This window comes from Mycolicibacterium arenosum, from assembly GCF_024320865.1.
In the GTDB taxonomy this organism is placed as follows: domain Bacteria; phylum Actinomycetota; class Actinomycetes; order Mycobacteriales; family Mycobacteriaceae; genus Mycobacterium; species Mycobacterium arenosum.
Map to the genome: position 1 here is coordinate 172121 of NZ_JANDBD010000012.1, position 56603 is coordinate 228723.

Here is a 56603-nt window from a genome sequence, read left to right on the forward strand (position 1 = left end):
TCACGCCGGGCTGACCGCCGAAACCCGGTGCGGAGGCCACGAATCCGACGACCTTGACCACGCGAACGACGCTGTCGATGCCGACGAGCGCGTGCACCGCGGCGAGCGCGTTGAGTCCGCACACCCGAGCCAGCGCCTTGCCGTCCTCGGCGTTGACCTCGCCGCCGACTTTGCCGGTCTGCAGCAGTTCGCCTTCGACGATCGGCAGCTGACCCGCGGTGTAGACCAGGTTGCCGGTGCGGACGGCGGGTACGTAGGCCGCCAGCGGTGCGACGACGTCGGGCAACTCGATACCGAGTTCGGCGAGCCGCGCTGAGACGACTCCCGAGTCGCTGGGCCCCGGCCCGCCGGTAACGGTCACTTCGGCCGCTTCAGGTACGCGATGTGGTTCTCTCCCGTCGGTCCCGGCAGCACGGACACCAGCTCGTAGCCCTGATCACCCCACTGGTCGAGGATCTGCTTCGTGGCGTGCACCAACAGGGGCACCGTCACGTATTCCCACTTGACCGGTTCGCTCATGGTGCTGAGCCTAACCGTCCACTCACAGCGCTTGGTTAGCATGCTGTAGTGACTCCCCCTTCCTCAGCGGCTCAAGGTAGAACCGCCGTCGGCTGGCCGTCCCGCCTGAGCAAGGCACGGCTGCACTTCGTCACCGGCAAGGGGGGAACCGGCAAATCGACCATCGCGGCGGCGCTGGCCCTCGCGCTGGCGGCGGGCGGACGCAAGGTGCTGCTGGTAGAGGTCGAGGGACGCCAGGGCATCGCCCAGCTGTTCGACGTGCCGCCACTGCCCTATCAAGAGGTGAAGATCGCGACGGCGGACGGCGGTGGCCAGGTCAACGCCCTCGCCATCGACACCGAGGCCGCGTTCCTGGAGTACCTCGACATGTTCTACAACCTCGGCATCGCCGGCCGCGCGATGCGGCGCATCGGCGCCGTCGAGTTCGCCACCACCATCGCCCCCGGCCTGCGCGACGTGCTGCTGACCGGCAAGGTCCGCGAGATCGTCACGCGCGGCGAGAAGGGCAAGCAGCCGGTGTACGACGCGATCGTCGTCGACTCGCCGCCGACCGGCCGGATCGCGCGCTTCCTCGACGTCACGAAGGCCGTCTCCGATCTGGCGAAGGGCGGGCCGGTGCACGGCCAGGCCGAGAGCGTCGTGAAGGTGCTGCACTCCGAGCTGACCGCCATCCACCTGGTCACGCTGCTGGAGGCGCTACCCGTTCAGGAGACCGTCGAGGCCATCGACGAACTGCGCGAACTCGATCTTCCGATCGGCAGCGTGATCGTCAACCGCAACATCCCGGCGTACCTGAATCCCGCGGACCTCTCCAAGGCGGCCGACGGGGACATCGACGCCGGTGCGGTCAGGGCCGCGCTGTCGAAGTCCGGAATCGAATTGTCCGACAACGACTTCGCGGGCCTGCTGACCGAGACCATTCAGCACGCCACGCGGATCTCGGCGCGGGCGGAGAGCGCCGAGCAGCTCGACGAGCTCGACGTGCCCCGGCTGGAACTCCCCGCGATCCGCGACGGCGTGGACCTGGGCAGCCTCTACGAACTGGCAGAAGCGTTGAACGCGCAGGGAGTCCGGTAATGAGCAACGCACCCGTCGCCCTTGATATGGGCGCCATCCTAACCGATACCTCGAATCGAGTCGTAGTCTGTTGTGGCGCAGGCGGTGTCGGCAAGACCACCACCGCGGCGGCCATGGCGCTGCGGGCCGCCGAGTACGGCCGCACGGTCGTCGTGCTGACGATCGACCCGGCCAAGCGGCTGGCGCAGGCGCTCGGCATCGAGAGCCTCGGCAACACCCCGCAGCGGGTTCCGCTCGCCCCGGAGGCCAAGGGTGAGTTGCACGCCATGATGCTCGACATGCGCCGGACGTTCGACGAGATGGTGTTGCAGTACTCCACGGATACCCAACGCGCCGAGGCGATTCTGGAGAACCAGTTCTATCAGACCGTCGCGACGTCGCTGGCGGGCACGCAGGAGTACATGGCGATGGAGAAGCTCGGCCAGCTGCTGGGCGAGGACAAGTGGGACCTCATCGTCGTCGACACCCCGCCGTCGCGGAACGCCCTCGACTTCCTGGACGCACCCAAGCGCCTGGGCAGCTTCATGGACAGCAGGCTGTGGCGCCTGCTGCTGGCCCCCGGCCGGGGTATCGGAAAGCTCGTCACCGGGGCAGTCGGCTTGGCGATGAAGGCGCTGTCCACCGTGCTCGGTTCCCAGATGCTCGCCGACGCAGCAGGTTTCGTCCAGGCGCTGGACGCCACGTTCGACGGTTTCCGCCAGAAGGCCGACAAGACCTACGAGCTACTGAAGCGGCGCGGCACCCAGTTCGTCGTCGTCTCAGCCGCTGAACCCGACGCGTTGCGCGAAGCGACGTTCTTCGTGGACCGGCTGTCGCAGGAACGCATGCCGCTCGCCGGCCTCATCCTCAACCGCACGAATCCGACGCTGTGCGACCTCAAGGCGGACAAGGCGAACGAGGCCGCCGACGCCCTCGACGAGGGCGATGCGCTGACCGCCGCGGTGCTGCGAATCCACGCCGACCGGGCGTTGACGGCGAAGCGCGAGGTGCGGCTGCTGTCGCGGTTCACGGGCGCGAACCCGCACGTCGCCATCGTGGGCGTGCCATCGCTGCCGTTCGACGTCTCCGATCTCGAGGCGCTGCGCGCCATCGCCGATCAGGTCACGGGCGAGGCGGCCGAGACCGCCTGATAGTGGGAGGTGCGGTCAGACCGCGCTGCGGTGTTTGCGCTGGGCGGCGAAGAAATCGGCCCAGGAGACGACCTCGGGGTGCTGCTTGAGCAGGGCTCGGCGCTGACGTTCGGTCATCCCGCCCCACACGCCGAACTCAACGCGATTGTCGAGCGCATCGGCTCCACATTCGGAGATCACCGGGCAGTGCCTGCAGATCACGGCGGCTTTGCGCTGGGCGGCACCGCGAACGAACAGCTCGTCGGGGTCGGCCTGCCGGCACCGCGCCTGGGAGACCCACGCGATGCGGGCTTCGGCTTCGGCGCCACTGACGCCCGGTTGAACAGTACTGACTGGGGAGCTCGTGATGGTTCTGCGCGCCGCGGGCCGTGTTCCTGACACCAGCGTTCCCTTCGTCCCAGCCGCCCCCTCGGCGGCTTTTCCCAGGGTGTAGAACGCTGCTGCGATCTACGCCACATTGCGGTCAGTAGTGTTACCTAGATCGCACTGTGTGACAAACCTAGGTGGTCAGGGGGGTTTTGCGCAACAGTCAAATCTCGCTTTTTTGGGACGACCGTGCCGTCACCCATCTTCCCTCGTGTTCGACGGGTCCGCAGCCCCCAGTGATCGTCGTGGCCTGCACCTATCCGGACGGCACGAGGTGATCGGCGCCGGGCGTGGCTACTCTGTACGACATGTCTGAGGCTCCATCATCGCGGCCGCCGACCGCGGTGACGGTGATCAAGCTCGCGTGGTGCGTCCTGTTGGCGAGCGTCATCGCCGCCGCACTGATGTTCCCCATGGTCGGAGGCTTCGGCCTGATGTCCAACCGGGCGTCCGATGTCGTAGCCAACGGTTCGGCCCAATTGGTCGAGGGCGAGGTGCCCGCCGTCTCGACGATGGTCGACATCAACGGCAATCCGATCGCCTGGCTGTACACGCAGCGTCGCTTCGAGGTGCCGTCGGAGCAGATCGCCAACTCGATGAAACTGGCAATCGTCTCGATCGAGGACAAGCGGTTCGCCGAACACAACGGCGTCGACTGGCAGGGCACGCTGACGGGTCTGTCCGGATATCTGTCGGGGGCCGCCGACACCCGCGGCGGATCGACCATCGAGCAGCAGTACATCAAGAACTACCAACTCCTGGTGATCGCGCAGACCGACGCCGAGAAGCGCGCGGCCATCGAAACCACCCCGGCGCGCAAGCTGCGCGAGATCCGGATGGCGCTCACGCTGGACCGGACGTTCACCAAGCCGGACATCCTGACGCGCTATCTGAACCTGGTGTCCTTCGGTAACGGCGCCTTCGGTGTTCAGGACGCCGCCCAGACCTACTTCGGGATCAACGCCTCGGAGCTGAACTGGGAGCAGGCCGCACTGCTGGCGGGCATGGTCCAGTCGACCAGCACACTGAACCCGTACACCAACCCCGAGGGCGCGCTGGCGCGTCGAAACGTGGTGCTGGACACCATGATCGAGAACGTCCCGCAGGAGGCGGAGGCGCTGCGCGCGGCCAAGGAGGCGCCGTTGGGCGTCCTGCCGCAGCCTCAGGAGCTGCCGCGCGGGTGCATCGCGGCCGGCGACCGGGCGTTCTTCTGCGACTACGTGCTGGAGTACCTGGCGCGTGCCGGCCTGTCCAAGGAGCAGGTGTCCAAGGGCGGCTACCTGATCAAGACGACGCTCGACCCCAACGTGCAGGGCGCGGTGAAGTCGGCGGTTGACAGCGTCGCGCCGCCGGACCTGGACGGCGTCGCCAGCGTCATGAGCGTCATCCGGCCCGGTAAGGAATCGCACCCGGTCGTCGCGATGGCGAGTAACCGCACTTACGGGCTGGACCTCAACGCGGGCCAGACCATGCAGCCGCAGCCCTTCTCACTCGTCGGCGACGGCGCCGGGTCGGTGTTCAAGGTGTTCACCACCGCGGCCGCACTCGACATGGGCATGGGCATCAACGCCCAGCTCGACGCCCCGGCCCGGTTCGAGGCGAAGGGGCTCGGCTCGGGCGGGGCCAGGGGCTGTCCACCGAGCACGTGGTGCGTCACGGGCGGCGCGAGGGGCGCGATCAGCGTCACCGACGCACTGGCCACCTCCCCGAACACCGCCTTCGCGAAGCTGATCTCGCAGGTCGGTGTGCAGCGCACCGTCGACATGGCCGTCAAGCTCGGCCTGCGCTCCTACGCGCTGCCCGGCACGGCGCGCGACTACGACCCGGAGAGCAATGAGAGCCTCGCCGACTTCGTGAAGCGGCAGAACCTCGGCTCGTTCACGCTCGGCCCCATCGAGGTCAACGCACTCGAGCTGTCCAACGTCGCCGCGACGCTGGCGTCCGGCGGCGTCTGGTGCCCGCCGAACCCCATCGACAAGGTCTTCAATCGCGAAGGTGAAGAGGTGGCGGTGACCACCGAGACCTGCGAGCAGGTGGTGCCCGAGGGGTTGGCCAACACGTTGGCGAACGCCATGAGCAAGGACGACACCGGAGCGGGCACAGCCGCCGGCTCCGCCGGTTCGGTGGGCTGGAACCTGCCGATGTCGGGCAAGACCGGCACCACCGAGGCGCACCGGTCGTCGGGCTTCCTTGGATTCACCAGCGCGTTCGCGGCCGCCAACTACATCTACGACGACTCCACGACGCCCGGCGAGCTGTGCTCGTTCCCGCTGCGCCAGTGCGGGTACGGCGACCTGTTCGGCGGTAACGAACCCGCGCGCACCTGGTTCACCGCGATGAAGGGGATCACGCCCGACAACGTCGTCCTGCCGCCGACCGACCCGCGGTACGTCGACGGCTCCCCCGGTTCGCGGGTTCCCAGCGTGTCCGGCATGAGCGAGGGCACCGCGCGCCAGCGGCTGCGCGACGCCGGCTTCCAGGTGGCTAACGAGTCGACCCCGGTGAACAGCACTGCGCCGTTGGGAGCGGTCGTCGGTACGTCGCCGGCCGGGCAGACCGTGCCGGGCTCGATCATCACGATCCAGGTCAGTAACGGCATTGCGCCGCCGCCTCCGCCCCCGCCACCGGGGACCCCGCTGGACCCCAACGGCCTGCCGGTCGTCGGTTCGACCGTGGTCCAGATTCCCGGCCTGCCACCCATCACCGTGCCGGTGCTGGGCCCTCCGCCACCGCCGCCTCCGCCTCCGCCGTAGCCGCAACGGCGGCAGATGTGTGGGATTCATAACGGCGGGCTGTGAGCTCTCGGTCGGCGCGATGATCACGCAGTAGGCTGCGAAGATGCCCGTCCCGTCCGGTCTGTCCCCCGTCGCTTCGCTCGCCCCCGCGGCCACGAAGAACGTCGTGACGAACACAGCTCTGGTGGCGGCCGGTTCGCTGGTCGCCGGAGTCGCCTACGCCACGATGATCGAGCGCAACGCGTTCGTGGTGCGGGAAGTCACGATGCCGGTACTCACTCCCGGTTCGGCGCCCCTGCGGGTGCTGCATCTCAGTGACTTCCACATGCGGCCGCAACAGCGTCACAAGCAGGCCTGGCTGCGTGACCTGTCGCGATGGGATCCGGACCTGGTGGTGAACACCGGTGACAACCTCTCGCATCCGAAGGCGGTGCCGTCGGTCGTGCAGGCGATGGGCGACCTGCTTTCGGTGCCGGGCCTGTTCGTCTTCGGTAGCAACGACTACTTCGGTCCGAAGCCCAAGAACCCGACCAGTTACCTCTTCAACCCGTCGAAGCGCCTCACCGGCGAGCCGCTGCCGTGGCAGGATCTGCGCGCGGCGTTCACCGAGCGCGGCTGGCTGGACATGACGCACACGAAGCGCGAGATCGAGGTGAAGGGCCAGCTCGTCTCGGTGGCCGGCGTGGACGACCCGCACCTGACGCGTGACCGGTACGACACCATCGCCGGCCCCGCCAACCGGGCCGCCAACCTGACGCTGGGCCTGACGCACGCCCCGTACGTCCGGGTGCTCGACCGATTCGCAGCGGACGGCTACCAGTTGGTGATGGCCGGCCACACTCACGGCGGGCAACTGCGGCTGCCGGGATACGGCGCCCTGGTCACGAACTGCGACCTCGACCCGTCCCGCGCCAGGGGCGCATCGCGGTGGGGCTCCGAAATGCAGTTGCACGTGTCCGCGGGGATCGGAACGTCCCCGTACGCGCCGTACCGCTTCTGCTGCAGGCCGGAGGCCACGCTGCTGACGCTCGTCGCCGCGCCGACGGGCGGCGGTCACGTCGGCTCCAGGGCCGACGTCTCGCACCCGGCCGTATCGGCCCGGTGAGCGACCCGGCCTGTACCGCGACGCGCAGTCAACCACGTCGGTGGGTGGACAACGCCGTCCACCTGATCGAGGCCGACGCCCGGCGCAGCGCCGACACCCACCTGCTGCGGTACCCGCTGCCGTCGCTGTGGTCCGACGGCGTCGACGTCCAGCTGTATCTCAAGGACGAGTCCACCCACATCACCGGCAGCCTCAAGCACCGGCTTGCGCGCTCGCTGTTCCTGTACGCCCTGTGCAACGGCTGGATCAACGAGCACATGACGGTCATCGAGGCGTCGTCCGGTTCCACCGCCGTCTCCGAGGCGTACTTCGCGGCGCTGCTGGGGCTGCCCTTCATCGCGGTGATGCCGGCGTCGACTAGCTCAAGCAAGATCGCTCTCATCGAATCTCAAGGCGGCCGTTGCCATTTCGTCGCCGAGTCGTCGCAGATGTACGCCGAGGCGGAACGGCTGGCGATGGAAACCGGCGGGCACTACCTGGATCAGTTCACGAACGCCGAGCGTGCGACCGACTGGCGGGGCAACAACAACATCGCGGAGTCGATCTTCCAGCAGATGGGCCAGGAACCGCACCCGATCCCCGACTGGGTGGTGGTTGGTGCCGGTACCGGCGGGACCAGCGCGACGATCGGCCGCTACATCCGCTACCGGCGGCACCCCACGCGGTTGTGCGTCGTCGACCCGGAGAACTCGGCGTTCTTCCCGGCCTACGCGCAGGGCCGGGGCGATGTCACAACGGGTATGTCCTCGCGCATCGAGGGGATCGGCAGGCCGCGCGTCGAGCCGTCGTTCCTGCCCGACGTGGTGGACCGGATGGTGACGGTTCCCGACGCCGCCTCGATCGCTGCGGCGCACCACGTGAGCGGGGTATTGGGACGACGAGTCGGTCCGTCGACGGGGACGAACGTGTGGGGTGCGTTCGGACTACTGGCTGAGATGGTCGCGCAGGGCCGCAGCGGTTCGGTCGTGACGTTGATCGCCGACAGCGGCGACCGGTACGCCGATACCTACTTCGACGACGAGTGGCTGACCAGCCACTCACTGGACACGGCCGAGTACTCGTCGCTGCTGATCGAATTCGAGCGCTCGGGCGCCTGGAGCTGATCCCACATCTCCGCGTCGCTCTGCTCGCCGCGGCGTCGGAAACCCGCGTAATCGGACGTCAAGAACAACCACAGCGCCGCGAGGGCGAAGAATCCGCCGTAGATTGCGGCTCCCAATCCGGTCATGTCATCCCCTCCTAGGTGGGTAGGTCTTCGTTAGTCTCTCCAACACCACTGACATCGGAATTCATCCCCGCGCCAGCGTGTCGTGAACAAGGTTTACCCGTCCGGGCGGCGAGTTATCCGTGAGCACGCCCACGAGTCGGCTTCGGACCGAAATGCGTTTCATATATCCCGTCGCGGCGCTCGCCCGGTTTGGCTTCCGACTGACCCTGTGCGATACGCTGTCGTGGCTCTCACGGGGTGTGGCGCAGCTTGGTAGCGTGCTTCGTTCGGGACGAAGAGGTCGCAGGTTCAAATCCTGTCACCCCGACTCGTAAGAGCAGGTGGAAGAGGCCACGCCGAGCAGGGCGTGGCCTCTTTCGCGTGTGGGGACTACGTGACGAGCCTCGTATCGAGGTCCAGTTCGGTCTCCTCGGCCACCTTCGTGTAGGCGACTAACGAGCCGAACTCGAGGAGACCCAGAACCACCAGCGGCCAGAGCACGCCGGCGGCGACGCTGAGCCCGAACCGCACCGATGCCGGTCGCTGCACGTCGCTGAACCGCTTGCTTAAGAAGAACACCAGCGCGGTGGTCACCAGTGCCGAGGCACCGTAAATCACTCCGAACAACTCCATGGGCAGATCCCCCGATCGCTATGTCGTTCGAGCAGGGGTTCCCCGCAGCGAAGCGGGGCAAACGCGTCGCTAGAGCCGATCCTTCGCGGCGGCCGAGAGCCTCGAGGTGTCCGCCTGGCCGCCTGCGATCGCCACCGCGGCCTTGATGACGAGTCCCATGTGCTTCTGATGCGGCCGCTCGCCGATCTCCTCCGCCACCTGGGCGATGGCGGTGTCGACCACGTTGGCCACCTCGTCGTCGTTGAGCTGAGTCGGCAGGTACTCGTCGATCACGCTGGCTTCGGCCCGCTCGTTGGCCGCCAGTTCGCCCCGGCCGTTGGTCACGTAGATCTCGGCGGCCTCGCCGCGCTTGCGGGACTCCCGCGCGAGCACCTTGAGCACCTCGGCGTCGGAGAGTTCGCGGGCCTGCTTGCCGGAAACCTCTTCGGTCTGAACGGCGGCCAGCAGCATGCGGATCGTCGCCGTACGCAACTTGTCCTGCGCCTTCATCGCCGTTTTCAGGTCGGTGCGCAGCCGCTCCTTGAGATCCGCCATGAGTCGACGCTACCGCCGATCACGTTGTCAATCCCGGAATTCATGACCAGGATGGTGAGCATGACCTACGGCGCCGACGGACATCCCCCGCCGCAGGCGCAGTACCCGGCCTACCCGCCGCAGGGTTACCCGCCACCCGGATATCCGCAGCCGGGTTACTACCCACCGCCGGGCTACTACCCACAGCCGGGCTACGGCTACTACCCGCCGCCGGCGCCCCAGGCGCTGAAACCCGGCATCGTGTCCCTGCGTCCGCTGACGATGTCGGACATCTTCAACGGCGCGGTCTCCTACGTTCGGCTGAACCCGAAAGCCGCACTCGGTCTGACCGCGATCGTGGTGATCATCGCGCAGGCGATCGCGTTGCTCATCCAGATCGGGCCCATCACGTCGCTCGGCTCACTGGACCCCGAGACCGTGAACGCCACCGGCGGCCTTGGAGTTTCGGATCCGGCGTTCATCGGCCTCATGCTGTCGAGCATGGCGGGCGCTGCCACCACGACCATCGCCGCGATCGTGCTCAGCGGCCTGCTCACCGTCGTCGTGGGCCGCTCGGTGTTCGGCGCGAAGATCACCGCAGGCGAAGCGTGGCACCGGGCGCGGGGTCGCCTGCTGCCGCTGCTCGGGTTCACCGCGCTCGAGGTACTCGCCGTCACGGTGCTCGTCGGAATCGCCGCCGGACTGACCGCCCTGATGTACTACGTGGCGGGGATCGGCGCCGCGGTCGCCGTCGGTCTGCTGCTCCTGCTCGGTGTCGCGGCGCTGACGATCTGGGGCGTGACGCTGTTGATCTTCGCGCCGGTCGCCATCGTGCTGGAGCGGGCCGGCCTCGTCGACGCCGTGACCCGGTCACTTGCCCTGGTACGCAAGGACTTCTGGCGGGTCCTCGGCATCTGGCTGCTCGGCACGCTGGTGGCCTCGGTCATCGCGGGCACGGTCTCGGTGCCCTTCAGCCTGGTCGGCCAGCTGATGTTGATGGCGGGCGCATCCACCACCGGAACCGTGGTGGCCTCGGTGCTGATATCCATCGGCGGAGCGATCGGCCAGATCATCACGGCGCCCTTCACGGCGGGCGTCGTCGTGCTGCTGTACACCGACCGCAGGATCCGCGCCGAGGCGTTCGACCTCGTCCTGCAATCCGGCGCGACCAACCGGACCGCCGACTCCGGTGAGGCCATCGACCAGCTCTGGCTGACGCCACCGCAACCGTGATTCCGGTCGACATCGATCGCGACGCCGCACACGACGCCGCGCAGAACGAACTCGGGAAACCCATCTACCCATCGGAGAGCCTGTGGGACCGGATCACCGGCTGGTTCTCCGAACTGCTGTACCGCATCATGGTCGAGGGCTCGCAGGTGCCGGGCGGCTGGTTCACCATCACCGTCCTGATCGTCCTCCTCACGATCGCCGTCGTCGTCGCGGTACGCGTCGCGATGCGCACCATGCGGACGAACCGCCGCGCCGACGTGGCCCTGTTCGGGACCTCGGAGATGAGCGCCGCGCAGCACCGTGGCGCCGCCGAACAGGCCGCCGCACAGGGCGATTGGGCCTCGGCCATCCGACACCGCCTGCGCGCGGTCGCGCGTCACCTCGAGGAGACCGCGGTGCTTCACCCGGTGCCGGGCCGCACGGCCACCGAGCTCGCGCGCGACGCCGGAGCCGTCGTGCCGGGGCTGGCCGGCGAATTGCGCCGTGCCGCGGAGACCTTCAACGACGTCACCTACGGTGAGCAACCCGGCTCCGCAGTGGAGTACCGCGCGGTCGCCGACCTCGACGACCACCTGCGCGCCCGCGCCCGCTCCGAGCACGCCGACGCGCCGCCCGCGGGGGTGCCCGGCGGGTGGGCGGAGATCCGATGACGACAACGGCGATCGGTCCCACGCTGCAGAAGCGGTGGGGCGGCATGAAGTGGGTGCTGCTGACGCTCGTCGCGATCACCGTCGTCTCCGTCGCGACCGCCCTGCTCACGACCCCGAACCCCGGCGGCCGCATGGAAGCCGACTCGACGTCCCCCGACGGGGCCAACGCGATCGTCACACTGCTGCGCGATCAGGGGGTCGACGTCGTCGAAGCCGGCAGCCTCGCCGATGTCGAGAACGCGCTGACGCCCGGCTCGCTGCTCCTGGTGGCGCAGACGTTCTACCTGGTCGACGACGACGCGCTGCGGACGCTCGCCGGGCTGCCCGGCGATCGGCTGCTCGTCGAGCCGGTGTCGCGGACCAGGGAGGCGCTCGCGCCCGGTATCCGGACGGCCGACACGACGTCGTTCGGAGGCGCCCCCGACTGCGACCTGCGTGAGGCGGAGCGCGCGGGCGACGTCGAGTTCGGCGTCAGCGACACCTACGAGGCCGACGATCTCGCACTCACGTCGTGCTACGACGGCGCGCTGATCCGGTATCGCGCGGACGGCCGGACGGTCACCGTGGTCGGGAGTGCCGATTTCATGACCAACGCCGGCCTGCTCACCGACGGCAACGCCGCGCTGGCGATGAATCTCGCCGGGACACGGGAACGCCTCGTCTGGTACGCCCCGCAGCGCGTCGAGGGCGAGTCGGACACCAGCACGTCGATCATGGATCTGGTCCCCGAACGCATCTTCTGGGTGATCCTGCAGCTGTGCCTCGTCGTCCTGCTGGTCGCGTGGTGGCGGGGCCGCCGCGTCGGCCCGCTGGTCGCCGAGGACCTGCCCGTGGTGGTGCGCGCGTCGGAGACCGTCGAGGGCCGCGGCAGGCTGTACCGCTCGCGGCGAGCCCGCGACCGCGCCGCCGACGCGCTGCGCACCGCCGCACTGCAACGGACGCTGCCCCGGCTCGGGCTCGGCGGCCAGTCGCCTCCCGCCGCCATCGCACAGGCCGTCGCGCACCGCACGGGCGGTGATCCCGCAGCCGTCGGGTTCTGGCTGTTCGGCCCGCCGCCCACCACCGACGACGAGCTCGTCGAGCTGTCGCATCAGTTGGACCACATCGAAAGGCAGGTCGCCCAGTCATGAACCAGCCCAACCCGGCTCCGGCGGTCGACCAGGACGCGGCGCGCACCGCGCTGCTGGACCTCCGTCGTGAGATCGCCAAGGCGGTGGTCGGCCAGGACGCGGTCGTCAGCGGTCTGGTGATCGCGCTGCTCTGCCGCGGCCACGTACTGCTGGAAGGTGTTCCCGGCGTGGCGAAGACGCTGCTCGTCCGCACGCTCGCCGCGGCACTGCAGCTGGATTTCAAACGGGTGCAGTTCACGCCGGACCTGATGCCGGGCGACGTCACCGGATCGCTGGTGTACGACGCGCGCACCGCCGAGTTCGAGTTCCGTTCCGGTCCGGTGTTCACCAATCTGATGCTGGCCGACGAGATCAACCGCACCCCGCCCAAGACGCAGGCGGCGCTGCTGGAGGCGATGGAGGAGCGCCAGGTCAGCGTCGACGGCGAGCCGCGCCCGCTGCCCGACCCGTTCATCGTGGCGGCCACCCAGAATCCCATCGAGTACGAGGGCACCTATCAGCTTCCCGAGGCGCAACTCGACCGCTTCCTGCTCAAGCTCAACGTGCCACTGCCGCCGCGGGATCAGGAGATCGCGATCCTGTCGCGGCACGCGCACGGCTTCGATCCGCGCGACCTGTCCGCGATCCGGCCGGTGGCGGGCGCCGCCGAGTTGGCCGCCGGGCGCGCGGCGGTACAGCAGGTGCTGATCGCCGACGAGGTGCTCGGCTACATCGTCGACATCGTCGGCGCGACAAGGCATTCCCCCGCGCTGCAGCTCGGGGTGTCACCGCGAGGGGCGACGGCGCTGCTCAGCACGGCCCGGTCCTGGGCGTGGCTGTCGGGACGCAACTACGTCACGCCCGACGACGTCAAGGCGATGGCCCGGCCGACACTGCGGCACCGCGTCGCGCTGCGGCCGGAGGCCGAACTCGAGGGCGCCAATCCCGACGGCGTCCTGGACGGCATCCTGGCCGCAGTACCGGTGCCGCGCTAGTGGTCCTCACCGGCCGCGCGGGGCTGGTGGCACTGCTGTGTGTTCTGCCGATCGCATTAGCACCCTGGCCCGCAACGGCTTTCGTAGTGCTGCTCGCCCTGCTCGGCGCAGCGGTGACGGCTGACGTGGCCTTGGCGGCCAGTCCGCGGGCACTGACCTTCACCCGTGACGGCGAGACCGCGGCGCGCCTCGGCGAGGACGTCGACGTGCGACTGCTGGTCGAGCACGCGGGACGGCGGCGGTTGCGCGGGCAGGTGCGCGACGCCTGGCCGCCGTCCACGCGAGCAACTCCGCGCAGTCATCCGGTGAACCTCGCTGCCGGACAACGGGTTCAGCTCGTCACCCGGCTGCGTCCGGTGCGCCGGGGGGATCAGCGGTCGGCTCTGGTGACGGCGCGGTCGATCGGACCGTTGGGCCTCGCCGGCCGCCAGGCGTCGCATCGGGTGCCGTGGCAGGTCCGCATCCTGCCGCCGTTCCTGTCCCGCAAGCACCTGCCGTCGCGGCTGGCGAAGTTGCGCGAACTCGACGGCGCGGTGCCCGTTCTGATCCGCGGACAGGGCACCGAGTTCGACTCGCTGCGAGAGTACGTGGTGGGCGACGACGTGCGCTCGATCGACTGGCGCGCCACCGCGAAACGGGCCGACGTCGTCGTCCGCACCTGGCGGCCCGAGCGGGACCGGCGCATCGTGATCGTGCTGGACACCGGGCGCACCTCCGCCGGTCGCGTCGGCGTCGACCCGACCGCGGGCGACCCCAGCGGCTGGCCGCGCCTGGACTGGTCGATGGACGCGGCACTCCTGCTGGCGGCGTTGGCATCTCGCGCAGGAGACCACGTCGACTTCGTGGCGCACGACAGGGTGCCGCGCGCGGGTGTGTACAACGCCTCCCGCACCGAACTGCTGGCACACCTCGTCGAGGCGATGGCGCCTCTGCAGCCCGCGCTCGTCGAGTCGAACGCCCCCGCGATGGTGGCCACCGTGCAGCGCCGCATCCGGCGCCGCGCGCTGGTGGTGCTGATGACCGAACTGAACTCGTCGGCGCTCGACGAGGGGCTGATGGGCGTGCTGCCTCAGCTGTCGTCGAAACACCACGTGCTGATCGCCGCCGTGTCGGATCCGCGGGTCGACCGGCTGGCCGCCGGGCGGGCCGACGCCGCGCAGGTCTACGACGCCGCGTCCGCCGAGCGGGCCCGCAACGACCGCGGGCACATCGCGACGCGGTTGCGGCGCATGGGAGTCGACGTCGTGGACACCGAACCGGAGGACCTCGCTCCCGCTCTGGCGGACCGCTACCTGGCGATGAAGGCCAGCGGCAAGCTCTAGCGGGTCGGCACGACGTCCGGGGCGTTCTCGATGTCCCCGGTTTCGCCTGCGAGCACGGCTCTGCGCCCGAAGTGCACGATGTAGGCCAGGAATGCGACCTCGGCGGCGACGCCGATGGCGATCCGGACGAACGTCGGCAGCCCCGACGGCGTGACGAGGGCTTCGATGAGGCCCGACAGCAGCAGCACCGCGACCAGGCCGATGGCGACGGCGACCACGGCCCGGCCGCGTTCGGCCAGCACCTGCCCGCGCGGTCGGTCCCCCGGCGCCACCACCGACCAGCCCAGCCGCATCCCCGCCGCCGCGGCGAGGAAGATCGCGGTCAGCTCGAGCAGGCCGTGCGGCGTGAGCAGCCCGAGGAACACGTCGCCCTTGCCCGCGTCGAACATCAATCCGCCCGCGAGGCCGACGTTGGCCGCGTTCTCGAACAGCAGGTACGGGATGGGGATGCCGAGCAGGACCGCGAAGGCGATGCACTGCGCGGCGACCCAGGAGTTGTTGATCCAGACCCGTGCCGCGAACGATCCTGCGGGGTTCTCGCTGTAGTAGGACGCGAAGTCGTTGTTGACGAGTTGTTCGATGTCGCTTGGTGTTCCGACGACTGCCTGGACTTCCGGCGAGTGCGCCACCCACACTCCGATGGCCGTCGCGACGATCAGGAAGCCGACCGCCGAGCCCAGCCACCAGCGCCACGCGCTGTAGGCGACCACGGGGAACGACACCGTCCAGAACCGGGTGAACTCGCTCCACAACGGCGCGTGCGCGCCGGTGACGGCGGCCCTGGCCTGCGCGACGAGACCCGAGAGCCTGCCGACCAGCTGCCCGTCGGTCGACGACGTCCGGACCATCGACAGGTGCGTGGAGACGCGCTGGTACAGCTCGACGAGCTCGTCGACTTCCGCACCCGTGAGGCTGCGGCGTCGCTTCACCAGCTGTTCGAGACGGTCCCAGGTAGCCCGGTGGGTCAGGACGAACGCGTCGACATCCACTCTGAACAGCCTAGTAGCGTGGGGAGATATGACGGTCCAACCGGAACCGATGGTGACCGGCGACGCCGTGGTCCTCGACATCCAGATCGCACAGCTGCCCGTACGCGCGGTGGCGGCGGTCATCGACGTCACCGTCATGTTCGTCATCTACGTGCTCGGCTTCATCCTGTGGGCGATCATGGTGTCCGACGTCGATGAGGCGCTCGCGGCAGCAACTCTGATCATCTTCACGGTGCTGGCGTTCGTCGCCTACCCGGTGATCTTCGAGGTCACGACGCGCGGCCGGTCCCTCGGCAAGATGGCGCTCGGACTGCGGGTCGTCTCGGACGACGGCGGTCCGGAACGCTTCCGGCAGGCTCTGTTTCGCGCGCTCGCCTCGGTGATCGAGATCTGGCTGTTCGCCGGGGGCCCGGCGGTCATCTGCAGCCTGGTGTCCCAGAAGGGCAAACGCATCGGTGACGTGTTCGCCGGAACCATCGTGATCAGCGAGCGCGCGCCGAAGATCGGTCCGCCTCCGCCGATGCCGCCGCAGCTGGCCTGGTGGGCTTCGTCGCTGCAGCTGTCCGGTCTCGGTGCCGAGCAGGCCGAGCGGGCGCGCCAGTTCCTCGGCCGCGCTTCCCAATTGGAGCCGGTGTTCCGCGACCGGATGGCGCGACAGATCTACGCCGACGTGGTCGCGCGGATCTCACCGCCGCCCCCGCCCGACGCGCCGGTGCCGCTGGTGCTCGCCGCGGTCGTCGCCGAACGGCACCGCAGGGAACTCGCCAGGCGTGCGGTGCCCACCGCGTTCACGACTCCGCAGCCGCCGACGTACCCGCCTCCCGGCTATCAACCGCCGCCCTCGATGGCGCCGCCCTATCCGCCGCAGGCGCCTCCACCAGCGCCACCCGCGGCGTCGTCGGGAGGGTTCGCCCCGCCGGAGTAATGGGACACCAATGTCCCACTTTGAATCAGCTGTGCTACATTGGCGAGCATGAGCGCTCCACAGTCGTCCGATGGCGGCGCGCGTTCGCGGACCCGAAAGGCGATCCTCGACGCGGCCATGTCCGTGCTCGCCGACAACCCGACGGCGTCACTGGCCGACATCGCCGCCGCGGCAGAGGTCGGACGCAGCACCCTGCACCGCTACTTCGCGGAGCGCACCGAGCTGCTGCGCGCCCTGGCCCTGCACGTCCACGAGTTGAGCAATGCCGCCATCGAGCGCGCCGAACCGGACTGCGGACCCCCGATCGAGGCGCTGCGCCGCGTGGTCGACAGCCAGCTCGACCTCGGGCCGATCGTCCCGTTCGTCTACGCCGACCCGTCGAACTACGCGGATAAGGAACTGGCCGCGATCCTCGACTCGGGTGACGAGGTGATCGTCGACGTCCTCAACCGCGTCGCCATCGAGGGTTCGGCGGGACCGCCCGGTTGGCCGCGCACGGTGTTCTGGGCGCTGCTGAACGCCGGAGCAGGCACCGTGAAACAGGGCACGCCGCGCGTGCAGGTGGTCGACGCCATCATGGTCAGTCTGACCAAGGGCACCATCAAGCCCGAATAAAGCTTTCCCCCAAGATATTTCAGGAGTACATCATGTCCACCCGGTGCGACGTCGAGCCGACCGCGAGTACACCGCGGCGCGCCTGGTACGCGCTGATCGTGCTGCTTCTACCGGTCCTGCTGGTCGCCGTCGACAACACGATCCTCGCGTTCGCGCTGCCGAACATCGCCCAGGATCTCCGTCCGTCCGCGCCGACCCAGCTGTGGATCGTCGACGTCTACGCGCTGGTGCTGGCCTCACTGCTGGTCGCGATGGGCAGCCTCGGCGACCGGATCGGCCGCCGCAAGCTGCTGATGATCGGCGCCGCGGGCTTCGCGGTCGTATCCATCGTCGCCGCCTTCGCACCGAGCGCCGGGTACCTCGTCCTGGCCCGCGCGGTCCTGGGCTTCTTCGGCGCCATGCTCATGCCGTCGACCCTGTCGCTGATCCGCAACATCTTCGCCGACGCGTCGGCACGCCGGCTGGCCATCGCCATCTGGGCGTCGTTCTTCACCGCGGGCTCGGCCCTCGGCCCGATCGTCGGCGGTGCGCTGCTCGAGCACTTCCACTGGGGCGCGGTGTTCCTGGTCGCCGTACCCATCCTGTTGCCGCTCCTGGTGTTCGCGCCTCGGCTGGTGCCGGAGTCGCGGGACCCGAATCCCGGCCCGCTCGACCCGGTGAGCGTGCTGCTGTCGTTGACGACGATGCTGCCGCTGGTCTGGGCCGTCAAGACCGGTGCCCACGACGGCCTGTCGTGGTACGTCGGCGCCGCGCTCGCGATCAGCGTCGCTTCCGCGGTCGTCTTCGTCCGACGCCAGAACCGCAGCGCCACACCGATGCTCGACATCGAACTGTTCGGCTACGCCCCCTTCGCGTCGTCGATCATGGCGAACTTCCTCTCGATCGTCGGCCTGATCGGCTTCATCTTCTTCGTGTCGCAGCACCTGCAACTCGTCCTCGGCCTCACCCCGCTGGAGGCGGGCCTGGTGACGCTGCCGGGCGCGCTGTTGTCGATGATCGCGGGTATCGGCGTGGTGCGGTTGATGCGATGGTTCGCGCCGCACCAGGTGGTGATCGTCGGCCTCATCCTGGTGTCCGCGGGTTTCTTCATGATCCTGGCGTTCCGCCACGATCTCACCGTCGCCGCGATCATCGCGTCGTTCATCGTGCTGGAGATCGGCGTCGGCGCGTCCCAAACGATCACCAACGACACCATCGTCGCGTCGGTCCCACCGGAGAAGGCCGGTGCCGCATCGGCGGTGTCGGAGACGGCCTACGAACTCGGTGCGGTCGTCGGCACCGCCACCCTGGGCACGATCTTCACCGCGTTCTACCGGACGAACGTCGACGTGCCGCAGGGGTTGACGGCCGGGCAGACCGCCGATGCCGGCGAGAGCATCGGCGGCGCGGTCGCGGTGGCGCGTGATCTCCCCGCCGACACCGCGACGCGCCTGCTCGATTCGGCGCACACGGCGTTCGACTCCGGCATCGCGCCGACGTCGATCATCGCGGGAACGCTGACGCTCGTCGCCGCCGGTGTGGTGGCCTACGCGTTTCGCGGCGTCAGCCGCGTTGGAGCCCGACGACCATCAGCACCGAACCGATGACGGGCGCCACCGTCCTGACGTGATTCCACGCGGTCCAGGGCACCAGGTACGCCCGCCACCGGGCGAGCGCCTCGGCGGCCGACAGCCCCGCCGGGTCCACCGCGTCGAGTGCGTTGTTGAGCGGGACGTTGACCGCCATCGTGACGACGAACGCGACCAGGCCGAGCACCGCCCCCGCGAGCACGAAACCCGCACCGGGCTGCGAGAGTCGACGTGCCGCAGCGAGTCCGACGCCGAGCGCCAACAGCGTCGAGCCCACGAAGAGCGTGAGGAACGGCGCGTTGCCCTGGGCTTCGGCGTTGAGGCCGCGCATCGCGGTGATCGCCTCGGCGGGGCGAGTGCGGTCGAGGCCGGCCATCACGAACGTCGAGAACGCGTAGAAGACGCCGCCGGCGACCCCGGTCGTCACGGCCGCCGCCGTGGTGGCGATGAGAAACGGGCTTGTCGTCATGGGGACGAGCATTCCGCGGGTGACTGAGACGATCCATCGTTCATCGTCGCGAATTCATACGCGTGCGTCTAGTGTCGTGCGGGTGGACGCACTGGGTGGCCTGCTCGACGGGGTCCGGGCGCGCGGCGCCTTCGTGCTGCGGATGTCGCTGGATCCGCCGTGGTCCATGCGGATTCAGGACGATGCGCCGCTCACGCTGATCTGCGTCACCCACGGGCGAGCGGTCATCGTGACGACATCCGGCGCGGTTCACCGACTCGGCCCCGGCGACGTGGCCCTGGCCCGCGGCACCGAGCACTACCTGTTCGCCGACGCCCCCGATACCGAACCCCAGGTGGTGATCCATCCGGGCAACCGGTGCACGACCCTGCACGGCGACGACCTGCGCTTCGAGATGTCGGTCGGCGTCCGGACCTGGGGCAACACCGCAGCCGGGGCGGACCGATCGATCATCTGCACCTACGAGGGCAGCAGCGCGGTCAGCGCCCGACTGCTCGATGCCCTGCCCGCCGTGCTGATGCTGGGCGGAGATCAGTGGCACACGCCGTTGGTGGACCTGCTGGCCGCCGAGGCGGGTCACGACGGCCCCGGCCAGGCCGCCTTCCTGGATCGACTCCTCGACCTGGTGCTGATGGACGTGCTGCGGACGTGGTTCAACCGCGACGAGAACGCGCCTACCTGGTGGCACGCCGAACGGGATCCCGTCGTCGGCCCAGCCCTCCGGCTGATCTACAACAACCCCGAGCACCCCTGGACGGTCGCTAATCTGGCTGCCGCCGTGGGCAACTCACGTGCCGGCTTCGCGCGACGGTTCACCGAGCAGATCGGCGACTCCCCCATCGCGTTCCTGACGAGTTGGCGGCTGGCACTCGCGGCCGACATGCTTCGGTCCGGCGAATCGACCATCGCGGCCATCGCGCACCGAGTCGGCTACAGCACCCCGTTCGCGTTGAGCAGCGCCTTCAAACGCGCGTACGGCGTGAGCCCGACCGCCTACCGCGCCTCAACCGGTTGACGGCGTTTCGCGACCTCGCCTGCGATCGAGGTGGCGCCGATGGTCACCAGCGCTCCGAGGATCAGCGCCGCCGGTTCTCCGGGACCGAGTAGGCCCTCCTCGGCGCCGAGTGTGGCCGCTGCGACCGGCACGCCGAGCTGCGCGGCGGCCATCACGGAGTACGGAAGTTGTTGTCCCACCGCCCTGCCGATGCCGTGCGCGACGACGGCACCGACTCCCAGCGCGACGCCGAGGCCGATGAACTGCGGATGATCGATGAGCTCGCGCACCTGCAGTGTGGCTCCGAGCCAGACGAAGAACAGCGGGCCGAAGAACCCCTCGGTGATCCCGAGCAGTTGGCGGGCAAGACGTTTCGGCTCTCCGATCGCATTGACGACGAGACCGAGCGCGAACCCGGCGAGCATGATCGAGACGTGCATGCTCAGCGCCAGCGCCGACAACGCGAACAGCAGGATCAGGCTGATCCGCAGCTCGAGGGCGAGTTGATGGCGCTTGGAGTACCCGCGGACGCGCTTACGGGTGCCGTTGCGCTCGAAGTGCCTGAGCACGACGTAGAGCACGGCCGCGCAGACCAGGACCGCGAGCGCCCCGAGCGCGGCCTGCGGCGCACGGGACGGGTTGATCGCCAGCGGCAGCAGCACGATGCACGCCGCGTCGGCGACGGCGATCTGCGCCTTCACCGAGAGCACCTGCGGCCCGTCGATACCGAGCGCGTCGATGATCGGCAGGGCGACCGCAGCCGAGGACGACGCCATCAGCACCGCGTACAGCGCGGCGTGGTCGGTGTCGAACGCCTCCGCGATCAGCACCCCGAGGACCGCGGCGACGGCTCCCACCAGCACCGCTCGCAGGACGGCCTTCCAGATCCCCGCCCGCAGGGTGGGATCGCGCACCGGCACGTGGGTGCCGACGACGAACATCACCAGGGCGAAGCCGATGTTGGCGAGCAGGGCGAAGGTCGGATTCGTGGTGTCCACGATGTCGAAACCCGTTCGCCCGACCAGCATTCCGGCAGCCAACTCGCCGATGATGACCGGAATGGCGAGCCGCGGCACCGCGGTCAGCAGCGGGCCCACCATGCCGATCACGACCAGCAGGGCCAGCGTGTGGAACCCGAAATCGGACATGGTCAGGGCGCGGGTTCCCCACACCACGAGACGGCCACCCGGTCACGATAAACCGGATGGCCGCCAGGCGACCGAGACTCGCGCTAGGCGCTGATCCAGTTGCCGTGGAAGCCGTAGGGCACCCGCTGCGGCAGCGCGATCCTGGCGATCGGGTCGCCGGCGAAGTCGGACGCGTCGAGGATGACCAGATCGCTGCCGTCGCGAGCCGGGTCGTACACGTAGCCGAGGTAGTAGCCGCTGGACTCGCTGGGCGCTCCGGCGGCGGGCACGAACACGGCTTCGCCGGGTCCACCCCTGCCGAGGTCGTGGGCGACGGCCGAGCCGTCGGTGAGGTCGTGTCGGATCCAGCCGTTGCGACCGACGGACACCGAGTAGCGCGCGGGCAGGCCGGCCAGCCGGTCGTCGATGCGCGGGAACTCGACCCCGCGGTCGTCGAGCTGGCTCTCGCTCACGGTGCCCCTGGCGAGGTCGATCGTCCACGTCCACAGCACGCCGTCGGCGTCGAATCCGCCGTTCTCGCGCCACAACTCGGGATAGCGGACCGCCTGCACGACGAGCCCACTGGCGGTGTCGTGAGCGTTGGCGACGTGGAACACGTAGCACGGGTCGATCTCGAACCAGCGCACGTCGCCGAAGGGATCGTCGCGGCGCATCACGCCGAGCCGAGCGCCGTAGTCGTCGTCCCAGCGGAACGGCATGCCGCCGCTCGCGGCCGCTTCGGCGTTGAACACGATCGGCAGGTCCATGAAGACGATGTGCTCGGCGGTCATCGCGAAGTCGTGCATCATCGTCAGCGCTTTGACCTCAAGGGGCCGATTGATCACCAGGTCCCCGTTGGCGTCCGCACGGTGATACGTCACGTGCGGCTCGAAGAGGTTCCCGTAACCGAAGAAGTGCATCTCGCCGGTCGTCGGGCAGATCTTGGGGTGCGCGGTCATCGAGTCGACGAGCTTGCCGCCGAAGTCGTAGCAGCCGATGGTGTCGAGGTCGTTGGTGACCTCGTAGGGCAGTGACGACTCGACCAGCGCCAGCGTCTTCCCCGCGTGATTGACGATGTGGGTGTTGGCGACCGAGGCGCGTAGGTTGCGCGTGCCGTCCTCGTTGTAGAGCGGGAACGGCTCGATGAAGCTGTCGGTGCGGACCCAGCGGTTGCGGTACCACTTCGCCGCACCGCCCTCGACGCGGACGCCGTGGATCATGCCGTCACCGGTGAACCAGTGCCCGCCCGCCGTGCGCGGGTTGGGGCCGTTGCGCAGATACCACCCGTCGAGATCGGCCGGGATGGCGCCTTCAACTGCCAGGTCGAACTCGGTGAGTTCGTCGGCCACCGGCGCGTAGTTGCCGACCTCGAAGATGTGGCCGTCGTTCGGCAGGCCGGCGTCGGTGGTGTCGGTGGGCAGGTTCGCGGTGTCGGTCATGGGTCCTCCTGGAGGCGGGGTTCGACTGCGTCCAGCCTCACATTCCAATCGCGACATGTCAATAGTGGAACGTGGGGAGATCGGCGCGCTCGGCGCTGACGTAGCAGGATCACCTGTATGCCCGGTCGCCGTCACTCCGCGATGCCGGCCCGTCTGGCCGCCGCGGGCGCGAAGGGCGCGATCGTCGACCAACTGCGCAGGGTGATCCTCGACGGCGGCGCGCTGCCGGGCTCGCCGATACCGGTCAACGAGGTCGCCGAGGTGCTGGGCGTCAGCCCCATCCCCGTCCGGGAGAGCCTCAAGACACTGACGGCGGAGGGTCTGGTCACCCACCATCCGAATGTCGGTTACACGGTCGCCCGGCTGACCGCGTCGGAACTGTCGGAGCTGTACCTGGTGCGCGCGACGCTCGAGTCGGCGGCACTGGCCGCCGCAGTCACGAACGCCACCGAACCGGAACGGGCATCGGTCGCCACCGCCCATCGCATGCTGGAACGCGCTGTCGCGGAGGATGATCCGCAGGCGTACCACCGCCAGAGCAGGCACTTCCACATCGGCATGGCACGGCCGTCGGGTATGCACCGGCTGGTGCACATGCTCGAATCCGCCTGGAACATCACCGAACCGGTGCAGGCGATGGTGCACGTCGGCCACGCCGACCGGGTCTCGTTGCACGCCGACCACGGAGAGATGCTCGAAGCGTTCCTCGACCGCGACGCCGAGGCGCTGCTGGCGGTCAGCGGGCAGCACCACCGCAGGCTCAACGACGTCGTCGCCACCCTGCCGCCGGACACGGGCCTGATCACGCGCGACTGACGGGGCGGTCTGCCCCGTCCGAGTTAACCAATGAGTCGGGCGTGTTTCGTACGTGCGCGAAATATATTTCCGGCGCAACGGTTGCGAAACAACGCGGCGCTACTTTCCCCCCATCGCTTTGCCCGATGGACGGAGAGCAGCACCATGACAGACACCCGCGACCTACCTCCCAGCGCGATCGTCGGCGCCGGCGACGTCGTCGAGGCGGCCGGCCACCCCGTCGGCGGCGGATTGATCAAGGAGCACTACGACCCGCGGCTGACCAACGAGGACCTCGCGCCACTGGCCAAGCAGTCCTGGTCGACCTACAACATCTTCGCCTTCTGGATGTCCGACGTGCACAGCGTCGGCGGTTACGTCACCGCGGGCAGCCTGTTCGCACTGGGCCTGGCCAGCTGGCAGGTGCTGATCGCCCTGCTGGTCGGCATCGTCATCGTCTACTACCTCTGCAACCTCGTCGCCAAGCCCAGCCAGCAGGCGGGCGTGCCCTATCCGGTGGTGTGCCGCAGCTCGTTCGGGGTCCTGGGCGCGAACATCCCGGCAATCATCCGCGGCCTGATCGCCGTGGCGTGGTACGGAATTCAGACCTACCTGGCCTCCGCCGCCCTCGACGTGGTGCTGCTGAAGCTGTTCCCCGGCCTGATGCCGTACGCGGACGTCGAGCAGTACGGGTTCACCGGACTGTCCCTGCTCGGCTGGTGCAGCTTCACCGTGCTGTGGTTCCTGCAGGCGGCGGTGTTCTGGCGCGGCATGGAGTCGATCCGCAAGTTCATCGACTTCTGCGGGCCGGCCGTCTACGTCGTGATGTTCATCCTGTGCGGCTACCTGCTCTGGAAGTCGGGCTGGCAGGTCAGCCTCTCGCTGGGCGGCGAGCGGCAGGGCAACGCCTTCGTCGTCATGCTCGGCGCCATCGCCCTGGTGGTGTCGTACTTCTCCGGCCCCATGCTGAACTTCGGCGACTTCGCGCGCTACGGCAAGAGCTACCAGGCCGTGAAGAAGGGCAACTTCCTGGGACTTCCCGTCAACTTCCTGGTGTTCTCACTGCTCGTCGTGATCACCGCCGCCGCAACGGTTCCCGTGTTCGGGGAACTCATCACCGACCCGGTCACCACCGTGGCGCGGATCGACAGCGTGACGGCGATCGTGCTCGGCGCGTTGACGTTCACCATCGCCACGATCGGCATCAACATCGTCGCGAACTTCATCTCGCCCGCGTTCGACTTCTCGAACGTGAGCCCGCAGAAGATCAGCTGGCGGATGGGCGGCATGATCGCCGCCGTCGGCTCGGTGCTGCTCACCCCGTGGAACCTCTACGGCAATCCCGAGGTCATCCACTACACGCTCGAGACGCTCGGCGCGTTCATCGGTCCCCTGTTCGGCGTGCTGATCGCCGACTTCTACCTGATTCGCAAGCAGAAGATCGTCGTCGACGACCTGTTCACGATGTCCAAGACCGCCAACTACTGGTACTCGAAGGGCTACAACCCGAATGCCGTCATCGCGACGGTCGTCGGCGCCGTCCTGGCCATGCTGCCCGTGTTGCTCGGCGGCATCGTGGTGGGGATGACCGGCGCGGCGCAGTACAGCTGGTTCATCGGCTGCGGTGTCGCGTTGGCGCTCTACTACGTGCTCGCGCTGTACAGCCCGTGGAAGATGACGGCGCTGAAGGTGGCCGACGGCGCGACGGTCATCAGCAACTGATTCGACACACCGCGACGACCCGACATTCCACAATTGGAATGTCGGGTCGTACGCTTTCCGGGTGAGTCTTCGCTACGCCACTCTCGGCCTGCTCGCCCAGTACTCGGGCAGCGGATACGACCTGCTCAAGCGCTTCGAACTGTCGATGGCCAACGTGTGGTCGGCCACCCAGAGCCAGCTGTACGGCGAACTGAACAAGCTCGCCGACGCCGGCCTCATCGAGGTATCCGACATCGGGCCGCGGGGCCGCAAGGAGTACCGGATCACCGAGGCCGGACGCGCGGAGCTCGTCCGGTGGATCACCGACACCGGCGACGATCCGCCCATGCGCAGGCCGGACCTGGTGCGCGTGTTCCTGCTCGGCGAACTATCCCACGCCGACGCCCGCAGGTATGCGGCCGGATTCGCGGCGCACGCCGCGTCGGAGCTCAAAAGGCTTGAACAGCTTCGAGATTCGGTGTCCTGGGGAGACTCCGACGCCGACTTCTACGGCCGAGCCGCCCTGGAGTTCGGGCTGCGTGACGCGGCCATGGAGGAACAGTGGGCGCGGTGGCTGGTGCAGGCGATTGACGAGAGGGCGGCCGGGTAGCCGGAATAGATCGTCCGGCGGGCAGGAGCGCAGCGACGTGGGAATGCAGCGTTGCATCGCGATAGTTTCCGATATATCGTTAACGTATCGGAAGCGCAGTTCGTGCTTCCCGTCGAAAGGAAACACCCCATGAACACCCCATTCACCCCCCAAGACGGCCCGTTCGGCGGCCACCAGAACCTCGGCTTCGGCTTCGGCTTCAGCCCCGAGGACCGGCGTGCCGTCCACGAACGCCGCAGGCAGGCGCGTCGCGACTTCCGCGACCACGTCCGTGAGCACCGCGGCGACGGCTTCGGGCCCGGCTTCGGTGGTTTCGGCCCCGGCCGCGGCTTCGGCGGTCCCGGTTTCGGCTTCGGTCCCGGCGGCGGCCCCCGTGGCGGCCGGCGCGGCGGAGGACGCGGCAGGCGCGGCGACGTGCGTGCCGCGATCCTGAAGCTGCTGGTAGAGCGCCCCATGCACGGTTACGAGATGATCCAGGAGATCGCCGAGCGCAGCCAGGACCTGTGGAAGCCGAGCCCCGGCTCGGTCTACCCGACCCTGCAACTGCTGGTCGACGAGGACCTGATCGTGGGCACCGAGAGCGACGGCAGCAAGAAGCTGTTCGAACTCACCGACGCCGGTCGCGCCGCGGCCGACAAGATCGAGACCGCCCCGTGGGACGAGATCACCGAGGGCGCCGATCCCGGTGCCGTCAACCTGCGCAGCGCCGTCGGGCAGCTGATGGGCGCCGTCCGGCAGTCCGCCTTCGCGGGCACCGCCGACCAGCAGCAGCGCATCGTCGACATCGTCAACAACGCACGCAAGGAGATCTACTCGATCCTCGGCGAATCCGAGTAATTCCAGCGGCGAGGAATAGGCCCGGCGGGAAGGAGGTAGTCATTCAACATGGCGAACACCTTCCCGCTGGGCCCATTCACCGTTCACCGCGTCGGCTACGGCGCCATGCAGTTGCCGGGGCCGGGCGTTTTCGGCCCGCCGCGTGACCACGACCAGGCGATCGCCGTGCTGCGGCGCGCCGTCGAACTCGGCGTCGACCACATCGACACCGCGCAGTTCTACGGGCCGAACGTGGCCAACGAACTGATCCGCGAGGCGCTGCACCCATATCCGGAGAACCTGGCGCTGGTCAGCAAGGTCGGCGCGCGGCGCAACGAGAAGGGCGAGTGGACGGCGGCGCAGGAACCCGACGATCTGCGCGCGGACATCGAGCAGAACCTCGCCACCCTCGGCACGGACCGCCTGGCTGCGGTCAACCTCCGCATCCACAGCGGCGATCCCAGCAGCGTGGGTCCCGTCGACCGCGACCTGTTCGACCGCCAGTTGACCGCCATGATCGCCGCGCGCGACGAGGGATTGATCGCCGGCATCGGGCTGTCGAGCATCTCGGTCGAGCACCTGCGGATCGCGCTGGACCGCACCGAGATCGTCACGGTCCAGAACGCCTACAACCTGGTGAACCGCGAGTCGCAGGACGTCTTGGACCTCTGCGTCGAGCGCGGCATCTCCTTCGTGCCGTTCTTCCCGCTCGGGTCGGGCTTCTCCGCCGACAACCCGGTGCTGGGCAACGCCGCGGTCAAACAGGCCGCGGCCGATCTCGGGAAGACCCCGGCGCAGATCGCGCTCGCGTGGACGCTGGCGGCCGCCCCCAACGTGCTGCTGATCCCCGGCACGTCGTCGGTGGCGCACCTCGAGGAGAACCTCGACGTCGCCGACATCGAGCTGCCCGCCGACTTCACCCCCTAGGGGTCTAGTCGACGTCGACCCAGTCGAGGGTGCGCTGCACCGCCTTCTGCCACCCCGCGTAGCCGGCGTCCCGTTGCTCGGAGGACCACGCCGGGGTCCAGCGCTTGTCCTCCTGCCAATTGGCGCGCAGGTCATCGGGATTCGCCCAGAAGCCGACGGCAAGCCCGGCCGCGTAGGCCGCACCCAGCGCCGTCGTCTCGGCGACCACGGGCTTGACGACGTCGACACCCAGCACGTCCGCCTGGATCTGCATGCAGAGGTCGTTGGCGGTGATGCCGCCGTCGACCTTGAGCACCTCGAGGTGGACGCCGGAGTCGGCCTCCATGGCATCGACGACGTCGCGGCTCTGGTAGCAGATCGCCTCGAGCGTCGCCCGCGCCACGTGCGCGTTGGTGTTGAACCGGGACAGCCCGACGATCGCCCCGCGCGCGTCCGACCGCCAGTACGGCGCGAACAGCCCGGAGAACGCGGGCACGAAGTAGACGCCGCCGTTGTCCTCGACCTGGCGTGCCAGCGCCTCACTCTGCGCCGCGCCGCTGATGATGCCGAGCTGATCGCGCAGCCACTGCACCGCCGAACCGGTGACCGCGATCGAACCTTCAAGCGCGTAAACGGGTTTCGCGTCACCGAACTGGTAGCACACCGTCGTGAGCAGACCGTTCTGCGACCGCACGATCTTCTCGCCGGTGTTCATCAGCAGGAAATTGCCTGTGCCGTAGGTGTTCTTGGCCTCACCCGCAGCCAGGCACACCTGCCCGACCATCGCGGCCTGCTGGTCCCCGACGATGCCCGTTACCGCGACCTCGCCGCCGAGCGGCCCGTCGACGAGCGTCGTCCCGTACGGCTCCGGCGACGACGACGGCTTGATGTCCGGCAGCATCCGGCGCGGAATCCCGAAGAACGACAACAGTTCATCGTCCCAGTCGAGGGTCTCCAGATTCATCAGCATGGTGCGGCTGGCGTTGGTCACGTCGGTGACGTGGACCCCGCCGCGTGGTCCGCCGGTCAGGTTCCACAGCACCCAGGTGTCGGGGGTGCCGAACAGCGCGTCGCCCTTCTCGGCGGCCTCGCGAACCCCGTCGACGTTCTCGAGGATCCACTGCACCTTGCCTGCGGAGAAGTAGGTGGCGGGCGGCAGCCCGGCCTTCTGCCGGATGACGTCGCCGCGTCCGTCGCGGTCCAGCGCCGACGCGATGCGGTCGGTCCTGGTGTCCTGCCAGACGATCGCGTTGTAATACGGCCTGCCGGTGCGCCTGTTCCACACCAGGGCCGTCTCACGCTGATTGGTGATGCCGAGCGCGGCCAGGTCGTCCGATGCCAACCCCGTCGAGTTGAGTGCCGACATGAGCACCGACGCGGTGCGTTCCCAGATCTCGACGGGGTTGTGCTCGACCCAGCCCGCCTTGGGCAGGATCTGCTCGTGCTCGAGTTGGTGGCGTCCCACCTCGGCACCGTCGTGGTCGAAGATCATGCACCGCGTGCTGGTGGTGCCCTGGTCGATTGCTGCGACGAAGTCGGCCACAGTGTCCCTTCCCCGGTCGGTACGCTCCTGCCCTCCGGTTCGTCCATCATGGCCTACCCGACTCCGGCGATCGGCAGAACGTCACCTCGTCGGCCCGGCCACCGCTAGAGTCCGCAGGATGCCGTTCATCACCGCCCGTGCGATCCGCGGGGTCGCAGCCGTCGTCGCGATCTCCGCCGCCGTCCCGCTGGTGTTGAGCGCCGTCGCCTACGCCGAACCCGCTCCCGTTCCCGACCCCAACGGGCTGCCCGTCGCCCCCGTTGTCGACCCGCGCGCCGAGTGCGAGAACCCCGACTTCGGGGGCGTCTTCGTCACCGTCAGCGCCGAGCACTCCGAGTGTCAGTACATCGTCGAGGGCCAGTTCTACTACGACAATTACGACAACGGCGCGTACACCGGAACGCTCGTCTATCGGGACGGGGCCAGGGTGCCGACGGAACGGCCGGTGATGCCGGGGACGTTGACGATGCCGGGCGGCAGGCCGGCGCCGGTCATCGTGTTCCCCGGCCAGTTCTGACCCGGCATCCGCGACGTCCATGATGGATGACGTGGACACGCGCACAATCGACATCGCCACCATGCCGCGGGGTGGTCCGACGGCCTCGTGCCTGGATCGCGCGCTGCAGACCGACCGCCTCGAATACCTCGATCGCGACGACGTTGACGCCGCAACCAAGCGCAGCGTCATCCGCGCCCTCGAACGCACCGGCGAGTTGTTCGGCAACCACGAGAGATTCGCGCACATCGCGCTCGACGAAGTCGCAGACCTACCCGACCCGCGCATCGTCGAACTCGGCGCGGGCCACGGGGGCCTCTCGGCGAGGCTGCTCGAAGCCCATCCCACCGCGCGTTTGACGGTCACCGACGTCGAACCGGATTCCGTCGCCGCGATCGCGGCGGGCGAGCTGGGCGCGCATCCGCGGGTCACCGTCCGGGTTTTCGACGCGACGTCCATCGACGCTGCCGACGACGCCTTCGACCTCGCGGTGTTCGCGCTGGCCTTCCACCACCTGCCGCCCGCCGCAGCGGCGCGGGTGATCGCTGAGGGCACCAGGGTCGCGACCAAGCTGCTCATCATCGATCTGCCCCGACCGCCGGCCCCGCTGCATCTACTGCGGTTGGCGACGATGCTGCCGTTCGCGCCGTTCATCCCGTTCGTGCACGACGGCGTGATCAGCTCGCTGCGCACCTACAGCCCGTCGGCGCTGCGTGCCCTGGCCGCCCACGCCGGCGCCGACATCGAGCTGCGCGGCGGGCTGATGAGCCCTCAGGTCGCGGTGGCCACGCGCGCTCGATAGGAATCACGGCGCGCCAAACGGTGGTGTGGGCACGGGACTCCTGCGCCAATGGACCGTCGTGACCGTTGCCGACACGACATCAGACCGGACGCCCCCCGCACCCTCTGCGCCCAGCTCGCCGACAACCCTGCGTACCGCACTGCTCGCCAGTCTGGTCGGCACCACGATCGAGTGGTACGACTTCTTTCTCTACGCGACCGCCGCGAGCCTGGTGTTCAACACCGCCTTCTTCCCGGACCAGAGTTCGTTCGTGGGGACCATGCTGTCCTTCGCGACGTTCGCGGTCGGCTTCCTCGTCCGGCCGATCGGCGGGTTCGTCTTCGGCCACGTCGGTGATCGGATCGGCCGCAAGCGCACCCTCGCGCTGACGATGTTCTTGATGGGTGGCGCGACCGCGCTGATGGGCGTGCTGCCGACGTCGGCACAGATCGGCATCCTCGCGCCGATTCTCCTGCTGCTGCTGCGGATCGTGCAGGGCTTCGCACTGGGCGGCGAGTGGGCGGGGGCGGTGCTGCTGGCCGTCGAGCACAGCCCGCAGCATCGGCGCGGGCTTGCGGGCAGCATCCCGCAGGTCGGGCTGGCGCTCGGGTTGGCATTGGGCACGGGCGTGTTCGCCCTCCTGCAGGTCGCCCTGCCGGATGACGCCTTCTACTCCTACGGCTGGCGCATCGCGTTCCTCATCAGCATCGTGCTGGTGATCTTCGGTGTCGTGGTGCGCCTGAAGGCCGCCGAGACACCCGAGTTCGAGAAGGTGCGCACCGACGACGACCGCGCGGGAGTCCCCGTCAAGGAGGTGTTCCGGCCGCCGGTGCTCAAGACCACGGTGCTGGGCATGCTGTCGCGGTGGGGTGAGGGTGCCGCGTTCAACACGTGGGGCGTCTTCGCGATCGCGTACGCCACCGGCACGCTGCATCTGGCGCGGATCCCGGTGCTCGTCGCAGTGACGGTTGCGGCGCTGCTGATGGCGGTGCTGCTGCCGGTGTCGGGCCTGCTCGCCGACCGCTTCAGTCCCAAGGTCGTGTACGGCACCGGTATCGCGGCGTACGCCATCCTGGTGTTCCCGGTGTTCGCGCTGTTCGGAACCGGTGACATCGTCTGGTTCACGGTCGGGATCGTGCTGGTGTTCGGCGTCGTCCACGCCTGGTTCTACGGTGCGCAGGGCACGCTGTACGCGTCGCTCTACCCCGCGCGGATCCGCTACACCGGGCTGTCGACGGTCTATCAGCTATCGGGTGTCTACGCATCGGGTCTCACCCCGCTGATCCTGACGGCGTTGATCGCGGCGGGCGGCGGGACGCCGTGGCTGGCCTGCGCCTACCTCGTCGCCACCGCGGCGATCGCCGTGCTCGCGACGTCCCGATTGACGCCGCTCGCCTAACTCCCGACGTTCGCGGACGCGGGTCACTACGCTCTGGTGCGTGGGCGATGACGTAGGGCAGACGGCCTTCACCAGGGCTCACCGCCAGGAGTACCGGCGCAAGGTCGCGCTGTCCCTCGACGTGTTCGAGACGATGCTGTCCCAGTCGAGCTTCGAGTTCGACAAGCCCATGACGGGCATGGAGATCGAGTGCAATCTCGTCGACGCCGATTACCAGCCTGCGATGACGAACGCGGACGTGCTCGCCTCGATCGCCGACCCGGCGTATCAGACCGAATTGGGCGCCTACAACATCGAATTCAACGTGCCGCCCCGACCGCTGCCCGGCCGGTCCGGATTCGAACTGGAGGCGGAGGTCCGCGCCAGTCTCAACGCCGCCGAGTCCAAGGCCAACCTGGACGGCTCGCACATCGTGATGGTGGGCATTCTGCCGACGCTCATGCCCGAGCACCTGTCGGGCGACTGGATGAGCGAGGTCAGGCGCTACCAGGCGCTCAACGACTCGATCTTCACCGCACGCGGCGAGGACATCGTCATCGACATCGACGGGCCGGAGCGCCTGACCCTGCAGTCGGCGACCATCGCCCCCGAATCCGCTTGCACCAGCATGCAATTGCACCTCCAGGTGTCACCGGCGGATTTCGCGCAGTACTGGAACGCCGCGCAGGTGCTCGCGGGACCGCAGCTGGCACTCGGCGCGAACTCCCCGTACTTCTTCGGTCACCAGCTGTGGGCGGAGACCCGCATCGAACTGTTCGCTCAGGCCACCGACACCCGGCCCGACGAGCTGAAGACGCAGGGCGTGCGACCGCGAGTGTGGTTCGGGGAACGATGGATAACGTCGATATTCGACCTGTTCGAGGAGAACGTCCGCTACTTCCCGTCGCTCCTACCCGAACTGTCCGACGAGGATCCCGTCGCCGAACTGGCCGCCGGGCGCACCCCGAGACTGTCCGAACTGCGGTTGCACAACGGCACCATCTACCGGTGGAACCGCCCGGTCTACGACGTGGTCGACGGTCGCCCGCACCTTCGCGTCGAGAACCGCGTACTGCCCGCAGGCCCCACCGTCGTGGACATGCTGGCGAACTCGGCCTTCTACTACGGCCTGCTGCGGGCACTGTCCGACGAGGACCGCCCGGTGTGGACTCAGCTGAGTTTCGCTGCGGCGGAGCACAATTTCGTCACCGCCGCCCGGCACGGCATGGATGCGCAGCTGTACTGGCCCGGTCACGGCCACGTCACGCCCGACGAACTGGTGCTGCGTCGGCTGCTGCCGATGGCCCACGAGGGGCTGCGCAAATGGGGCGTCGCCGCCGAGGTGCGCGACCGCTTCCTGGGCGTCATCGAGGGCCGAGCCATGACCCGCCGCAACGGGTCGACGTGGCAGGTGGCCACGGTGCGCGCACTGCAGGAGTCGGGGCTGGCCCGGCCGCAGGCGCTCGCCGAGATGCTGCGGCTGTACTGCGAACGCATGCACAGCAACGAGCCGGTGCACGTGTGGGACGAACCGGCGTAACACTCACCGAACGGGCAGTCATCCACCCACCCGGACGGCCCCGAACAGCGCCCGATCGGAGCGCGCGCTGGCGGGTCCCGACGCCATAGCGTCAACCCATGCTCGACCAGCTGTCCGTCCGAGTGCGTCGTCGCTCGGGTCCCCATGTCGCTCATGCGATGTGGAACACGTTGTGCACGAATCGATTCTGCACTTCGCGCAGTGGCGGCGTGCTCGAGGTGGCGCACGACCTGAGCCCAGACGAGCTCTCCGACGATCTCGCCGAGCTACTGGCCGTGGAACTCGACGACACCGGGGTGCTGCGCGGTCAACCGGAGTTCGAAGCGGTGTTCGCCGGTGTCGTCGAATCCACCATGGCCGATCGCGACGAGGCGTGGCACCGGTTCTATCTCAACTCGGTGCGCCGCCTCGAACACGAGGATGCGGCGTTCGCCCCCGTGCACGAACACGCCGCCTCGCTCGTCGTCGGATCCGAGATCGTCGACCTGGGTTCGTGTTTCGGATTCTTCCCGCTGCGCCTGTCGGCGGCGGGACATCGCGTCACCGCCACCGATCTCAGCGGTCCGACGATGGACCTGCTCGAGCGGATGAGCGCCCGCCTGCACCGACCGGTGCACACCATCGGCTGCAACGCCACCGACGTACCGCTGCCGGACGGTGCCGCCGACACGGTGACGGTGCTGCATCTGATCGAGCACCTCGACGCCGGCACCGCGGGCGCGGTTCTCCGGGAGGCCGTCCGGCTGGCTCGCAGGCGGGTCGTCGTCGCCGTGCCGTTCGAGGACATCCCGCGGGCCTGCTACGGGCACGTCCAGCGGTTCGACGTCGACGCCCTACGGGTGATCGCCGACGCGTGGCGCAGCGTCGGCGTGCGCGCCGGAGTGCACGAATTCCACGGCGGCTGGCTGATTCTCGACCGCTAGCGTCCTTCCGCGAACGCTCTAGATGAGGCCGCGCTTGCTGGCGGCGTAGACGGCCTCGGCGCGACGGCTCACCTCGAGCTTGCGCATGATGTTGGAGACGTGGAACTTCGCGGTCGTCGCGGAGATGTAGAGCTTCTCGCCGATCTCGTGATTCGACGACCCGGTGGCGAGCAGGCGCAGCACCTCGAGTTCGCGATCGGTCAGCTGCTGGCGAGGCTCGTTGCGCCCGTTCAACGACCGGACGACGGCTGCGGCACTGCGGGCGTCGAACGCGCTCTCCCCCGTCGACACGGCCCGGATCGCGCGCACCAGTTCGGTGGTGTCGACGTCCTTGACGACGTAACCGCGGGCCCCCGCATGCACGGCGCGCACCACCAGATCCTCGTCGAGGAACGTGGTCAGCACCAGCAGTCCGAGCTGGGGATGCGCAGCGGACAGCTTGGTGCACAACGACAGTCCCTCGAAGTCCGACCCGGTGGAGAGCTTGAGGTCGAGTAGCACGACGTCGGGTGCCATCGCCCGGACCACCGCCTCGGCCTCGCCCTCCGACGACGCCTCCCCGACGACGATCAGGTCGTCCTCGCGCTCGAGAACCGCCCGCAGGCCCTGGCGCAGTATCGCGTGATCGTCGACGAGGACGAGTCGGATGCAGCGGGTCGTGGTGTCAGCCGTCATGGCCGGCTCCTTCTGATCGATGAACCGGAATGGTGGTCACGACGCGCACCCCGCCGATGCGCGACCGCTGCACCTCGAAGGTGCCGCCGTACTCCCTGGCCCTGGCCCGCATGTTGGCCAGTCCGCGGTGATGTCCGTCGACGTCGTTGGCCTCGGCCAGCCGCAGGGCCAGCCGGAGCCGCTCCGGATCGCCTGTACCGTCGTCGGATATCGCCAGCTGCACGGCCGTGGGCCGATAGCTCAACCGCACGATCGCGCGACTTCCGTGCCCGTGCATCGCCGTGTTGAACAGCGCCTCGCCCGCGATCCTCAGCAGGGCGTGCTCGATCTCGCTGGGCAATTCGATCGCGGTGCCCGAGACCCGCAGCGAGATCCGCAGATCGTCCGGCATGTGCACGGTCGCGAGCTGTTCGAGCAACTCGGGCAGGCTGGACCTGTCGGAGTGCCCCGGATGGTTGAGCGCGTAGATCGCCGAGCGCAGCTGCTCGACCGCCGACCTCGTCAGCTCCTTGGCGAGGTCGAGCCGCGACGTCACTCCGGAGCCGGGCCCGGCCTCGCTGCGCGCCACCTCGATCTGCATGCCCGCTGACAGCACGCACTGCGTGACGCTGTCGTGCAGCTCGCGCGCGATGCGGTGCCGTTCCGAGTCCAGCACCTGATGTCGTTGCGCCGCATCGAGTTCCCGCTGCGTGGCGAGCAGCTCGCTGTACCGCGCCTGCGACTGCGCCAACAGCGCCTGCGACGTCTGGAACAGCGCGCAGTTCTGCAACGCCACCGCGGTCTGGCTGCTCAGGATGCGCATCACCGTCTCGTCGGTGCCGTCGAGCGTCCGATGGCTGGGCGTCCACGCGGCGAACGCGCCGATGACACCGCCGTCGAGTTCGATCGGGACGTGCGCGTGGTGGCTCTCGATGACCGGCAGGCGGAACTGCGCGAGCTGGCCGCGCAGCACGTCGTTGAGCCGGTTCAGCACCGCGTCCGGAAGATGCGACCCCGGATCGCGCGCGCCGGCCAGCCCCTCGAACGAGTACGCGACGCCGTCCGCGTCGAGGATCAGGTGCCGGGGCCGCGCCTCGGGCAGCGCGCCGTCGGCGAGCGCTAGGAGCACCCAGTCCGCGCCCAGATGGGTGCGCGCCGCCTCGGCGACGGCACGCACCAGCGGCTCGGGTCCGCGTGTCGTCTGCACCAGCGCGCGCGAGATGTCGTCGAGGGCGGCGACGACGCGTTCGGTGCGTTGCGCGGCGACCCGGAACTCGGGGTAGAACGTGCCCTTGCCGGACCGGACCCCGGTTAGCCGGTCCAGATCCGGTGCGGACGTCACATCGCCGCCCGGAACAGCGCTTCCAACTGCTTCTCGTCCGCGGGTCGCGGGTTGGTGGTCATGCACGCGTCCTGAAGCGCGTTCACGGCGAGGATCGGCAGATCGTCGTCGCCGACCCCCAGTTCGCCCAAGCCGCGCGGAACGCCCACGTCGGCTGCGAGCTTCTCCACCCGGTCGGCCAGCGCGCAGGCGGCCTCGGCGGCGGGGGTGCGCGCGTCCACCAGGTTGAGGCAGTTCGCGATCGTCGCGTACGGCGCCGGATCGCTCTCGGCGTTGAACCGGATGACGTGCGGCAGCAGGACCCCGTTGATCACCCCGTGCGGGAGATCCAACAGCCCGCCGACCTGATGGCTCATCGCGTGCGCCGCGCCCAGGATCGCGTTGGTGAACGCCAGCCCCGCCTCCAGCGACGCCTGCGCCATCAGCACGCGCGCACCCATCTCGTCGGGCCGGTCGATGGTGTCGACGAGGTTGTCGGTCACCATCGCGACGGCGCGCAGCGCGTGGTGGTCGGTGAGCTGGTTGTGCCCCAGCGACACGAAGGCCTCGATGCCGTGGGTCAGCGCATCCAAACCCGTTGCAGCGTTGAGCCATTCGGGCATCGTGGTCAACACCCGAGGATCGATCACGGTGATGTCCGGCACCAGCGCGCGGCCCAGGATGGTGATCTTGGTGTTCCGGGCGGTGTCGGTGACGATGCAGAACTGCGACACGTCGGCGCCCGTACCGGATGTCGTCGGCACGACGACGAGCGGCGGGATCGGCATCGTGGCCTTGTCCACGCCGGCGTAGTCGAGGATGTTCCCCCCGTTGGCGGCCAGGATCGCCACGCCCTTCGCGGCGTCGATCACCGAACCGCCGCCGAGTGCGATCAGCACATCGCAGCCGTGCTCGCGGTAGTACTGGTAGCCGGCCGCGATCTCGTGGTCCTTCGGGTTGGGCGTCACCGCGCTCCACACCCGCGCATCGACGGCCTGCGCCGTGAGGTGGCCTACGAGTTCGGCTACCCAGCCCGCCTCGATCAGACCGGGGTCCGTCACCAGCAGCGGTCGCAGTGCGCCGAGACGCAGCGCGGCGTGCGCGGCCTCGGCCATCGATTCGATGCCGAACACGATCTCGGGAGCGTGGAACTTCAGCAGCCGACTGGCGGGAGCGGGCTGGGCGTGCCGTTCGTACTCGGGCACCGGCGTCGGAGTCGCCGCGTAACTCACCGCGCGAGCCTCCCGACTCGCGCGCACGTTCGCGGAATGTGATCCAGGCAACATCTCACTGACCACACTATGTCCCGAACGGGTCGGGACCAACACCGAACCGGCCAGCCGACCACCTGCCCGATCGGGTAGGTGGAAGCCAACGGACGCGAGACTCAAACCCGATTGTTCTCCGCGCAAGCGCTCATCACCTTCCCACCGCCGCCGTCGCCATCTCCACCGCCGCGTGCTCGAGTCCGCGCAGGTCACGGACCACTCGCACCCGGCTGCAGTATTCGGCGTAGGCGGGCAGGTCACAGCTGCCCAAACCCCAGGAGTACTTCGGCTCCGGCGTCAGCCAGATGGTCTCGCGCGCCCGCCGGGTGATCTCCTGGAAGGCCCCGAGGTTGGGGTCCCTGGTGTTGTTGCGGCCGTCGCCGAGCACCAGCACGGTGGTGCGTCGATTGACGGCCGACGCGTGCTCGGCGACGAAATCGCCGAACGCCCTGCCGTAATCGGAGTTGGCGTCCACGTCCAGCACGTCACCGCCGAAGATCAGGCCGAGCGCCCGCTCGCTCGGGAAGTCGCGGAACAGTTCGGTGGTCTCGGCGATCTCGGCGACGAACGCGAACGATCGCACCTGCGCGAACATGTCCTGCAGTCCGTGCACCAGGTTCAGCGTGAATCGCGACGTCGCCCGCACCGACAGGCTGACGTCGGCCAGCACCACCAGGCGCGGCCGGTCCTCGGCGCGACGGACGGTGACGGGTACGAACGGGATCCCGTCAGTGCGCATGTTGCGGCGCATCGTCTGGCCGGAGTCGACCCGGCCCGCCGCCGCGGTGCGCCGCCGATGAGTGAGCGCCCCGTGCAGGCTGCGCGACAGCCGGCGCAGCGAATCCTCGAGTTCCGCGCGCTCGGACTCCGCGATCCGGTCGACGCGCGCCTCCCGCTGCTCACGCTGCTCGACGATCTTGTTCTCCAGGGCGAGCAGCGCTTCGAGATGTCGCTTGAGCGCCTGCGGCAGGTTCTCGAGGACACCGGTCAGCCGACGGCGCAGCGCCGCGGCGTCGGATTCGTCGCCGTCGGCGTCGGCGTCGTCGATCTCGTTGAGCCACGCCAGAAGAGCGTCCTGTTCGGCGATCGTCAGCGATGCGTCGACGCTCGTCCCGGTTGCCGAGGACAGGGTGCCGGGAGGCCCCGCCCCGTGCAGTCGATCGGCGGACAGTTCGACGCGGTACTTGTCGTCGTCGAGTCCCGTCGACTCGTTGGAGAACACGATCTGGTCGGTCAGGGCGGCCAGGTCGATCTTGTTGGCCTCCTGGTGCAGGTTGTACTGCTGCGCCAGATCCTCCTGCTTGAAGTAGTCGCGGATGCTCTTGGGCTTGCCGTGCTCGTGGCCCTCCTCCGGCGTCTCGCTGGGCTCGTCGGAGAGCGTGAACGACTCGAGGTCACCGCTGTCGACGAGGTCGTCGTGCGCGTGGCTGTGACCATGCCCGTTGTCGTCTTTCCCGACACGCACCAGCGCGAAGAAGGCATCGAACACCTCGTCGAACATCGGGGCGTCGCGCTGATCCTTGACCAGTGCCACGCGCAATGCGGTGCGCAGGACAGCCCGGGAGGTGAGGACACCGGGCTGCCCGGCGCACCGCATCGCGTCGAGCACCTCGGGGATCGAGATGCGCAGTCCCGCAAGGCGTAGCAGTCGCACGAAGCGGTGCAGGGTCGCTTCCATCGGTCTAGAGCGCCCGGCGCCGGCCCAGCGATGGCGGAGTCTTCTGCCCACTCTTCTTCGGTGTGCCGTAGTACCCGTCGGCGAACCGGTTGGGCGTGTCCTTCTCCGCGCGTCTCTCCTTACCGTCGACGCCGTGGTCGTGGTCGTGGTCGTGGTCATGGTCGTGCGGACCGTGATCGTGCGCGTGGCCGGCTCCGTTGTGCGTGTGCAGCGAGTCCGGCACCCGTGCGTTGGGGTCGACGAGCCGCGGTAGTGCGTCGAGCGCCTTGCGAACGTCCTTGTCGTACTTGACCACAACGGACACGGTGTCCGACAGCACCTTCGCGTTGAGCTCGTCGACCCCGAGCACCGCCAGGGTGCGGGCCCAGTCGATCGTCTCGGAGATGCTCGGCGACTTGCGCAGGTCGAGCTCACGCAGCCCGCGCACGACCTCGACGAGCTGGGCCGCCAGCGCCTCGGTGAGGCCGGTGTCCTTGGACCTCACGATCTCCAGTTCGCGTTCGGCGGCCGGGTAGTCGAGGAACAGATGCAGGCAACGCCGCTTGAGCGCGGCCGCCAGGTCGCGGGTGTTGTTCGACGTGAGGATGACGTAGGGCACGTGCTTGGCCTTGAAGGTCCCGATCTCCGGAACCGACACCTGGTACTCGCCGAGGAGTTCCAGCAGGACCGCCTCCAACGCCTCGTCAGCGCGGTCGATCTCGTCGATCAGCAGCACCACCGGTTCCTCGGAGCGGACGGCCTCCAGCAGCGGCCGAGGAGCCAGGAACCGGTCGGAGAAGAAGACGCTCTCCTGCTTGCCGATCCGGTCGACGGCTTCTGCGACGTCGACTGCATCTTCTACGAGCTGACCTATCTTCTCGCGCAGGATCTGCGTGTACAGCAGCTGTTTGCCGTAGTCCCACTCGTAGAGCGCCTTCGTTTCGTCCTGGCCCTCGTAGCACTGCAGCCGGAGCAACCGGCGGCCGGTTGCGGTCGCCAGCGCCTTCGCCAGCTCGGTCTTCCCGACGCCCGCGGGTCCTTCGATCAGGAGCGGCTTGTCGAGCCTGGTTTGAAGGAAAACCGTTGTCGCGAGCCGCTCGTCGGCGATGTACCCCTCGCCGGCGAGTGCCTCGCGGACGTTGTCAACTGTGTCGAACATCAGCTCAGCAGGTCATCCAGGTCGCCGTTCATGCAGTGCTCGACGACGGGGCGGACGAGATCGAAGGTGCACTCCTTGGCGTTGCCCGGCGTGCAGGCGTCACCGAGCACGTGATTGGTGATGCGGTCGACGTCGGCCTTGTCGCCCTTGATCACCGGGGCGTTCTCGTAGAACTTGGTCGGCCCCTGGCCCAGCCGGTTCTTCGAGTAGCTGTCCTGCTTGACGTCGGTGAACTTCTCGATGATGTTCACGTCGCGCAGCAGTCGGATGGCGGCGGCCAGGGCCGCGTCGGCGGCCTGTACGTCGGTCATGCCGTAGGTGTCGACGCCCATCGCCTGCGCGATGTCGGCGAAGCGCTTGTAGGCCACCGGCATGTTGAACGCCCACACCCGCGGTAGCGCGATCGCGTTGTTCAGCCCGTGGTGGGTGTCGTAGAACGCGCTGATCGCATGTGAGATCGAGTGGATGATGCCGAGGCCGCCGGAGTTGAAGGCCTGCGCCGCAATGTATTGCGCGTACATCATGCCCTGCCGCCCGGCCAGGTCCTCGCCGTTCCAGGTGGCCTCGCGCAGGTTCTCCGCGGTCAGCTTGATCGCGCGGATGGCATTGCCGAGTGACGGCTCGAAGTTCAGCCGCGACACGTAGGGCTCGGAGGCGTGCGCGAGCACGTCGAAGCCGCACTGCGCGGTGTAGTCGACGGGGCAGCTGTAGTACAGCACCGGGTCGTCGATCGCGAGCGTCGCCACCGAGGCGTCGTCGAACGCCACGTACTTGTGCGGGTTGTCGGGATCGGTTGTGGTGTCGGTGATCACGTAGGCCCAGGAGGTTTCCGAGCCCGTGCCCGCCGTGGTGGAGATCGCGATGTGCGGAGGGTTCTTCGGGTTCTCGGACATGTTGAAGCCCTCGAAGTCGTTGACGTTACGACCGTCGTGAGCGACCGAGATGCGAGCGCCCTTGCATGCGTCGTGGGTGGAACCGCCGCCGATGGAGATGAAGCTGTCGCACTCCTGCTCCTGGTAGAGCTTCACGGAGTCCATGACGTTGTAGTCCTTCGGGTTGGACTCGACCTGGTCGTAGACGACGACCTCGAGACCGTGCCACTTCAGCGACTCCGCCATGTTGTGCACGATGTCGGTGCCGCGCAGACCCGACGACATCAGCAGCGTCTTCTTGAAGCCCATCTTCAGGGCCTCGGGACCGACCATCTCGTGGGCTCCGGGGCCCATCATGGCGCGGGGGAACGGGTGGAACTCCTTGATGGGAAACGGCTTGAGTAGGTCTTCGACCTTCATGGTGGTCCTTCCTGAACATCGGCGAGCAGCACGGTGGTATCCGGGCCTCAACGTAGGCCTGCCGGTGTGACGCGCGGAACAGCCTTGAGCGAGAAAAGAATCCTCGGGCAGCACAGGTCGGGACACCCGGATAGGGGCGACCTGTCCGGGTGGGTAGGTACCTAGCCGACGGCGGTGAGCGCGGCGACCACCGTCTGGAGATCCTCGGCCGTGACGTCGACGTGCGGTGACACCCGGAGCGCGGGGCGGGTCATCTCCAGCGGTGCTCGTTCGACGCCGAGATAGGTCGTGACGACGCCGTGCTCGGCGATCAGCCGCGCCCGCACCTGTGCCGCGTCGACGCCGTCGGGCGGGGTCAGCGTGGTGATCGCCGACGGCTCGTCCACCGGTTCGACGACCTGCCAGCCGGGCACCTCGGCCAGCGCGGTCCGCGTCCGTGCGCCGACTTCGGCAAGCCGCGCGCGGACGCGTGCGGGGTCCGCCGCGAGGTGCTCGCCGAGCGCGAGCGCGAACCCGACTCGGGCCGCCACGTTGGCCTCGTTGTGTCCGAGCCGCAGCAGCGTCGGCTCGCTGAGCCAGCCGGGCCTGGTGGCGAGGAAACCGACGCCACGGGGCCCCGCGGTCCACTTGCGCGACGTCCCGTACACCGCGTCCGCGTCGACGTCGGCGCAGTCGAGGTGCGCGAAAGCCTGTGCGAGGTCGACGATCAACGGGATCCCCGCGGCGCGGCAGGCGGTCGACACCGGGGCCACCGGGTGCACGATTCCGCGATGGCTGCTCAGCGGGGTGAAGTGCACGAGTGCGGGCGGGTCGGCTGTCAGGGCCGCCACGGCCGCCTCGGCGTCGAGCCTGCCCGCGTCGTCCGTTGGCAGCGGCCGAACCTCGAACCCGTAGCGGGCGAGGGTCAGCAGGCTGGGACCGAACTCACCGGGGATGCACGCAACCGTGCGCTCCCCGGTCCAGTCGGCGAGCAGGATGTCCAGCCCGTTGTTGGCCCCGGTGGTGTACACGACGTCGTCGGCTGCGAAGCCCGTCAGCGCGCTCACCGCGGCGCGGCCCGCGGCCAGCACCGGCCCGGCCGCCTCCGCCGCGACGTAGCCACCGACCTCCGCTTCATGCCGCGCGTGCGCGGCGGTGGCGTCGATGACCGCGAAGCTCGGCCGCGAGCACGCGGCGCTGTCGACGTGCACGCCGACCGGCGCCGGCCGCGCCGTGCGCCACTCGGCGAAGGTCACCGACGTTCCGCGAGCGACAGGCCGAAGTCTCCCGCCTCATCGGTCCACCACTGGGTCCGACGAAGGCCGGCGGCGGCCAACTCCGCCTCGACACCCTCGGGCCGGAACTTGCACGACACCTCGGTCAGCATCTCCTCGCCCGCGCCGAAGTCGACCCGCAGATCGAGCCCGCCGATGCGAACCTGCTGCGGACTGCTTGCGCGAAGCCACATTTCGATGCGCTCCTCGTCGGCGTTCCACCGCGCCACGTGATCGAAGGCGTCGATGTCGAAATCGGCGTCGAGTTCGCGGTTGACGACGGCCAGCACGTTCTTGTTGAAGTGTGCCGTGACCCCTGCGGCGTCGTCGTAGGCGCGCACCAGTCGGCCGGTGTCCTTCACCAGGTCGGTGCCGAGCAGCAGCGTGTCACCCGGCTGCATCGTGTCGGCCAACGCCGCCAAGAACTCCGCACGCGGTCCGGGGGTGAGGTTGCCGATCGTCGAGCCGAGGAACGCGATGAGCCGGGTGCCGACCATCGAGATCTTGCCGAGGTGCTCTTCGAAATCCCCGCACACGGCGTCGATCTCGACGCCCTGATACTCGGAGGCGATCGCGCTCGACGCGGCGGTCAGCACGCTGGCGTCGACGTCGAAGGGGATGAACCGGCGCAGGGCACCGGCGTCGCGCAGTGCGTCGAGCAGGTTCCGAGTCTTCTCCGAGGTGCCGCTGCCGAGTTCGACGAGGGTGTCGGCGCCCGAGGCCGCCGCGATGTCGGCGGCCCTGGTCCGCAGGATCTCCGCCTCCGCGCGCGTCGGGTAGTACTCCGGTAGCCGGGTGATCTGATCGAACAGGTCACTGCCCGCGGCGTCGTAGAACCACTTGGGCGGCAACGACTTCGGCGTCGACGTCAACCCGTCGCGGACGTCCGTCCGCAGCGCGGTGGCCGCCGAGTCCGCGGCGAGGTAGTTCGACAGGGTGATGGTCACGATGATCCTCTCAACGGGGTCAGTTCGACACCCGAGTCACGGACGTCGACGAGATGACGGTCGGGAACGTCCTGCCACGCCGGGTCGTCGTCGTAGGGTTCGCTGGCGACGACCACGCCATCGGGGCGACGCAGTATCGACAGCGTGTCACCCCAGGTGGTGGCCAACAGTCGGGTTCCGTTGCCCGCCAGGATGTTCAGTCGAGCGTTCGGGTCCGCCTCGCCGACCTCGGCGATGGTGGCATCGAGGTGGTCGAGGCCGCGGTCGAAGATACGTGCGGCCAGCAGGGCGCTGTCGTTGGTCGACTCGGCGTCGCGCGACAGTGGCAGCACCCCGCGGTCGACGACGCCGTTGTGCGACAGCAGCCAGGTGCCGTCGGTGAACGGCGCCGACGCCGACGACTCGATCGGCATGCCGACCGTGGCGGAGCGGACGGCGGCGACGATGCATCCGCTATGAAGCACCGGGGCCACCGAGGCGAACGACGCGTCGTTCCACAGCGGGCCGGAGCTGCGCCACCGCCGGGGCTCGACCCCGTCGAAGAAGCCCACCCCCCAGCCGTCGGCGTTCAGCAGCCCGTGCTTCTGACGGCGCGGCGAATAGGACTGCACGACAAGGCCGTGCGGCGTGTCGAGGATCAGTGATGCCACCGACACGGGCGCGCCGAGCCAGCCGAGATGCCTACACATCCCAGGCCAGCCGAACCCCGCTGAAGATCTGCCGACGGATCGGGTGGTCCCAGTTGCGGAAGCTGGGCCGCAGGATCCCGGCCGCCACGGACCACGCCCCGCCGCGCAGCACGTGAAAGTCGCCGCCGAAGAACGGCTGCGTGTACTGCTCGTAGAGCATCGGGGTGAAACCCGGCCACGGCCGGATCGGGGAGGAGGTCCACTCCCACACGTCGCCCAGCATCTGCTCGGCGCCGTAGGCGGAGGCACCCCCTGGATAGGCCCCGACGGGCGCGGGGCGCAATGCGTCGCCGCCGAGGTTCGCCAGTGCTCCGGTGGGTTCTCCGGATCCCCAGGGGAAGCGGCGGCGGCGCCCCACCGCCGGATCCCAGGCGCAGGCCTTCTCCCACTCCTCTTCGGTGGGCAACCGCGCGCCGGCCCACGCCGCGTAGGCCTCGGCTTCGAAGTAGCTCACGTGTTGGACGGGTTCGTCGTCGGGGATCTGCTCGACGTGACCGAATCGGATTCGCGACCCGTCGGGTCTCCAGAACTGCGGCGCAACGAGATTCGCGTTCTGCCGATGCTGCCACCCGCGCTCGGACCACCATCGGGGCTCGCGGTATCCCCCGTCGGCGATGAACACACGCCACTCGCCGTTGGTGACCGGAACACGCCCGATCCGGAACGACGGCACGTCGACGAGGTGAGCGGATCGCTCGTTGTCGAGGGACTGCGGTTCGTCGGCGGCGTCGACGCCGAGGACGAACGGGCCGCCCGGCACCGGCACCGAGGTGCCCGCGACACCCGGCCGACCCGGAGGCAGCGGCGTCCCCGAGTCGAGCAGAGCCGGGCCGGTGCGCAGGTTCAGCGCCTGAAGCATGGTCTCGTCGTGCTGATTCTCGTGGCTGACGACCAGTCCGAACGTGAAGTCGTCGGCGTCGTCGGGCAGCGCGTCGAGGCTGTCGAGCGCCTTGTCGCGGACGGTCGCACAGTAGGTGCGGGCGTCGGTCGGCGGGAGCAGCGGCAGATCGACTCTGCTGGCACGTGAGTTCTGGAAGGCGTCGTAGCAGCGCTCGACATTGGGTTCGAGCAGACCCGGCCGGGCGGGGTCGTTGCCGCGCAGCAGCCACAACTCCTCCTGCCAGCCGATGTGGGCCAGGTCCCAGACCAGCGGGCTCATCAGCGGGTCGTACTGCCGGAGCAACTCGGTGTCGTCGAGATCGACCAGCCGCAGCGTGCGTTCCCGTGCCAGGGTCAGGTCCCTGGCGAGTGCCTCGCGCGAACTCACGATCGACCTCCGGCCACCTCGATGACCGCCGCCTCGATTCCGTGCTCGACGACGCGATCGGAGAAGTCGTCGGCGGCGCTGCGTCCGCTCTCCACCGCGGCGAGCAGTCGCGCCATGCCATCGGCGAGATCGGCGGGCGCGCGCTCGGCGGCGGCGCTCACGCACTGCACCGCCGACTGCTGCAACCGGCGATCGGCGAGACCCACGCGCGCGGCGCGGTCCCATGCGGTCGCGACATCCGCGGTGGCCGCCGTGGCAACGGCAGCCGCAGCGGGGTCGTCGAGCAACGTGACGAGGGTGAACACCACAGCAGGCCAAACCGATTCGGGCAGGCTGTCCAGATATCGGATCTCCAGGAATCCTCGCGGCCGGACCGGGGGGAAGAGCGTCGTGAGGTGGTAATCGAGGTCCGCCTCGGTGGGACGGCGCTCGCCGAGCAGCGTGCGCCCGTCCGCCCAGTCGACGAACGGCACCCAGTCCGTCACCGGAACCGCGGCACCACCGGGGGTGCGCTCGCGCACCAGCATGACCGGGGCGCGCAACGCGTATTGCGACCAGTCGTTGACGGGGTCGTCGCCGCTGGCGCCCAGCACCGGGCCGCACCGTGCCGAATCGAGCTGACTCCAGACCCGCTGCCGCGTGCTGCGCCAGCCGGAGAATTTCGCATGAAGCAGAGGCGAATTGGCGGCGATGGCGATCATCGTGGGTCCCAGTGCGTGCGCCAACCGGACGCGGTCGGCCCAGCCGTCGCGCGGGCCTGCATCCACGTTGACCTGAACCGAGGCCGTGGACGTCATCATCGCGGCACCCGCGTCCGCGGTCCCGCTGGCCGCGAAGAAGCGCTCCATCGCGCGGTAGCGGTCACCGGGGTTGATGCGCTTCGCGGGACGCAGCGGGTCGGCGCCGAGCAGCACCAGACCGAGACCATGCGCGGCGAAGGCCCGTGTCAGGACCTCGCTGTCGGCGCGCATCGCGGCGATGGCGGCCACCGGCCCGTCGAAGGGCGGGCCGGACAGTTCGACGGCGCCACCCGGTTCGACTGTGATGAGACTGCCGCCGGGCAGTGCGGGCACGGTCGCGATGATGTCGGTGATGCGGTCCCAGGTGGGACGCTCCACCGGGTCCGCGAGATCGAAGCAGTGCGCCTCGATCTCGAGGCCCACCTTCCCGGTGCGACCGTCGATCAGGCAGTCGCCGCCGATGTGCAGTGCGGCGTCCGCCGCGCTGGTCAGGTCGACGTCGGGTCGGGTTCCGCACAGCCCCGAAGTGGAGGTGGTCATGCAACCGGCCCCTTTCGGGTGTGGGCAGCGCCCTTGAGGTGACGCGCGATCTCATCCATCTTGGGCGAGCGCTCTGACAAAGTCGTGCGAATTCGCCGCGTTCGACGGTTTGCCGTTATTGCCCCAGCGAGTTCTGCATCGCCCCGGCCAGCACGTTCGCGGCAGGACCGCCGTTGCCCGGTTGGCAGACTTTCGCTTGCAGCAGAACGTTCTCCCGCAGCCGGGTCTGCACGAAACATCGGCGGTCTATACCCGCTTCCTGCTTAACCCACACGGCGTCGGTCGGCGTGACCGTCGTTCCCGTGAAGGTCCACACCTCGTTGACGAAGTCCTCCAGGTGCATCGTCGTGGTCTGGCCCGAGCATCCGCGGGTGCGGTCGACGACGCGCTGGAACGCCCTGGTCGCGGCGTCGTTGGTGGCGAACACCCCGACCGCCTGCTTGACCAGGTGCGTGTCGTCGTTCGGCGCGCGCTGCGCGACCGCGCCGTTGAACGACGCCAGATCGGGGTCGGCGTAGACGTCGGGCAAGCCCACGTCGGCCCAGTTGTTGCACTGCGGCTCGTCGATCCAGAACGCCTGGAACGGCGCGGTGAAGGTCGACTCGAACGTCATGGGGGCACCCACGATGTTGCCGACCGAGCCCTTGCCGAGCACCGCGTACGAGACGACGCCGGGGTCGGACGGGCGGGCGGCGGCGGGCGCGGCCGCCGCGAGCGCCAGCGCGATCCCGGCGAGCGCCGTCGTGGTCACACGCACGGGCTAGAGAACCTTCGCCGACAGTTCGACGTCGATGTTGCCGCGGGTGGCCTTGGAGTACGGGCAGACGCCGTGCGCCTTCTCCATCAGGTCGTCGGCGACATCCTGTTCCAGCCCCGGAAGGTACCCGATGAGGCGGGCGGTCAGCCCGAAGCCGCCGTCGGAACCCTTGCCGATGCCGATCTGCGCGGTGATCCCCGAGGCGTCGTCGATGGCGATCTTCTCGGTGCGGGCGACCAGACGCAGCGCTCCGAGGAAACACGCGGCGTAGCCGGCGGAGAACAGCAACTCCGGGTTGACGCCCTCACCGCTGCCGCCCATCTCCTTGGGCGGCCGGGTGTCGAGGTCGATCTTTCCGTCGGTCGACTTCACGTGGCCGTCGCGGCCGCCGCCGCTCGCCGTGGATTCCGCGGTGTATACGACGTCGATGCTCATGGCTCGATAATGCCAGTCAGGCAGCGGGGGGGTGGAGGAGCGGAGCGACCGGGCGGGCGTTAACCGTAGCGGCGTCGGAACTTCTCCACCTGGCCTGCTGAATCGAGTACGCGCCTGGTGCCCGTCCAGAACGGATGCGAATCGGCCGACACCTCCACGACGACGAGCGGATACGTGTTGCCGTCCTTCCACTCGATCGTCCGTGCGCTGGTCATCGTCGACCGCGTGAGGAACGCCGTGCCGGTGATGGCGTCCTGGAACACGACGGGGTGGTAGTCGGGGTGGATGTCGGATTTCATCGCGTGCCCTCCTCGGTGGCTCCGGGTGCGGCGGCGCCTTCGGCTTCGCCGCACGGGTCCTCGTGCCAGTCGCCGAACGGGTCCGGGTAGCCCGCCCAGTCGTCCGGCACCGCCAGTTCGTCGTCGGTCAGCAGAGCATCTCGCAGCGTGTCGTCGATCGCGATGGGACTCGCCCCGCACGCGAGCACGGTGATCGAGGTGTGACGATCGCCGAACCTGTACTCCCACAGCAGGTCTGCGAACACCCGACGCTCGGGATCGACGTACGCGACCTCCGATGCGGTCATCGCGGCCAGCCACTTGCCCGCGGACTCGACATGCAGGCCGCCACCCGCGGTTTCGAGCCACATGACGTGGTGATGGCGGCTGGCCAGCCACAGCCGGCCCCGCGCCCGCACGACCCCGTCGAGCAGTACGTCGAGCGCGGTGTGCAGCCGGTCGGGGTGAAACGGTCTGCGCGCGTGGAACTCGAAGAGGTGGACCGCGCCGTGCGGCTCCAGCGGTGGCTGTCCGGCGAGCAGCGGGCCGTGCGGATGGTCGCTTCTCCCCCGCCGGGCGTTCGGCTCGAGGTGCGCGAGCGCGAGTTCGAGATGGGCGACGCCGGTGGTGACGCGCGCCCGTGCGGCGAGTCGACGCAACACGGCGAGGAGTGTCGACTCGGGGCGGTCGAGGACCACCACGTCGGCGAACTCGACCTGACCGACGACGACCTGAGCGACGGTGCGGCCGTCGTCGAGTTCGTCCTCGCCGAGAGCCTGCGGCAGCCAGGTGGCGGCGTCGACGGCCACGACGACCGCCGCCACCTCGACGTCACGGCCCGCGGGTCCGTCGAGGTAGCCGGGCCCGACCCGCACCCGGACCTGCGCGATGGCGCGGCAGATCGGTTCCGGCTCAAGCCACGGCGCCAGATGCACGACGACGCGGTGCACGTCGTCTCGTCGGTGCAGGCGCCGCAGCAGCACCAGCAGGTCGTTGCGGATCGTGCAGGACACGCAGCCGCGTTCCAATTCGAGCGGAACCGCGGAACTCGACAGGACGCCGTTGCGCGTTCCGATGACGGTGCGCAGCACCACCTGGCCGTCGAACCGGTGATGCACGACCAGTGTTCCCGGCTGTCGCAACAGCTCCCTCACCACCGCGTCGGTGTCGCCTTGGCCCGCGACGAGTATCACCGGCGTGCGCATGCATCCTCCTTATTGGGAATGATTGTCATTAAGATGGTGTTGACGCTACAGTCCTCGATGCCACTTGTCGAAAATCGTTTTCATTAAGCGAGGAGAGTTCGTGTCCGCCCACTGCCAGGTCACCGGGCGCCGTCCCGGCTTCGGCAATACCGTGTCGCACTCGCACCGGCGCACGCGCAGGCGTTGGTCGCCCAACATCCAGTCCAAGACGTACTTCCTGCCCTCGGAGGGCAGGCGGGTGACACTGCGCGTGAGCACCAAGGGGATCAAGGTCATCGACCGCGACGGCATCGAGGCCGTCGTCGCACGGATTCGAAAGAATGGAGAGAGAATCTGATGGCACGCAACGAGATTCGTCCTATCGTGAAGCTCCGCTCGACGGCGGGCACGGGCTACACCTACGTCACGCGGAAGAACCGCCGCAACGATCCCGACCGCATGGTGGTCACCAAGTACGACCCGGTGATCCGGCGGCACGTCGCGTTTCGCGAGGAGCGCTGACGTGGCCAAGAAGTCGAAGATCGCGGCCAACGAGCGCCGCCGCGTGATCGTCGCGCGCTACGCCGAGCGGCGCGCGGAACTCAAGCGGCTCATCGCATCTCCCGCGACCGCACCCGATCTCAGGCAGGCGGCGCAGAGCGAGCTCACCCGGCAACCGCGTGACGCCAGCCCCGTCCGGGTGCGCAACCGCGACGCCGTCGACGGCCGACCTCGAGGGCACCTGCGCAAGTTCGGCCTGTCCAGGGTGCGGGTGCGCGAGATGGCCCACGACGGGCAGCTGCCGGGCGTCCGGAAGTCGAGCTGGTGATGGCGAAGCCCAGCCGGGTTCGCAAGGACGAGCCCCGAAAGCCGAAGCGCAATCTGCTTGCCAGCGTGGGGGTTTCGCACGTCGACTACAAGGACACCTCGACGCTTCGACTGTTCCTTACCGACCGCGGCAAGATCCGCTCGCGACACGTCACCGGGTTGACGGTGCAGCAGCAACGTCAGGTGGCGACGGCCGTCAAGAACGCGCGGGAGATGGCGCTGCTACCACCGGCCGGTCCGGTCAGAACACCGTGATGGTGCAGTACGTCCGCGGCGGGGATGGGTACGGCCACGCGAAGTGTCCGACGTCGGACGGGCAGGCCTGCTGGTCACGCACGTCGAGACGTCTCGTGATCTGAACGAGCACACCCTGCTGGTCGCGATCGGTGCAGTCCGCGCGCACCATCACGCCGATCGGCATCTCCATGACGTAGCAGTGATCGGCGACGAGGTTCGGCACCAGACACAGCCGTGACGTGGCGTCATCGGCGAAGTCCGACGGCAGCTGCTGGTACTCGTTGCTCGGACACCGCCCGGCGTCGTCGCTCAGGGCACCGACGGTGTAACTCGGGTCCTCGGCGCAGGACACCTCACTCGCGTGCAGCATCTGGGGGGCGGTCGACGGGATCTTCACGCAGTCGCCGACACCGAAGACCTTCGTACCGGCGCGGGGGGCGGGCTCACTCACCAGGCTGCAGCCCGACAGCGCCAACACCAGGCCGAGCATCGCGAGCAGCACCACCCGCGCTGCGTGCCATGACGTCATGGGTCACGACATTCCCATGAACGTCACGCCGACGCCACAGTTTGCACAAAAGTAGACAATTTTCTCACAGTTCACTCCGGAATTACGGACCTGTGATTCGTCGGCGTGTCGGCTCTCGCGAGTTCTACGTCTTTGTCGTGGACTTCGTAACGACTACGACGATTTCGTAGAACTCGCGAGACGCCAACCTATCCGTCGCCGGCCCGCACGCCCTCCTCGACCTTCTTGCCGATCTCAGGGTCGACGTTCTTCCAGTACTCGAAGACCCGCGACAGCACGGGTTCCTTCACGCCATCGAGCACGTGGCCGACGATGTTGCTCACCAGCCGTTCCCGCGCGTCGTCGTCGAGCACCTCCCGCACCAACGTGCCCGCCTGACCCCAGTCGTCGTCCTCGGGCCGCAGCGTGTACGCCGTGCGGACCATGTCGCCATCCGAGGCCCAGTGCACCTCGGCCGCGCGAGCCGGGTCCGCGACCGGGCCGCCCATCGAGTTCGGCGCGTACACCGGATCGGTCGCCAGCTTGATGCGCATGGCCCCGTCCTTGGAGTACGCGTTGACCTCGACCTTGGGCTCGTTGACCGGGATCTGCTTGTAGTTCACACCGAGTCGGGCGCGGTGGGCGTCGGAGTAGGAGAAGCCGCGGGCGAGCAGCATCTTGTCCGGCGACAAACCCGTACCGGGCACGATGTTGTTCGGCTCGAACGCCGCCTGTTCGATCTGCGCGTGGTAGTCGACGACGTTGCGGTCCAGCGTCAACTTGCCGACGTCGATCAGCGGGTAGTCCGAGTGCGGCCACACCTTGGTCAGGTCGAACGGGTTGTACCGGTAGGTCTTGGCGTCCTCGAACGGCATGATCTGCATCTTGAGCGTCCAGCTGGGATGGTTGCCCGACTCGATCGAGTCGTACAGATCCCGCTGGTGGTAGTCGCCGTCCGCACCAGCCAGCCGGTCGCCCTCCTCCTGGGTGAGGAACTCGATGCCCTGGTCGGTCTTGAAGTGGTACTTCACCCAGAACAGCTCGTCGTTGGCGTTGACCCAGCTGTAGGTGTGGCTCGAATAGCCGTTCATGTGCCGCCACGTCTTCGGGATGCCGCGGTCACCCATCAACCACGTCACCTGATGCGCCGACTCCGGCGACAACGTCCAGAAGTCCCACTGCATGTGATGGTCGCGCAGATTGTTCGCGGCCATCCGCTTCTGGCTGCGAATGAAGTTCTGGAACTTCATGGGGTCACGGATGAAGAACACCGGGGTGTTGTTGCCGACGATGTCGAGGTTGCCCTCGGTCGTGTACAGCTTCAACGAGAACCCGCGCGGATCACGCCAGGTGTCTGGGCTCCCGCGCTCGCCGGCAACGGTGGAGAAACGCATCACCGTCTCGGTCTTGGCGCCGGGCTGGAACACCGCGGCCTTGGTGTACTGGCTGACGTCGTTGGTCACCTCGAAGTGGCCGAACGCGCCGCCGCCCTTGGCGTGCGGTTGCCGCTCCGGAATACGCTCCCGGTTGAAGTTGGCCATCTGCTCGATCAGGTAGTGGTCCTGCAGCAGAATCGGGCCATCGGGGCCGACGGACAGTGAGTGTTCGACGCTGGGAACGGGCGCGCCGCCGTCCGTCGTCGCGATCTTCGGGTTCGGGGCCATTCTGAATCTCCTTGTCGTGGGGGGCTGTCCACAGACTCGAACTCGCATACCCGGCGAGGCGCAGGACAAACAGCGCACCCCCCGGCCGATGGGGCCGGAGGGTGCGCGTCTGAGGCGGGTCAGCGGGGTGGTGTCGGCGCGGTCGACGGCGACGGCTGTGGTGCGCGCTGACCACCGGGTCCATTCGAGGCACCGGGGCCGGTGGATTCGCCGGGACCGAAGCCGGGACCGCCCTGCTCGAAGCCGGGGCCACCTCCGGGGAAGGAGAATCCGGGGCCGGGCCGCATCATCGGACCGGGGAACATCATCCCCGGCCCGCCGTCGTGATGCCTCGACATCTGGGGCGGCCCGCCACGGTGGTGGCCACCGGGCCCGTTGTCTCCGGCGTGAAGGCCGACCCAGAAGCCGGTGCCGAAGATGACCGCGACGATGACGACGACGCTGGCGGCGATTCCGAGCCCCGCCGCAACGACGTTGAGCCGGTTGTGCCGGGGGTGCTGTGGCGGGGGTGGCGGGGTTGGCGCCGGCGGCGGGGTCGGCGCGGGAGGCGGCGGCGGTGCCAACTGCTCCGTGGGCCCGGTCGCCGGTTCGGATGGATCTGTATCGCTCATGAACTCGATCATCCTCAGCGCGATGAGGTGTCCATCGAGAACCGGCTGTGAATCAGCTATGAGCGTCGCATGACGCACCGAGCGCCCAGCCCGACGCGAGGTCGGAACTGGGCGCTCGGCTCAGCTGACGGTTGGGCTGTACGTCAGCGCAGATCGTAGCGGTCGGAATCCATCACCTTGGACCACGCGGCGGCGAAGTCGTTGACGAACTTCTCCTTGGCGTCGTCCTCGGCGTAGACCTCGGCCAGCGCACGCAGCTGCGAGTTCGACCCGAACAGCAGATCCACTCGGCTGGCCGTGTACTTCTGCGCACCGCTGGCGCGGTCGGTACCGACGTAGGTGCCGTCGTCCGCAGGCGACGGGCCCCACTTGGTGCCCATGTCCAGCAGGTTGACGAAGAAGTCCGTCGTGAGCTGGCCCGGCTTGTCGGTGAGCACACCGAGATCGCTGCCCTTGTAGTTGGCACCCAGCACCCGCAGGCCGCCGACGAGCACCGTCGTCTCCGGCGCGGTCAGGTTCAGCAGGTTGGCCTTGTCGATCAGCAGGTACTCCGGCTCCAGCGGCAGACCCTTACCCGCGTAGTTGCGGAAGCCGTCGGCCTTGGACTCCAGGTAGTCGAACGACTCGACGTCGGTCTGATCCTGCGTCGCATCGCCGCGACCCGAGGTGAACGGCACCTGGACATCGAAACCGGCTGCCTTGGCGGCGGTTTCGACACCGACGTTGCCCGCCAGCACCACCAGGTCGGCGAAGGACACCGCCACACCCGACGACGCCTGGATCTCCTCCAGCTTGGCGATCACCGGTGCCAGCTCCTCGGGCTCGTTGGCCTCCCAGCTCACCTGCGGTTGCAGCCGAAGGCGTCCACCGTTGGCACCGCCGCGCATGTCACTGTGCCGGTAGGACGACGCCGCCTTCCACGCGGTCGACACCAGTTGCGGCACAGTCAGACCCGATTCGGCAATCGCGCGCTTGAGCGTCGCGACGTCCGCATCGCTGAGCGGGGTGCCCGCGGGCACGACGTCCTGCCACAGCCACGTCTCCTGCGGAACCAGCGGCCCGAGGTAGCGCACCACCGGGCCCATGTCACGGTGCAGCAGCTTGAACCAGGCCTTGGCGAACTCGTCGGCCAACTCCTCCGGATGGTCCAGCCAGCGCCGGGTGATCTTCTCGAACCCCGGATCCATCCGCATCGTCAGGTCGGTGGTCAGCATGCTGGGATGGGTCTTGCCGTCACCCTGAGCCATCGGCACAGTGCCTTCACCACCGCCGTCCTTGGGCTTCCACTGGAAGGCGCCCGCCGGGCTCTTCGTCAGCTCCCACTCGTTGCCGTAGAGCACCTCGAGGTAGGTGTTGTCCCACTTCGTGGGGGTGGGCGTCCAGGTCACCTCGAGGCCGCTGCTGACGGTGTCGTTGCCGACGCCGGCGTTGGCCCAGCCGAAGCCCTGCAGTTCCAGCGCGGCGGCCTCGGGCTCGACGTCGTTCTCGACCGGCGTACCGCCGTGCGCCTTACCGAAGGTGTGGCCGCCGACGATGAGTGCCGCGGTCTCCACGTCGTTCATCGCCATCCGGCCGAACGTCTCGCGGATGTCGGTTGCTGCGGCCAGTGGATCCGGCTTTCCTTCGGGGCCTTCGGGATTGACGTAGATGAGACCCATGTGGCTGGCACCCAGCGGGTTCTCCAGCTTGGTCCGGTCGCCGTTGGCACCCGCGTAGCGCTCCTGGCTGCCCAGCCACTCGTGCTCGGCGCCCCAGTAGACGTCCTCCTCCGGCTCCCAGTAGTCGGGCCGGCCGAACGCGAATCCGGCGGTGGTGAAGCCCATGTGCTCCAGCGCGCGGTTACCGGCGAAGACCAGCAGATCGGACCACGACAGGTTCTTGCCGTACTTCTTCTTGACCGGCCACAGCAGGCGGCGGGCCTTGTCGAGGCTGACGTTGTCGGGCCAGCTGTTGAGCGGGGCGAAGCGCTGCATGCCCTTGCCGCCGCCACCGCGTCCGTCCACCACGCGGTAGGTGCCCGCGGCGTGCCACGTCATGCGGATGAAGAACGGGCCGTAGTGGCCGAAGTCCGCGGGCCACCAGTCCTGCGAGTCGGTCATCACGGCGTCGACGTCGGCGGTCAGCGCGTCGACGTCGAGGTTCTGCACGGCCGCGCGGTAGTCGAAGCCGGGCAGCGGGTTGATGGCCTCGGGATCCTTCTGCAGGATCTTCAGGTTCACCGCGTTCGGCCACCAGTCGCGGTTGCTACCACCCTCGACGGGCGGCCTGATCACCATCGGGCAACCGCTTTCAGCGGGCTCGGTCTGCGCCTCGCCGATCGGGGGGCTTGTCTCGGCCATGTTCTGGTCCTCTCCGGGGCTGTCGGAACTGGTTACTGCGTAATACTCTGCGCGATAGCGCAATCGGGGCACAGGCCCCAGTAGATGACCTCGGCTTCGTCGATCGTGAAACCGTGATCATCCGACGCGACCAAGCACGGGGTGTCACCGACGGCGCAATCGACGTCGGCGATGACACCGCAGGCGCGGCACACGACATGGTGGTGGTTGTCTCCGATACGGGACTCGTAGCGAGCCACCGAACCGGAAGGCTGGATGCGTCGCACCAGACCCGAGGCCGTCAACGCGTTGAGCGAGTCGTACACGGCTTGGTGGGACACGTCGGGCAGGTCCGTTCGGACGGCACGGATGATCGAATCCGTGTCGGCGTGCGGATGCGAGTACACCGCCGTCAGCACCGCCACCCGTGGCCGGGTGACGCGCAACGAGGCCTCCTGCAGCAACTGCCGGAAGTCCACGCCCTGACCCACGCACTCGACCCTAGACCTTTTCTTGAACGAGTCAAGAACAATCTGAGACACGTTCGCCGGTGCAGTCTTTGAGCGGTGCGCTTACCGGCCGGACCGCCGGCGCCGGGCGCGATGGCCCCCCAGGCCGAATGCGGGCGCGGCCAATGTGCCGATTGCGCGGCGCCCACCGGGACCTGCGGGTTAGCATGAGCCGGTTCCGGGGGGAGCTTTCAGTTCGGCCTTCCGGTGTGTCGCACCGCAGATCCGTAGTTGCGGTGACGCCTTGACGGCCGGGTTCCGCCCCCTCAAACCCCCAG

Annotated in this window: 58 protein-coding genes and 1 tRNA gene (1 of these 59 cut by a window edge); 29 read left to right on the forward strand and 30 right to left on the reverse strand. The window is 68.6% G+C overall.

Annotated elements, in window-relative coordinates:
• Together NM203_RS26215 and NM203_RS26220 are read right to left on the reverse strand one after the other, a co-directional pair.
• Positions 1-361: the 5' portion of a RidA family protein gene (locus tag NM203_RS26215; RefSeq protein ID WP_255063521.1), read on the reverse strand. The gene continues 131 nt to the left of window position 1, outside the view; 361 of the gene's 492 nt are visible here — the first part of the coding sequence; the start codon lies at positions 359-361; the stop codon falls past the left edge of the window.
• Positions 358-519 carry a hypothetical protein gene (locus NM203_RS26220; protein ID WP_255063522.1) on the reverse strand — a complete coding sequence of 54 codons (162 nt, stop codon included), beginning with the start codon at positions 517-519 and terminating at the stop codon, positions 358-360. Before NM203_RS26220 ends, NM203_RS26215 begins: the two co-directional genes overlap by 4 nt.
• A gap of 48 nt (positions 520-567) precedes the next feature.
• On the opposite strand from NM203_RS26220, the gene NM203_RS26225 reads away from it, so the two are divergent.
• Positions 568-1596, forward strand: a complete 1029-nt coding sequence (locus tag NM203_RS26225) for an ATPase BagA (RefSeq protein WP_255063523.1) — start codon at positions 568-570, stop codon at positions 1594-1596.
• The gene (locus NM203_RS26230) at positions 1596-2726 is read left to right on the forward strand and encodes an ArsA family ATPase (protein WP_255063524.1); all 1131 of its coding nucleotides are present in this window, start codon (positions 1596-1598) and stop codon (positions 2724-2726) included. Before NM203_RS26225 ends, NM203_RS26230 begins: the two co-directional genes overlap by 1 nt.
• Before the next feature lie 15 nt (positions 2727-2741).
• Here NM203_RS26230 and NM203_RS26235 read toward each other — a convergent pair whose 3' ends face one another.
• A complete protein-coding gene (locus NM203_RS26235) occupies positions 2742-3107 on the reverse strand; it encodes a WhiB family transcriptional regulator (RefSeq protein ID WP_255063525.1) in 366 nt (121 codons plus the stop codon).
• A gap of 293 nt (positions 3108-3400) precedes the next feature.
• Here NM203_RS26235 and ponA2 point away from each other — a divergent pair, with 293 nt between their 5' ends.
• The 4 genes from ponA2 (at position 3401) to NM203_RS26255 (ending at position 8467) form a co-directional block, all read left to right on the forward strand.
• Positions 3401-5845, forward strand: a complete 2445-nt coding sequence (gene ponA2 / locus NM203_RS26240) for a transglycosylase/D,D-transpeptidase PonA2 (protein ID WP_255063526.1) — start codon at positions 3401-3403, stop codon at positions 5843-5845.
• Positions 5846-5930: 85 nt separating this feature from the next.
• Positions 5931-6932, forward strand: coding sequence for a metallophosphoesterase (locus tag NM203_RS26245; protein WP_255063527.1), 1002 nt, complete (start codon positions 5931-5933; stop codon positions 6930-6932).
• Entirely contained in the window at positions 6929-8035 is a 1107-nt protein-coding gene (gene cds1 / locus NM203_RS26250) for an L-cysteine desulfhydrase Cds1 (protein ID WP_255063528.1), read from the forward strand. Before NM203_RS26245 ends, cds1 begins: the two co-directional genes overlap by 4 nt.
• A 358-nt stretch (positions 8036-8393) precedes the next feature.
• Positions 8394-8467, forward strand: a tRNA-Pro gene (locus NM203_RS26255).
• A 62-nt stretch (positions 8468-8529) separates the two neighbouring features.
• On the opposite strand, the gene NM203_RS26260 is transcribed toward NM203_RS26255, so the two are convergent.
• Both NM203_RS26260 and NM203_RS26265 read right to left on the reverse strand, forming a co-directional pair.
• Positions 8530-8772, reverse strand: coding sequence for a hypothetical protein (locus tag NM203_RS26260; RefSeq protein WP_255063529.1), 243 nt, complete (start codon positions 8770-8772; stop codon positions 8530-8532).
• A 69-nt stretch (positions 8773-8841) separates the two neighbouring features.
• Positions 8842-9306 (reverse strand): GatB/YqeY domain-containing protein, encoded by a 465-nt coding sequence (locus NM203_RS26265; protein ID WP_255063530.1) that lies wholly within the window; start codon positions 9304-9306, stop codon positions 8842-8844.
• A gap of 60 nt (positions 9307-9366) precedes the next feature.
• Here NM203_RS26265 and NM203_RS26270 point away from each other — a divergent pair, with 60 nt between their 5' ends.
• Genes NM203_RS26270 through NM203_RS26290 form a run of 5 tightly spaced genes read left to right on the forward strand, consistent with a single transcriptional unit; the run spans position 9367 to position 14594 of the window.
• Positions 9367-10518, forward strand: coding sequence for a DUF7847 domain-containing protein (locus NM203_RS26270; RefSeq protein WP_255063531.1), 1152 nt, complete (start codon positions 9367-9369; stop codon positions 10516-10518).
• The gene (locus NM203_RS26275; protein WP_255063532.1) at positions 10515-11168 is read left to right on the forward strand and encodes a DUF4129 domain-containing protein; all 654 of its coding nucleotides are present in this window, start codon (positions 10515-10517) and stop codon (positions 11166-11168) included. Before NM203_RS26270 ends, NM203_RS26275 begins: the two co-directional genes overlap by 4 nt.
• Entirely contained in the window at positions 11165-12298 is a 1134-nt protein-coding gene (locus NM203_RS26280) for a DUF4350 domain-containing protein (RefSeq protein WP_255063533.1), read from the forward strand. Before NM203_RS26275 ends, NM203_RS26280 begins: the two co-directional genes overlap by 4 nt.
• A complete protein-coding gene (locus tag NM203_RS26285; protein WP_255063534.1) occupies positions 12295-13272 on the forward strand; it encodes an AAA family ATPase in 978 nt (325 codons plus the stop codon). Before NM203_RS26280 ends, NM203_RS26285 begins: the two co-directional genes overlap by 4 nt.
• The gene (locus NM203_RS26290) at positions 13272-14594 is read left to right on the forward strand and encodes a DUF58 domain-containing protein (protein WP_255063535.1); all 1323 of its coding nucleotides are present in this window, start codon (positions 13272-13274) and stop codon (positions 14592-14594) included. The genes NM203_RS26285 and NM203_RS26290 overlap by 1 nt, the downstream gene beginning before the upstream one ends.
• Here NM203_RS26290 and NM203_RS26295 read toward each other — a convergent pair.
• Positions 14591-15583 carry a stage II sporulation protein M gene (locus NM203_RS26295; protein WP_255063536.1) on the reverse strand — a complete coding sequence of 331 codons (993 nt, stop codon included), beginning with the start codon at positions 15581-15583 and terminating at the stop codon, positions 14591-14593. The genes NM203_RS26290 and NM203_RS26295 overlap by 4 nt on opposite strands.
• A gap of 28 nt (positions 15584-15611) precedes the next feature.
• Here NM203_RS26295 and NM203_RS26300 point away from each other — a divergent pair, with 28 nt between their 5' ends.
• From NM203_RS26300 to lfrA, 3 genes are read left to right on the forward strand one after another with little or no spacing between them, the layout of a single operon-like run.
• Positions 15612-16508 (forward strand): RDD family protein, encoded by an 897-nt coding sequence (locus NM203_RS26300; protein ID WP_255063537.1) that lies wholly within the window; start codon positions 15612-15614, stop codon positions 16506-16508.
• Between the two features lie 48 nt (positions 16509-16556).
• Positions 16557-17123: a TetR/AcrR family transcriptional regulator gene (locus NM203_RS26305; RefSeq protein WP_255063538.1), complete on the forward strand. Its 567-nt coding sequence runs from the start codon at positions 16557-16559 to the stop codon at positions 17121-17123.
• A gap of 32 nt (positions 17124-17155) precedes the next feature.
• The gene (gene lfrA / locus NM203_RS26310) at positions 17156-18709 is read left to right on the forward strand and encodes an efflux MFS transporter LfrA (RefSeq protein WP_255063539.1); all 1554 of its coding nucleotides are present in this window, start codon (positions 17156-17158) and stop codon (positions 18707-18709) included.
• Here lfrA and NM203_RS26315 read toward each other — a convergent pair.
• Entirely contained in the window at positions 18666-19160 is a 495-nt protein-coding gene (locus NM203_RS26315) for an anthrone oxygenase family protein (protein WP_255063540.1), read from the reverse strand. The two genes, lfrA and NM203_RS26315, sit on opposite strands and share 44 nt — an antisense overlap.
• Before the next feature lie 82 nt (positions 19161-19242).
• Here NM203_RS26315 and NM203_RS26320 point away from each other — a divergent pair, with 82 nt between their 5' ends.
• Complete coding sequence (locus NM203_RS26320) at positions 19243-20175, forward strand: AraC family transcriptional regulator (protein ID WP_255063541.1); 933 nt, start codon at positions 19243-19245, stop codon at positions 20173-20175.
• Here NM203_RS26320 and NM203_RS26325 read toward each other — a convergent pair.
• Both NM203_RS26325 and NM203_RS26330 read right to left on the reverse strand, forming a co-directional pair.
• Positions 20154-21302 (reverse strand): cation:proton antiporter, encoded by a 1149-nt coding sequence (locus NM203_RS26325; RefSeq protein WP_255063606.1) that lies wholly within the window; start codon positions 21300-21302, stop codon positions 20154-20156. The genes NM203_RS26320 and NM203_RS26325 overlap by 22 nt on opposite strands.
• Positions 21303-21385: 83 nt before the next feature.
• Positions 21386-22720 (reverse strand): carotenoid oxygenase family protein, encoded by a 1335-nt coding sequence (locus NM203_RS26330; RefSeq protein ID WP_255063542.1) that lies wholly within the window; start codon positions 22718-22720, stop codon positions 21386-21388.
• Between the two features lie 117 nt (positions 22721-22837).
• Here NM203_RS26330 and NM203_RS26335 point away from each other — a divergent pair, with 117 nt between their 5' ends.
• The 5 genes from NM203_RS26335 to NM203_RS26355 all read left to right on the forward strand — a co-directional run bounded on the left by NM203_RS26335 (position 22838) and on the right by NM203_RS26355 (position 27569).
• Complete coding sequence (locus NM203_RS26335) at positions 22838-23536, forward strand: GntR family transcriptional regulator (protein ID WP_255063543.1); 699 nt, start codon at positions 22838-22840, stop codon at positions 23534-23536.
• A gap of 144 nt (positions 23537-23680) precedes the next feature.
• Positions 23681-25237 (forward strand): NCS1 family nucleobase:cation symporter-1, encoded by a 1557-nt coding sequence (locus tag NM203_RS26340; RefSeq protein WP_255063544.1) that lies wholly within the window; start codon positions 23681-23683, stop codon positions 25235-25237.
• A gap of 61 nt (positions 25238-25298) precedes the next feature.
• Positions 25299-25826, forward strand: coding sequence for a PadR family transcriptional regulator (locus NM203_RS26345; RefSeq protein ID WP_255063545.1), 528 nt, complete (start codon positions 25299-25301; stop codon positions 25824-25826).
• Positions 25827-25955: 129 nt separating this feature from the next.
• The gene (locus NM203_RS26350; RefSeq protein ID WP_255063546.1) at positions 25956-26663 is read left to right on the forward strand and encodes a PadR family transcriptional regulator; all 708 of its coding nucleotides are present in this window, start codon (positions 25956-25958) and stop codon (positions 26661-26663) included.
• A gap of 48 nt (positions 26664-26711) precedes the next feature.
• On the forward strand, positions 26712-27569 hold the full coding sequence (locus tag NM203_RS26355; protein ID WP_255063547.1) for an oxidoreductase: 858 nt from the start codon (positions 26712-26714) through the stop codon (positions 27567-27569).
• A gap of 4 nt (positions 27570-27573) precedes the next feature.
• On the opposite strand, the gene glpK is transcribed toward NM203_RS26355, so the two are convergent.
• Complete coding sequence (gene glpK / locus NM203_RS26360) at positions 27574-29091, reverse strand: glycerol kinase GlpK (protein ID WP_255063548.1); 1518 nt, start codon at positions 29089-29091, stop codon at positions 27574-27576.
• Between the two features lie 118 nt (positions 29092-29209).
• On the opposite strand from glpK, the gene NM203_RS26365 reads away from it, so the two are divergent.
• The 5 genes from NM203_RS26365 (at position 29210) to mftM (ending at position 34209) form a co-directional block, all read left to right on the forward strand.
• Positions 29210-29608, forward strand: coding sequence for a hypothetical protein (locus NM203_RS26365; RefSeq protein ID WP_255063549.1), 399 nt, complete (start codon positions 29210-29212; stop codon positions 29606-29608).
• Between the two features lie 61 nt (positions 29609-29669).
• Entirely contained in the window at positions 29670-30389 is a 720-nt protein-coding gene (locus tag NM203_RS26370; RefSeq protein WP_408633420.1) for a methyltransferase domain-containing protein, read from the forward strand.
• Between the two features lie 58 nt (positions 30390-30447).
• Positions 30448-31767: an MFS transporter gene (locus NM203_RS26375; RefSeq protein ID WP_408633416.1), complete on the forward strand. Its 1320-nt coding sequence runs from the start codon at positions 30448-30450 to the stop codon at positions 31765-31767.
• 40 nt (positions 31768-31807) lie between these two features.
• On the forward strand, positions 31808-33286 hold the full coding sequence (locus NM203_RS26380) for a glutamate-cysteine ligase family protein (protein ID WP_255063550.1): 1479 nt from the start codon (positions 31808-31810) through the stop codon (positions 33284-33286).
• Positions 33287-33384: 98 nt separating this feature from the next.
• Positions 33385-34209 carry a mycofactocin oligosaccharide methyltransferase MftM gene (gene mftM / locus NM203_RS26385; RefSeq protein WP_255063551.1) on the forward strand — a complete coding sequence of 275 codons (825 nt, stop codon included), beginning with the start codon at positions 33385-33387 and terminating at the stop codon, positions 34207-34209.
• 18 nt (positions 34210-34227) lie between these two features.
• Here mftM and NM203_RS26390 read toward each other — a convergent pair whose 3' ends face one another.
• The 15 genes from NM203_RS26390 to mrf all read right to left on the reverse strand — a co-directional run bounded on the left by NM203_RS26390 (position 34228) and on the right by mrf (position 49671).
• On the reverse strand, positions 34228-34884 hold the full coding sequence (locus NM203_RS26390) for a MadR family response regulator transcription factor (protein ID WP_255063552.1): 657 nt from the start codon (positions 34882-34884) through the stop codon (positions 34228-34230).
• On the reverse strand, positions 34874-36205 hold the full coding sequence (locus NM203_RS26395) for a MadS family sensor histidine kinase (RefSeq protein WP_308212853.1): 1332 nt from the start codon (positions 36203-36205) through the stop codon (positions 34874-34876). Before NM203_RS26395 ends, NM203_RS26390 begins: the two co-directional genes overlap by 11 nt.
• Positions 36202-37416 carry an iron-containing alcohol dehydrogenase gene (locus NM203_RS26400; RefSeq protein WP_408633417.1) on the reverse strand — a complete coding sequence of 405 codons (1215 nt, stop codon included), beginning with the start codon at positions 37414-37416 and terminating at the stop codon, positions 36202-36204. Before NM203_RS26400 ends, NM203_RS26395 begins: the two co-directional genes overlap by 4 nt.
• A 187-nt stretch (positions 37417-37603) precedes the next feature.
• Positions 37604-39130, reverse strand: a complete 1527-nt coding sequence (locus NM203_RS26405; RefSeq protein ID WP_255063553.1) for a VWA domain-containing protein — start codon at positions 39128-39130, stop codon at positions 37604-37606.
• 4 nt (positions 39131-39134) lie between these two features.
• Positions 39135-40268, reverse strand: coding sequence for an AAA family ATPase (locus NM203_RS26410; protein WP_255063554.1), 1134 nt, complete (start codon positions 40266-40268; stop codon positions 39135-39137).
• Positions 40268-41560, reverse strand: coding sequence for an NDMA-dependent methanol dehydrogenase (gene mdo / locus NM203_RS26415; protein ID WP_255063555.1), 1293 nt, complete (start codon positions 41558-41560; stop codon positions 40268-40270). The genes NM203_RS26410 and mdo overlap by 1 nt, the downstream gene beginning before the upstream one ends.
• Before the next feature lie 161 nt (positions 41561-41721).
• Entirely contained in the window at positions 41722-42795 is a 1074-nt protein-coding gene (gene egtE, locus NM203_RS26420) for an ergothioneine biosynthesis PLP-dependent enzyme EgtE (protein ID WP_255063556.1), read from the reverse strand.
• On the reverse strand, positions 42792-43760 hold the full coding sequence (gene egtD / locus NM203_RS26425) for an L-histidine N(alpha)-methyltransferase (RefSeq protein WP_255063557.1): 969 nt from the start codon (positions 43758-43760) through the stop codon (positions 42792-42794). The genes egtE and egtD overlap by 4 nt, the downstream gene beginning before the upstream one ends.
• Complete coding sequence (egtC, locus tag NM203_RS26430) at positions 43757-44449, reverse strand: ergothioneine biosynthesis protein EgtC (RefSeq protein WP_255063558.1); 693 nt, start codon at positions 44447-44449, stop codon at positions 43757-43759. The genes egtD and egtC overlap by 4 nt, the downstream gene beginning before the upstream one ends.
• The gene (egtB, locus tag NM203_RS26435) at positions 44442-45716 is read right to left on the reverse strand and encodes an ergothioneine biosynthesis protein EgtB (RefSeq protein WP_255063559.1); all 1275 of its coding nucleotides are present in this window, start codon (positions 45714-45716) and stop codon (positions 44442-44444) included. Before egtB ends, egtC begins: the two co-directional genes overlap by 8 nt.
• On the reverse strand, positions 45713-46996 hold the full coding sequence (egtA, locus tag NM203_RS26440; RefSeq protein WP_255063560.1) for an ergothioneine biosynthesis glutamate--cysteine ligase EgtA: 1284 nt from the start codon (positions 46994-46996) through the stop codon (positions 45713-45715). The genes egtB and egtA overlap by 4 nt, the downstream gene beginning before the upstream one ends.
• Before the next feature lie 115 nt (positions 46997-47111).
• Positions 47112-47753: a sensor domain-containing protein gene (locus NM203_RS26445; RefSeq protein ID WP_255063561.1), complete on the reverse strand. Its 642-nt coding sequence runs from the start codon at positions 47751-47753 to the stop codon at positions 47112-47114.
• 3 nt (positions 47754-47756) lie between these two features.
• The gene (locus tag NM203_RS26450) at positions 47757-48188 is read right to left on the reverse strand and encodes an organic hydroperoxide resistance protein (protein WP_255063562.1); all 432 of its coding nucleotides are present in this window, start codon (positions 48186-48188) and stop codon (positions 47757-47759) included.
• 59 nt (positions 48189-48247) lie between these two features.
• Positions 48248-48487 carry a type B 50S ribosomal protein L31 gene (locus NM203_RS26455; protein WP_255063563.1) on the reverse strand — a complete coding sequence of 80 codons (240 nt, stop codon included), beginning with the start codon at positions 48485-48487 and terminating at the stop codon, positions 48248-48250.
• Positions 48484-49671, reverse strand: a complete 1188-nt coding sequence (mrf, locus tag NM203_RS26460) for a ribosome hibernation factor-recruiting GTPase MRF (RefSeq protein WP_255063564.1) — start codon at positions 49669-49671, stop codon at positions 48484-48486. The genes NM203_RS26455 and mrf overlap by 4 nt, the downstream gene beginning before the upstream one ends.
• Before the next feature lie 100 nt (positions 49672-49771).
• Between mrf and rpmB the strand changes: the two genes are divergently transcribed.
• The 4 genes from rpmB to rpsR are packed head-to-tail and all read left to right on the forward strand — an operon-like array spanning position 49772 to position 50733.
• Positions 49772-50008 carry a 50S ribosomal protein L28 gene (rpmB, locus tag NM203_RS26465; RefSeq protein ID WP_255063565.1) on the forward strand — a complete coding sequence of 79 codons (237 nt, stop codon included), beginning with the start codon at positions 49772-49774 and terminating at the stop codon, positions 50006-50008.
• Positions 50008-50172 (forward strand): 50S ribosomal protein L33, encoded by a 165-nt coding sequence (gene rpmG, locus NM203_RS26470; protein ID WP_255063566.1) that lies wholly within the window; start codon positions 50008-50010, stop codon positions 50170-50172. Before rpmB ends, rpmG begins: the two co-directional genes overlap by 1 nt.
• Before the next feature lies 1 nt (position 50173).
• A complete protein-coding gene (gene rpsN / locus NM203_RS26475) occupies positions 50174-50479 on the forward strand; it encodes a 30S ribosomal protein S14 (RefSeq protein WP_255063567.1) in 306 nt (101 codons plus the stop codon).
• Positions 50473-50733 (forward strand): 30S ribosomal protein S18, encoded by a 261-nt coding sequence (rpsR, locus tag NM203_RS26480; protein ID WP_408633421.1) that lies wholly within the window; start codon positions 50473-50475, stop codon positions 50731-50733. The genes rpsN and rpsR overlap by 7 nt, the downstream gene beginning before the upstream one ends.
• Here rpsR and NM203_RS26485 read toward each other — a convergent pair.
• The 5 genes from NM203_RS26485 to NM203_RS26505 form a co-directional block, all read right to left on the reverse strand.
• Positions 50720-51244 (reverse strand): hypothetical protein, encoded by a 525-nt coding sequence (locus tag NM203_RS26485; protein WP_255063569.1) that lies wholly within the window; start codon positions 51242-51244, stop codon positions 50720-50722. The genes rpsR and NM203_RS26485 overlap by 14 nt on opposite strands.
• Before the next feature lie 188 nt (positions 51245-51432).
• The gene (locus NM203_RS26490) at positions 51433-52887 is read right to left on the reverse strand and encodes a catalase (protein ID WP_255063570.1); all 1455 of its coding nucleotides are present in this window, start codon (positions 52885-52887) and stop codon (positions 51433-51435) included.
• A 119-nt stretch (positions 52888-53006) separates the two neighbouring features.
• On the reverse strand, positions 53007-53498 hold the full coding sequence (locus NM203_RS26495) for a hypothetical protein (RefSeq protein ID WP_255063571.1): 492 nt from the start codon (positions 53496-53498) through the stop codon (positions 53007-53009).
• A 143-nt stretch (positions 53499-53641) separates the two neighbouring features.
• Positions 53642-55837, reverse strand: coding sequence for a catalase/peroxidase HPI (gene katG, locus NM203_RS26500; protein ID WP_255063572.1), 2196 nt, complete (start codon positions 55835-55837; stop codon positions 53642-53644).
• Positions 55838-55869: 32 nt separating this feature from the next.
• A complete protein-coding gene (locus tag NM203_RS26505) occupies positions 55870-56307 on the reverse strand; it encodes a Fur family transcriptional regulator (RefSeq protein WP_255063573.1) in 438 nt (145 codons plus the stop codon).
• Positions 56308-56603 lie beyond the last annotated feature (296 nt).

Coding starts and splice junctions, on each gene's coding strand:
- NM203_RS26490 (WP_255063570.1), bottom strand. CDS start 52,887: ATGGCCCCGAACCCGAAGATCGCGACGACGGACGGCGGCGCGCCCGTT.
- NM203_RS26495 (WP_255063571.1), bottom strand. CDS start 53,498: ATGAGCGATACAGATCCATCCGAACCGGCGACCGGGCCCACGGAGCAG.
- NM203_RS26230 (WP_255063524.1), top strand. CDS start 1,596: ATGAGCAACGCACCCGTCGCCCTTGATATGGGCGCCATCCTAACCGAT.
- NM203_RS26340 (WP_255063544.1), top strand. CDS start 23,681: ATGACAGACACCCGCGACCTACCTCCCAGCGCGATCGTCGGCGCCGGC.
- NM203_RS26335 (WP_255063543.1), top strand. CDS start 22,838: ATGCCCGGTCGCCGTCACTCCGCGATGCCGGCCCGTCTGGCCGCCGCG.
- NM203_RS26450 (WP_255063562.1), bottom strand. CDS start 48,188: ATGAGCATCGACGTCGTATACACCGCGGAATCCACGGCGAGCGGCGGC.
- egtC (WP_255063558.1), bottom strand. CDS start 44,449: ATGTGTAGGCATCTCGGCTGGCTCGGCGCGCCCGTGTCGGTGGCATCA.
- NM203_RS26245 (WP_255063527.1), top strand. CDS start 5,931: ATGCCCGTCCCGTCCGGTCTGTCCCCCGTCGCTTCGCTCGCCCCCGCG.
- NM203_RS26455 (WP_255063563.1), bottom strand. CDS start 48,487: ATGAAATCCGACATCCACCCCGACTACCACCCCGTCGTGTTCCAGGAC.
- NM203_RS26270 (WP_255063531.1), top strand. CDS start 9,367: ATGACCTACGGCGCCGACGGACATCCCCCGCCGCAGGCGCAGTACCCG.
- ponA2 (WP_255063526.1), top strand. CDS start 3,401: ATGTCTGAGGCTCCATCATCGCGGCCGCCGACCGCGGTGACGGTGATC.
- katG (WP_255063572.1), bottom strand. CDS start 55,837: ATGGCCGAGACAAGCCCCCCGATCGGCGAGGCGCAGACCGAGCCCGCT.
- NM203_RS26410 (WP_255063554.1), bottom strand. CDS start 40,268: ATGTTCGACACAGTTGACAACGTCCGCGAGGCACTCGCCGGCGAGGGG.
- NM203_RS26325 (WP_255063606.1), bottom strand. CDS start 21,302: ATGTCCGATTTCGGGTTCCACACGCTGGCCCTGCTGGTCGTGATCGGC.
- NM203_RS26260 (WP_255063529.1), bottom strand. CDS start 8,772: ATGGAGTTGTTCGGAGTGATTTACGGTGCCTCGGCACTGGTGACCACC.
- mdo (WP_255063555.1), bottom strand. CDS start 41,560: ATGAAGGTCGAAGACCTACTCAAGCCGTTTCCCATCAAGGAGTTCCAC.
- NM203_RS26485 (WP_255063569.1), bottom strand. CDS start 51,244: ATGACGTCATGGCACGCAGCGCGGGTGGTGCTGCTCGCGATGCTCGGC.
- NM203_RS26285 (WP_255063534.1), top strand. CDS start 12,295: ATGAACCAGCCCAACCCGGCTCCGGCGGTCGACCAGGACGCGGCGCGC.
- egtA (WP_255063560.1), bottom strand. CDS start 46,996: ATGACCACCTCCACTTCGGGGCTGTGCGGAACCCGACCCGACGTCGAC.
- NM203_RS26370 (WP_408633420.1), top strand. CDS start 29,670: ATGCCGCGGGGTGGTCCGACGGCCTCGTGCCTGGATCGCGCGCTGCAG.
- mftM (WP_255063551.1), top strand. CDS start 33,385: ATGCTCGACCAGCTGTCCGTCCGAGTGCGTCGTCGCTCGGGTCCCCAT.
- NM203_RS26265 (WP_255063530.1), bottom strand. CDS start 9,306: ATGGCGGATCTCAAGGAGCGGCTGCGCACCGACCTGAAAACGGCGATG.
- NM203_RS26355 (WP_255063547.1), top strand. CDS start 26,712: ATGGCGAACACCTTCCCGCTGGGCCCATTCACCGTTCACCGCGTCGGC.
- NM203_RS26390 (WP_255063552.1), bottom strand. CDS start 34,884: ATGACGGCTGACACCACGACCCGCTGCATCCGACTCGTCCTCGTCGAC.
- NM203_RS26220 (WP_255063522.1), bottom strand. CDS start 519: ATGAGCGAACCGGTCAAGTGGGAATACGTGACGGTGCCCCTGTTGGTG.
- NM203_RS26330 (WP_255063542.1), bottom strand. CDS start 22,720: ATGACCGACACCGCGAACCTGCCCACCGACACCACCGACGCCGGCCTG.
- lfrA (WP_255063539.1), top strand. CDS start 17,156: ATGTCCACCCGGTGCGACGTCGAGCCGACCGCGAGTACACCGCGGCGC.
- NM203_RS26405 (WP_255063553.1), bottom strand. CDS start 39,130: ATGGAAGCGACCCTGCACCGCTTCGTGCGACTGCTACGCCTTGCGGGA.
- NM203_RS26315 (WP_255063540.1), bottom strand. CDS start 19,160: ATGACGACAAGCCCGTTTCTCATCGCCACCACGGCGGCGGCCGTGACG.
- NM203_RS26365 (WP_255063549.1), top strand. CDS start 29,210: ATGCCGTTCATCACCGCCCGTGCGATCCGCGGGGTCGCAGCCGTCGTC.
- mrf (WP_255063564.1), bottom strand. CDS start 49,671: ATGCGCACGCCGGTGATACTCGTCGCGGGCCAAGGCGACACCGACGCG.
- NM203_RS26305 (WP_255063538.1), top strand. CDS start 16,557: ATGAGCGCTCCACAGTCGTCCGATGGCGGCGCGCGTTCGCGGACCCGA.
- rpmG (WP_255063566.1), top strand. CDS start 50,008: ATGGCACGCAACGAGATTCGTCCTATCGTGAAGCTCCGCTCGACGGCG.
- NM203_RS26300 (WP_255063537.1), top strand. CDS start 15,612: ATGACGGTCCAACCGGAACCGATGGTGACCGGCGACGCCGTGGTCCTC.
- NM203_RS26280 (WP_255063533.1), top strand. CDS start 11,165: ATGACGACAACGGCGATCGGTCCCACGCTGCAGAAGCGGTGGGGCGGC.
- NM203_RS26350 (WP_255063546.1), top strand. CDS start 25,956: ATGAACACCCCATTCACCCCCCAAGACGGCCCGTTCGGCGGCCACCAG.